51 protein-coding genes and 1 pseudogene (1 of these 52 only partly in view) are annotated in these 55224 nt (G+C 69.0%); 22 read left to right on the top strand and 30 right to left on the bottom strand.

What is annotated here, in order from left to right; genetic code table 11:
• The 5 genes from CJ301_RS07900 to CJ301_RS07880 all read right to left on the bottom strand — a co-directional run.
• Positions 1–107, bottom strand: partial view of a GntR family transcriptional regulator gene (locus tag CJ301_RS07900; RefSeq protein WP_099276050.1) — the 5' portion only. 589 nt of this gene lie to the left of the window's left edge; only the first 107 of its 696 coding nucleotides appear in the window; it begins with the start codon at positions 105–107; the stop codon falls past the left edge of the window.
• A gap of 340 nt (positions 108–447) precedes the next feature.
• Positions 448–1845, bottom strand: a complete 1398-nt coding sequence (locus tag CJ301_RS07895; RefSeq protein ID WP_099276048.1) for an FAD-binding oxidoreductase — start codon at positions 1843–1845, stop codon at positions 448–450.
• 104 nt (positions 1846–1949) lie between these two features.
• Complete coding sequence (locus CJ301_RS07890; protein WP_099276046.1) at positions 1950–2651, bottom strand: hypothetical protein; 702 nt, start codon at positions 2649–2651, stop codon at positions 1950–1952.
• Between the two features lie 90 nt (positions 2652–2741).
• The gene (locus CJ301_RS07885) at positions 2742–3062 is read right to left on the bottom strand and encodes an AzlD domain-containing protein (RefSeq protein ID WP_099276044.1); all 321 of its coding nucleotides are present in this window, start codon (positions 3060–3062) and stop codon (positions 2742–2744) included.
• Positions 3059–3778 carry an AzlC family ABC transporter permease gene (locus CJ301_RS07880; RefSeq protein WP_099276042.1) on the bottom strand — a complete coding sequence of 240 codons (720 nt, stop codon included), beginning with the start codon at positions 3776–3778 and terminating at the stop codon, positions 3059–3061. Before CJ301_RS07880 ends, CJ301_RS07885 begins: the two co-directional genes overlap by 4 nt.
• Before the next feature lie 127 nt (positions 3779–3905).
• Between CJ301_RS07880 and CJ301_RS07875 the strand changes: the two genes are divergently transcribed.
• Together CJ301_RS07875 and CJ301_RS07870 are read left to right on the top strand one after the other, a co-directional pair.
• Positions 3906–5684 (top strand): IlvD/Edd family dehydratase, encoded by a 1779-nt coding sequence (locus tag CJ301_RS07875; protein ID WP_099276040.1) that lies wholly within the window; start codon positions 3906–3908, stop codon positions 5682–5684.
• 9 nt (positions 5685–5693) lie between these two features.
• Positions 5694–6431, top strand: a complete 738-nt coding sequence (locus CJ301_RS07870; protein ID WP_099276038.1) for an SDR family oxidoreductase — start codon at positions 5694–5696, stop codon at positions 6429–6431.
• A 519-nt stretch (positions 6432–6950) separates the two neighbouring features.
• Here CJ301_RS07870 and CJ301_RS07865 read toward each other — a convergent pair.
• The 9 genes from CJ301_RS07865 to CJ301_RS07825 form a co-directional block, all read right to left on the bottom strand.
• Positions 6951–7520, bottom strand: a complete 570-nt coding sequence (locus CJ301_RS07865) for a flavodoxin domain-containing protein (RefSeq protein ID WP_099276036.1) — start codon at positions 7518–7520, stop codon at positions 6951–6953.
• 144 nt (positions 7521–7664) lie between these two features.
• Positions 7665–8546 carry a DUF2189 domain-containing protein gene (locus CJ301_RS07860; RefSeq protein ID WP_099276034.1) on the bottom strand — a complete coding sequence of 294 codons (882 nt, stop codon included), beginning with the start codon at positions 8544–8546 and terminating at the stop codon, positions 7665–7667.
• Positions 8540–8728, bottom strand: coding sequence for a hypothetical protein (locus CJ301_RS07855; RefSeq protein ID WP_099276032.1), 189 nt, complete (start codon positions 8726–8728; stop codon positions 8540–8542). Before CJ301_RS07855 ends, CJ301_RS07860 begins: the two co-directional genes overlap by 7 nt.
• Entirely contained in the window at positions 8725–9597 is an 873-nt protein-coding gene (ccoP, locus tag CJ301_RS07850; RefSeq protein ID WP_099276030.1) for a cytochrome-c oxidase, cbb3-type subunit III, read from the bottom strand. The genes CJ301_RS07855 and ccoP overlap by 4 nt, the downstream gene beginning before the upstream one ends.
• The gene (locus CJ301_RS07845) at positions 9588–9758 is read right to left on the bottom strand and encodes a cbb3-type cytochrome c oxidase subunit 3 (protein WP_099276028.1); all 171 of its coding nucleotides are present in this window, start codon (positions 9756–9758) and stop codon (positions 9588–9590) included. Before CJ301_RS07845 ends, ccoP begins: the two co-directional genes overlap by 10 nt.
• Positions 9759–9760: 2 nt before the next feature.
• The gene (gene ccoO, locus CJ301_RS07840; protein WP_099276026.1) at positions 9761–10630 is read right to left on the bottom strand and encodes a cytochrome-c oxidase, cbb3-type subunit II; all 870 of its coding nucleotides are present in this window, start codon (positions 10628–10630) and stop codon (positions 9761–9763) included.
• A gap of 4 nt (positions 10631–10634) precedes the next feature.
• Positions 10635–12287, bottom strand: coding sequence for a cytochrome-c oxidase, cbb3-type subunit I (gene ccoN / locus CJ301_RS07835; protein WP_099276024.1), 1653 nt, complete (start codon positions 12285–12287; stop codon positions 10635–10637).
• Complete coding sequence (ccoS, locus tag CJ301_RS07830) at positions 12284–12490, bottom strand: cbb3-type cytochrome oxidase assembly protein CcoS (protein WP_099276022.1); 207 nt, start codon at positions 12488–12490, stop codon at positions 12284–12286. Before ccoS ends, ccoN begins: the two co-directional genes overlap by 4 nt.
• Positions 12487–14751, bottom strand: a complete 2265-nt coding sequence (locus CJ301_RS07825) for a heavy metal translocating P-type ATPase (RefSeq protein WP_099276020.1) — start codon at positions 14749–14751, stop codon at positions 12487–12489. The genes ccoS and CJ301_RS07825 overlap by 4 nt, the downstream gene beginning before the upstream one ends.
• Before the next feature lie 286 nt (positions 14752–15037).
• Here CJ301_RS07825 and CJ301_RS07820 point away from each other — a divergent pair, with 286 nt between their 5' ends.
• Entirely contained in the window at positions 15038–15919 is an 882-nt protein-coding gene (locus CJ301_RS07820) for a universal stress protein (protein WP_099276018.1), read from the top strand.
• Between the two features lie 4 nt (positions 15920–15923).
• On the opposite strand, the gene fnrL is transcribed toward CJ301_RS07820, so the two are convergent.
• The 5 genes from fnrL to hdhA all read right to left on the bottom strand — a co-directional run bounded on the left by fnrL (position 15924) and on the right by hdhA (position 21360).
• Entirely contained in the window at positions 15924–16649 is a 726-nt protein-coding gene (fnrL, locus tag CJ301_RS07815) for a transcriptional regulator FnrL (protein WP_254050100.1), read from the bottom strand.
• 49 nt (positions 16650–16698) lie between these two features.
• Positions 16699–17178 carry an RrF2 family transcriptional regulator gene (locus CJ301_RS07810; RefSeq protein WP_099276014.1) on the bottom strand — a complete coding sequence of 160 codons (480 nt, stop codon included), beginning with the start codon at positions 17176–17178 and terminating at the stop codon, positions 16699–16701.
• A gap of 419 nt (positions 17179–17597) precedes the next feature.
• On the bottom strand, positions 17598–18854 hold the full coding sequence (locus CJ301_RS07805) for a cation:proton antiporter (RefSeq protein WP_099276012.1): 1257 nt from the start codon (positions 18852–18854) through the stop codon (positions 17598–17600).
• Positions 18855–18926: 72 nt separating this feature from the next.
• A complete protein-coding gene (locus tag CJ301_RS07800; protein WP_216823261.1) occupies positions 18927–20582 on the bottom strand; it encodes a serine hydrolase in 1656 nt (551 codons plus the stop codon).
• 10 nt (positions 20583–20592) lie between these two features.
• Positions 20593–21360: a 7-alpha-hydroxysteroid dehydrogenase gene (gene hdhA / locus CJ301_RS07795; RefSeq protein WP_099276010.1), complete on the bottom strand. Its 768-nt coding sequence runs from the start codon at positions 21358–21360 to the stop codon at positions 20593–20595.
• Between the two features lie 66 nt (positions 21361–21426).
• Here hdhA and CJ301_RS07790 point away from each other — a divergent pair, with 66 nt between their 5' ends.
• From CJ301_RS07790 to ggt, 5 genes are all read left to right on the top strand, one after another.
• Complete coding sequence (locus CJ301_RS07790; RefSeq protein ID WP_099276008.1) at positions 21427–22524, top strand: HlyD family secretion protein; 1098 nt, start codon at positions 21427–21429, stop codon at positions 22522–22524.
• Position 22525: 1 nt separating this feature from the next.
• Positions 22526–23575: an FUSC family protein gene (locus CJ301_RS07785; RefSeq protein ID WP_099276006.1), complete on the top strand. Its 1050-nt coding sequence runs from the start codon at positions 22526–22528 to the stop codon at positions 23573–23575.
• Complete coding sequence (locus CJ301_RS07780; RefSeq protein WP_099276086.1) at positions 23572–24672, top strand: AI-2E family transporter; 1101 nt, start codon at positions 23572–23574, stop codon at positions 24670–24672. Before CJ301_RS07785 ends, CJ301_RS07780 begins: the two co-directional genes overlap by 4 nt.
• Positions 24669–26213: a phospholipase D family protein gene (locus CJ301_RS07775; RefSeq protein WP_099276004.1), complete on the top strand. Its 1545-nt coding sequence runs from the start codon at positions 24669–24671 to the stop codon at positions 26211–26213. Before CJ301_RS07780 ends, CJ301_RS07775 begins: the two co-directional genes overlap by 4 nt.
• A gap of 251 nt (positions 26214–26464) precedes the next feature.
• Positions 26465–28255, top strand: a complete 1791-nt coding sequence (gene ggt, locus CJ301_RS07770) for a gamma-glutamyltransferase (RefSeq protein ID WP_099276002.1) — start codon at positions 26465–26467, stop codon at positions 28253–28255.
• Between the two features lie 102 nt (positions 28256–28357).
• Here the strand turns inward: ggt and CJ301_RS07765 are convergent, their stop codons facing one another.
• The 8 genes from CJ301_RS07765 to CJ301_RS07730 form a co-directional block, all read right to left on the bottom strand.
• The gene (locus tag CJ301_RS07765) at positions 28358–29716 is read right to left on the bottom strand and encodes an alanine/glycine:cation symporter family protein (protein ID WP_099276000.1); all 1359 of its coding nucleotides are present in this window, start codon (positions 29714–29716) and stop codon (positions 28358–28360) included.
• 354 nt (positions 29717–30070) lie between these two features.
• The gene (locus CJ301_RS07760; protein ID WP_099275998.1) at positions 30071–30427 is read right to left on the bottom strand and encodes a cytochrome C oxidase subunit IV family protein; all 357 of its coding nucleotides are present in this window, start codon (positions 30425–30427) and stop codon (positions 30071–30073) included.
• 7 nt (positions 30428–30434) lie between these two features.
• Positions 30435–31136 (bottom strand): heme-copper oxidase subunit III family protein, encoded by a 702-nt coding sequence (locus tag CJ301_RS07755; protein ID WP_099275996.1) that lies wholly within the window; start codon positions 31134–31136, stop codon positions 30435–30437.
• Positions 31137–31147: 11 nt separating this feature from the next.
• The gene (locus CJ301_RS07750; RefSeq protein ID WP_099275994.1) at positions 31148–31846 is read right to left on the bottom strand and encodes a cytochrome c oxidase subunit 3; all 699 of its coding nucleotides are present in this window, start codon (positions 31844–31846) and stop codon (positions 31148–31150) included.
• Complete coding sequence (locus CJ301_RS07745) at positions 31843–33615, bottom strand: cbb3-type cytochrome c oxidase subunit I (RefSeq protein ID WP_099275992.1); 1773 nt, start codon at positions 33613–33615, stop codon at positions 31843–31845. Before CJ301_RS07745 ends, CJ301_RS07750 begins: the two co-directional genes overlap by 4 nt.
• A complete protein-coding gene (locus CJ301_RS07740) occupies positions 33612–34448 on the bottom strand; it encodes a cytochrome c oxidase subunit II (RefSeq protein ID WP_099275990.1) in 837 nt (278 codons plus the stop codon). The genes CJ301_RS07745 and CJ301_RS07740 overlap by 4 nt, the downstream gene beginning before the upstream one ends.
• Positions 34449–34750: 302 nt before the next feature.
• The gene (locus CJ301_RS07735) at positions 34751–35536 is read right to left on the bottom strand and encodes an ion transporter (protein ID WP_099275988.1); all 786 of its coding nucleotides are present in this window, start codon (positions 35534–35536) and stop codon (positions 34751–34753) included.
• A gap of 225 nt (positions 35537–35761) precedes the next feature.
• Positions 35762–36220, bottom strand: coding sequence for a MarR family winged helix-turn-helix transcriptional regulator (locus CJ301_RS07730; RefSeq protein WP_099275986.1), 459 nt, complete (start codon positions 36218–36220; stop codon positions 35762–35764).
• A 74-nt stretch (positions 36221–36294) separates the two neighbouring features.
• Between CJ301_RS07730 and hmgA the strand changes: the two genes are divergently transcribed.
• From hmgA to CJ301_RS07665, 13 genes are all read left to right on the top strand, one after another.
• Positions 36295–37662 carry a homogentisate 1,2-dioxygenase gene (gene hmgA / locus CJ301_RS07725; protein WP_099275984.1) on the top strand — a complete coding sequence of 456 codons (1368 nt, stop codon included), beginning with the start codon at positions 36295–36297 and terminating at the stop codon, positions 37660–37662.
• Positions 37663–37771: 109 nt separating this feature from the next.
• Entirely contained in the window at positions 37772–39013 is a 1242-nt protein-coding gene (fahA, locus tag CJ301_RS07720) for a fumarylacetoacetase (protein ID WP_099275982.1), read from the top strand.
• Between the two features lie 11 nt (positions 39014–39024).
• Positions 39025–39975 carry an MBL fold metallo-hydrolase gene (locus tag CJ301_RS07715; protein ID WP_099275980.1) on the top strand — a complete coding sequence of 317 codons (951 nt, stop codon included), beginning with the start codon at positions 39025–39027 and terminating at the stop codon, positions 39973–39975.
• Positions 39976–40087: 112 nt separating this feature from the next.
• Complete coding sequence (locus CJ301_RS07710) at positions 40088–41707, top strand: FAD-dependent oxidoreductase (protein ID WP_099276084.1); 1620 nt, start codon at positions 40088–40090, stop codon at positions 41705–41707.
• Positions 41707–41901: a DUF2783 domain-containing protein gene (locus CJ301_RS07705; RefSeq protein WP_216823260.1), complete on the top strand. Its 195-nt coding sequence runs from the start codon at positions 41707–41709 to the stop codon at positions 41899–41901. Before CJ301_RS07710 ends, CJ301_RS07705 begins: the two co-directional genes overlap by 1 nt.
• Positions 41894–42523 (top strand): maleylacetoacetate isomerase, encoded by a 630-nt coding sequence (maiA, locus tag CJ301_RS07700; RefSeq protein WP_099275978.1) that lies wholly within the window; start codon positions 41894–41896, stop codon positions 42521–42523. The genes CJ301_RS07705 and maiA overlap by 8 nt, the downstream gene beginning before the upstream one ends.
• Before the next feature lie 56 nt (positions 42524–42579).
• Complete coding sequence (locus CJ301_RS07695; RefSeq protein WP_099275976.1) at positions 42580–43614, top strand: TRAP transporter substrate-binding protein; 1035 nt, start codon at positions 42580–42582, stop codon at positions 43612–43614.
• Positions 43611–44066: a TRAP transporter small permease gene (locus CJ301_RS07690; protein ID WP_099275974.1), complete on the top strand. Its 456-nt coding sequence runs from the start codon at positions 43611–43613 to the stop codon at positions 44064–44066. Before CJ301_RS07695 ends, CJ301_RS07690 begins: the two co-directional genes overlap by 4 nt.
• Complete coding sequence (locus CJ301_RS07685; RefSeq protein ID WP_099275972.1) at positions 44059–45366, top strand: TRAP transporter large permease; 1308 nt, start codon at positions 44059–44061, stop codon at positions 45364–45366. The genes CJ301_RS07690 and CJ301_RS07685 overlap by 8 nt, the downstream gene beginning before the upstream one ends.
• Before the next feature lie 23 nt (positions 45367–45389).
• The gene (locus CJ301_RS07680) at positions 45390–45863 is read left to right on the top strand and encodes a MarR family transcriptional regulator (protein WP_099275969.1); all 474 of its coding nucleotides are present in this window, start codon (positions 45390–45392) and stop codon (positions 45861–45863) included.
• A 261-nt stretch (positions 45864–46124) separates the two neighbouring features.
• Complete coding sequence (locus CJ301_RS07675) at positions 46125–47024, top strand: helix-turn-helix domain-containing protein (RefSeq protein WP_099275967.1); 900 nt, start codon at positions 46125–46127, stop codon at positions 47022–47024.
• Between the two features lie 80 nt (positions 47025–47104).
• Positions 47105–48511, top strand: a complete 1407-nt coding sequence (locus tag CJ301_RS07670; RefSeq protein WP_099275965.1) for an aldehyde dehydrogenase family protein — start codon at positions 47105–47107, stop codon at positions 48509–48511.
• Positions 48512–48564: 53 nt separating this feature from the next.
• Positions 48565–50574, top strand: coding sequence for a tyramine oxidase (locus tag CJ301_RS07665; protein WP_216823259.1), 2010 nt, complete (start codon positions 48565–48567; stop codon positions 50572–50574).
• A gap of 319 nt (positions 50575–50893) precedes the next feature.
• Here the strand turns inward: CJ301_RS07665 and CJ301_RS07660 are convergent, their stop codons facing one another.
• Positions 50894–52330, bottom strand: a complete 1437-nt coding sequence (locus CJ301_RS07660; RefSeq protein ID WP_099275961.1) for an aminotransferase class V-fold PLP-dependent enzyme — start codon at positions 52328–52330, stop codon at positions 50894–50896.
• A 106-nt stretch (positions 52331–52436) separates the two neighbouring features.
• On the opposite strand from CJ301_RS07660, the gene CJ301_RS07655 reads away from it, so the two are divergent.
• Positions 52437–52913: an Lrp/AsnC family transcriptional regulator gene (locus CJ301_RS07655; protein ID WP_099275959.1), complete on the top strand. Its 477-nt coding sequence runs from the start codon at positions 52437–52439 to the stop codon at positions 52911–52913.
• Between the two features lie 11 nt (positions 52914–52924).
• Here CJ301_RS07655 and CJ301_RS07650 read toward each other — a convergent pair whose 3' ends face one another.
• Together CJ301_RS07650 and CJ301_RS07645 are read right to left on the bottom strand one after the other, a co-directional pair.
• The gene (locus CJ301_RS07650; RefSeq protein ID WP_282025735.1) at positions 52925–53818 is read right to left on the bottom strand and encodes a DMT family transporter; all 894 of its coding nucleotides are present in this window, start codon (positions 53816–53818) and stop codon (positions 52925–52927) included.
• Between the two features lie 5 nt (positions 53819–53823).
• Positions 53824–55224, bottom strand: a pseudogene (locus CJ301_RS07645) (PIG-L family deacetylase); the annotation flags it as partial.

The following is a 55224-nucleotide window of genomic DNA, read 5'->3' as shown; positions in this document are numbered from 1 at the left end:
TCGGCATTGTCGCGCTCCTTGATCGGATCGCCGGGCGCGAGGGTGCCGCGCAGGATGTCGCGGCGCAGCTTGTGCGCGATCTGTTCGGGCAGGGGAGAGGCGGTCATCTGGGGCCTTCTTCGGCAGAGGACGGGATCGGGGAAAGGTGGGGCGCTCGTATATGGTATACCAAAAATCCATGGGCTGTCGAGCAAGCCCGCGCCCGTCACGGTGTGCGTCAGCTCGGCCATGCGCCTGTCGTCCCTGCTGTAGGGATCGTCGAAGACGCAGGTGAAGGGGCCGTCGGCGCAGGAGGCGTCTTTGTCCCTGGCCTTGCCGAAAGCAGCGCCGAGCGCCCCTCGACATCGCGCTCCGTCAGGTCGCGCATGGTCGGCGTCTCGGGCGCGGTGATGTCGATCACCCGGCCCGCGAGGCGGGCGCGGGAATAGTCCCTCGGGGGAGCGGCGGTCAGCCTTCGTCCCCGGGGGGCAGCATCTTGCCGGGGTTGAGGATGCCCTTGGGGTCGAGGGCGGATTTCAGCGTGCGCATCACCGCGACGGCTTCGCCATGCTCGGCCGCCATGTAGCCGATCTTGCCGAAGCCTATGCCATGTTCGCCCGTCACCGTGCCGCCCAGGCGCAGCGCGTTTTCGGCCAGCGCGTCGGTGAAGCGGTGCAGCCGCGCCATTTCCTCCGCATCCCCGGGGTCGACGCGCAGGCCGCAGTGGAAATTGCCGTCGCCGACATGGCCGACGATGGTGGAGGTGAGCGACAATTCGCGGGCGAGCGCCTGGGCATGGGTCACCGCCTCGGCCAGCCGCGAGATCGGCACGCAGACATCGGTGGCCAGCGTCCGCTTGCCCGGATCGAGCGCGCCGGTCGCGTAATGGGCCTGGTGGCGCATGTGCCACAGCTCGCGGCATTCCTCGGCCCGGTCGGTCCAGCGGACGCCCATGGCGCCGAATTCGCCCGCCAGATCGCCGAAGGCCTGCGCCTGCTCGCCGACGCCCGCGGGGCTGCCATGGAACTCCACGAAGAGATGCGGCGCCTCGGGCAGATCGCTGTTCTGATAGGCGTTGAAGCCGCGCAGCATCATCTCGTCCAGAAGCTCGATCCGCGCCACCGCCAGCCCCGACTGGATCGTGGCGATCACGCAATCGACGGCGTCGGCGACGGAGCCGAAGCGGCAGGTCGCGGCCGAGACCGCCTCGGGCTGGCCATGCAGCTTCAGCGTCATCTCGGTGATGATGCCGAGCGTGCCCTCCGAGCCGATCATCAGCCGGGTGAGATCGAGCCCCGCGCTCGACTTGCGGGCGCGGCTGCCGGTGCGGATGATCCGCCCGTCGGCCAGAACCACCTCGAGCGCCAGCACGTTGTCGCGCATCGTGCCGTAGCGCACCGCCGTGGTGCCCGAGGCGCGGGTCGCGGCCATGCCGCCAAGCGAGGCGTCGGCGCCGGGATCGACCGGGAACATCAGCCCCGTGGCGCGCAGCTCCTCGTTGAGCCGTCTGCGGGTGACGCCGGGCTGGACCACCGCGTCCATGTCCTCGGCATGCACGGCGAGGATGCGGTCCATCCGTGCGAGGCTCAGCCCGATGCCGCCCTCGATGGCGAGGTGATGCCCTTCGAGCGAGCTTGCCGCGCCGATGGCGGTGACCGGGCAGCCATGGGCATGGGCCGCGCGCAGGATCTCGGCCACCTCCTGCGTGGTTTCGGGAAAGGCCACCGCGTCGGGCGGGGCGGCGGGGTGATGCGCCTCGTTGGCGCCGTGCTGCTCGCGCGCGGCCCGCGCGGTGGTGAGCCTGTCGCCGAGCAGGGGCGCCAGCGCCGCGATCGCCGCCGGGGCGGCGGGGTGAATGGTCTGCATCTGTCCTCCCCCGGCGCGGGTCGATCGTCGCGCCCTGTCCTTGCGGAATGATGGGTATACCATTCTCGCGCCGCATCAAGCCGCGCGATGGGGGGAGGCGGCGCTCAGCGGTAGATGGCGCGCAGCTCGCGTTCGAAGCTGGCGCGGCTGATCGTGGCGCGGTTGCCCGCCACGCCGTGGTAATGCGACCGGCCCGAGCGGGTCGGCAGCCCGGCCCAGATCCGGGCGAGGTTGTCCATGAAGCCGTGCGGGTCGAGCCTGCCGGTTTCGAACCGCGCCAGCCCCGCATCCATCAGCAGAAGATCGGCGAGGCTGTCCTGCACGGCGGGGGAAAACCGCGTCTCGCGGGTGAAGCCCGCGCGCTTCACCAGCAGGCGCAGGGTCGGCGGGATGAACTGGTAGCGGCCGATGGCATGGGGCTGGCCCGGCGTGCGGGCGATCCAGTCGAGGATCTGGCCGATGGTCATCCGGGTCGGCGGCGCGGGCGGTTTGCGCCGCGCGCCGTGCTGCACCGCGTCATAGCCCGCCTTGCCCGCCTCGGCCGAGGCGATCAGCGCGCGCAGCCGGGCGCGGGGATCGCCGCCCGACGGCGGGGCGGCGGGGTGGGCCATCGGGGCGGCCAGCGCCGCGCGTCGGACCGGCGGCACGGCGCTGTCGGGAAGCCGGCCCGGCGCGTCCCACAGCGCGCGCCTCGCCCCGCTATCGACGAAGAGCGAGCCGCGCAGGCCGGGCTCGGCCCGCGCGGCCGGGCCGCAAAGGGCAAGGCCGGCGACGAGCAGCAGCGGGCGGACGAGGGAAGGGGGCATGGCAGGTCTCCGCGATCGGGCAGGGCCGCGCGACCGGCCCCTTGCGGCCCGCTTCTATACCGCAGGGTGTTGACCGAAGCCTAAGACGGCTCAGAGCAGCGCCTGCGCCGCGTAGAGCGCGGCGAGCCCCGCCGTGATCGCCCCGACCGGGCCGAAGCGCAGCCCCGCCGCCACCGCCAGCAAGGCCGCGATCACGCGCGGGGCCTCCGTCTCGCCGCCCAATGCGGCGGGCCAGAGCACCGCCGGGACGATCAGCGCCGGAAACACCGCGACGCCGACATATTTGAGATGCAGGAGCAGCCAGTCGGGCAGCTGCCGCCCGCCCAAGAGCCCCAGAAAGGAGAACCGGATCAGGAAGGTGCCGAGCCCGAGCGCCAGCGTCAGGCTCCAGAAGGCGCTGTCCTCGATCATGCGTGGCCCTCCTTGCGGGCGCGGCGGCGCAGGACCAGTTCGGCCTGCGCGCCCGCGATCATCGCGGCGAGGGCCGCGACCGGCAGGCCGAGATTCCACGGCAGGCCGGCAAGGGCGATGGTCACGACCGAGGAGACGAGCGCGGCGAACAGGTGCGGCAGGCTGCGCAGCAAGGGCGCGAGCAGCGCGATGAAGCAGACTGGCACCGCGAAATCGAGCGACAGCTCGGCCGGGATCGCCCGGCCCATCAGCGCCCCCGCCAGCGTGCAGCCATACCAGATCGGGCAGACCACGGCCATGCAGCCGAAATAGTAGCGCGTCTTCTCGGAGACCGACATCTCGGGGCTGTCCTCGTAGCGGCGCACCGCCACGGCAAAGCTCTGATCGACCATGAGATAGGCCGCGAGCGCCCGCGCGCCCAAGGGGGCCGCGCCCAGATGCGGCACGAGTGCTGCGGAATACATCGCCATGCGCAGATTAACCGCCAATGCAGCCAGAAGCGCCACGAAGACCGGCGCGCCGTCCTGCAGAAGCGCCAGTGCCGTGAACTGCGACGCGCCCGCGATGACGATCACCGACATCGACATCACCTGCAAGACATCGAGGCCCGCGTCGCGAGCGACGACGCCGAACAGGGTCGAGAAGGGGATCACGATCAGCACGAAGGGCAGGCAATCGCGGAAGCCCGCGCGAAAGGGATGGCGAGGCGGCGGCATCGGGTGGCTCCGGTCACGGGACGTCGGCGGGCGGATTGGCCCTTGCGCGTGGTATACCATTTGACGATCCTGCCACAAGCAGATTGGCGGCCCGCGATGGCCCCCTTGCCGACAAGAGGAGACGGCCATGGACACCCGCGCCAGGCGCAAGTTCCGCAGCCAGGAATGGTTCGACAACCCCAACAACCCCGGCATGACCGCGCTTTACGTCGAGCGCTACCAGAACCAGGGCTATACCCAAGGCGAGCTTCAGGGCGAGCGCCCGGTGATCGGCATCGCCCAGACCGGCAGCGACATCGCGCCCTGCAACAAGATCCACGTCTTCCTGATGGACCGGATCAAGGCGGGCATCCGCGACGCGGGCGGCATCCCGATGGAGTTCCCGGTCCACCCGATCCAGGAGACGGGCAAGCGGCCCACCGCCGCGCTCGACCGCAACCTGTCGTATCTCGGCCTCGTCGAGGTGCTGCATGGCTACCCGATCGACGGGGTGGTGCTGACCACCGGCTGCGACAAGACCACGCCCGCCATGCTGATGGGCGCGGCGACGGTCGACCTCCCCGCCATCGCGCTCAATGGCGGGCCGATGCTCGATGGCTGGTGGAAGGGCGAGCGCGCGGGCTCTGGCACGATCATCTGGGAAAGCCGCCGCCTCTTGGCCGAGGGCAGGATCGACTATGACGAGTTCATGGGCCGGGTCTGCGCCTCCGCGCCCTCGCTTGGCCATTGCAACACCATGGGCACGGCAAGCACGATGAACGCCATGGCAGAGGCGCTCGGCATGACGCTGCCGGGCAATTCGGCGATCCCCGCGCCCTTCCGCGAGCGGATGAACATGGCCTACGAGACGGGCCGCCGCATCGTCGGCATGGTGCATGAGGACCTCAAGCCCTCCGACATCCTGACCCGCGAGGCCTTCGAGAACGCCATCATCGTCAACTCCGCGATCGGCGGCTCGACCAATGCGCCGCCGCATCTTCAGGCCGTGGCGCGGCATGCGGGCGTGCCGCTCGACGTCACCGACTGGCAGAAGATCGGCTTCGACGTGCCGCTTCTGGTCAACATGCAGCCCGCGGGCACATATCTGGGCGAAAGCTTCTTTCGCGCGGGCGGGGTGCCCGCGGTGATGGGCGAGCTGAAAAAGGCGGGCCGCCTGCATGAAGGCGCGATGACCGCCTCGGGCCGGAGCATGGGCGAGACCCTCGAAGGCTGGGAAAGCCGAGACACCGACGTGATCCTGCCGCATGACGCGCCGCTGCGGATCAATGCGGGCTTCCTGGTGCTCTCGGGCAACCTCTTCGACAGCGCGCTGATGAAGACCTCCGTGATCTCCAAGGGGTTCCGCGAACGCTATCTCGAACGCCCCGGCCATGAGGGCATCTATGAGGCGCGCGCCGTGGTGTTCGAAGGTCCCGAGGATTACCACGAGCGGATCAACGATCCGGCGCTGGAGATCGACGCCGAGACGATCCTCTTCATCCGCGGCGTCGGCTGCGTCGGCTATCCCGGCTCGGCCGAGGTGGTGAACATGCAGCCGCCCGACGCGGTGCTGAAGGCCGGGGTCAACCACCTGCCCACGGTGGGCGACGGGCGGCAATCGGGCACTTCCGAGAGCCCCTCGATCCTCAACGCCTCGCCCGAGGCGGTGGTGGGCGGCGGTCTGGCGCTTTTGAAGACCGGCGACAGGGTGCGGCTCGATCTCGGGGCCTGCCGGCTCGATGCGCTTGTGGACGATGCCGAATGGGAGGCGCGCCGCGCCGCATGGTCGCCGCCCGAGTTGCGCAACCAGACGCCGTGGCAGGAGATCTACCGCAAAAACGTCGGCCAGCTTGCCGATGGCGGCTGTCTCGAACTGGCGACGGCCTATCACAAGGTCGGCCGCGACCTGCCGCGCGACAACCACTGAGGATTGATGATGAGCAAGACCATCCTGATCACCGGCGCGGGCAGCGGCATCGGCCGCGCCACGGCGCGCCGTTTTCTCCAGGCGGGCTGGCGCGTGGCGCTGACCGGGCGGCGCGAGGCGCCGCTTCACGAGACGGCGGAAGGCCATGACGCCGCGCTGGTGCAAAGCTGCGACGTGACCGACCCCGCTTCGGTCGAGGCGCTGTTCGCCGCGATCGAGGGGCAATGGGGCCGTCTCGACGCGCTCTTCAACAACGCCGGCACCAACGTGCCGGGCCGCCCGATCGACGAGATATCGGTCGAGGACTGGCTCAAGGTCTGCGACACCAACATCACCGGCATGTTCCTCGTCGCGCGCGGGGCCTTCGGGCTGATGCGCCGGCAGGACCCGCAGGGCGGGCGGATCATCAACAACGGTTCGATCTCGGCGCATGTGCCGCGCCCCGGCTCGGCGCCCTACACCATGTCCAAGCACGCGGTGACCGGGCTGACGCGGACGCTCTCGCTCGACGGGCGGCGCTTCGACATCGCCTGCGGCCAGATCGACATCGGCAACGCGCTCACCGACATGGCCGAGGCGATGACCCGCGGCGTGCCGCAGGCCGACGGCTCCACCGCCATCGAGGCGGTGATGGATGTGGGCCACGTGGCCGACGCGGTGCTGCACATGGCGTCGCTGCCGCCCGAGGCCAATGTGCAGTTCATGAACGTCATGGCGACCAAGATGCCCTTCATCGGCCGCGGCTAGGCGCGATCCTTCGCCCGCCGCGGCCTCGGGACCGGCGGCGGGGCGGCACCGCGATCCGCACCGAGGCCGCAGGTATAGCCCGCCCCGGAGCACGGTCGAGAGCGGCGCGTCGCGCGGGGGCGCGCGAACGACCGATCCGGGGCCGCGCCTGTCTCGCGGATCAAGCGCGCGGTTTCCTGATGGGGCGCGGTATAGGCATCGGCCGATAGGGTTTCCGAAAGGCGCTTGGACAGCCATTCGAAACCGGAAGCGCCGATGGAATGCCCGGCATGGCGCGTGAGGTGGCGAAGATCGACGACCGGGGGGGCAGCCTCGATGCCGAGACCCGGCCCCATGCCGGGCGGGACGGCGACATGCCGCGCCCGGTGGAGAACACGGGCATCGCTCCGATTTTCGCGCGTGCGCGTGTCGCGGCCATCGGTGAGGGGCGTAGCTTCGGCGGCCCGGGCCTGTCCCGAACCATCGTGCCTCCGGCCCGGTCCCTGCGGTTCGGAATGCTCCGGGGAAAAGCCCTTCGGCTCAGGCCGAAGCGGGCCCGGCGACCGGCGCCAGCGAGCCGATCGGCCGCGGCGACATGAAGTCCTTCAGGATGGCCCTCAGCCCGGCCCAGTCGGTGAATTCGTGCTCTTCCTCGTCGGGGTCGTAATCGCGCCCGCGCATCACGACATGCCGCACCACCTGCCGCGCGAAGTAGTCGTATTTCCTGATGCGAACGGCGCCCGCGACCAATGCGCGATGGCGCGGCGTGAAGCGGGTGCGCATCATCATCTCGACCAGATAATCCTCTGCCTCCTCAAGGCCTTCCGGGAAAGCGGCGCTGAGGCTGACGGAGATCATGAGCGTCGGACGGGCTTCCAAGGCGTGCCGGTGCGCGGCCAGAAACACCTCGAGCGCCATGGGATGGCGTCTTTCATGGACCGACCCGGCAAGAACGATCCTGTCGGCGCTCTCGAGATCGATGCTGGCCGTCTTGTCCGCGGCATCGAACAGCGCGACATCGTGGCCCGCCTCGCGCAGCATGTCCCGCGCGAAATGAGCGATCTTCCGGGTTTGCCCTTCGAGGCTTGCAAAGAGGATGACGATCTTCATTGCGGATCTCCTGTTGAGGATGGGGGCCGATCATGGCCGGCCATGACGTCATGCGCCCTGCGGGGCCGCCCCGCCTTGCCCAGGATCAGGTCGGGCCTCCTGCGGGGGCCTCCTCCGCAGGAGGCCCGGCGGGCGCGCGCCGGTTCAGGCCGGGCGGATGAACATGCGCTCGGCCTCGCCGGTCTGCCGCTCATCGGCGCGGATCGCGCGGTAGGCGTGCCAGCTGGCATGGCCGAGCACGGGAAACACGAGGATCAGCCCCGCGAAGGCGGTCAGAACGCATACCAGGAACAGCGCGAAGACGATGGTGCCCCAGGCCAGCATGACGGCCAGGTTGTTCCACACCATCGCCATGCTGATCCCCAGCGCCGAGAGCGCGTCGGTTCTTTCCTGAAGCAGCATCGGCACCCCGAACACGCTGATCGCGAAGGCGAAAGCGGCGAACAGCGCGCCCACCGAGCCGCCCACCAGCAACAGCGCCCATCCCGTCGGCGTCAGGAACAGCATCGGCACGATCTCGTCCATGCCGGGAAAGGGATTGATGCCGAAGAACAGCGCATAGATCAGCACCGCCGCGCGCATCCACAGCAGGAACAGCCCCAGCAGCAGCACCCCCATGAACAGCGCCTGATGGCCCGAACGGGGCCGGACCAGGAGCATCTGCCCCAGCCGCGTTCTTCTGCCTTGCTCGAGGCGGCGGCTCTTTTCGTAAAGGCCGCTGGCAATGAGCGGGCCGATCACCATGAAGCCCGCCAGCGCCGGAAACAGCGCATAGTCGAGCCCGAGCCGGACCATCAGCCAGACGATCGAGGCCGAGAGCAAGAAGACGCCTGTCCCGTAGGCAAGGCTGGGACCGGGATCGGCGCGCAGGTCGCGCCACCCTGCGTTCAGCCAGCCCAGGGCGGTGCTTGCGGGCAGGTGGCGGGCATGCGGGTTCGGGGTCGGCAGCGGCGGCACGACCTTGGGGATCGCGCCCTTGGCATGCGGGTTGTCGGGCGGCGGCGGGTCGGTGCGGTTGCTCAGCATGCGGGTTTCGCCGCGCGGAACGCGGCGCCTTCCATGGTCGGTGACAGGACGCAGTCGGGCTGCGAGGCGAAGGAGACGGCGACGAGATGGGCATTGGCCCCGGCAAAGACGGCGATCACCGCAAGGCAGATCGCAAGGCCCGCGAGACGCGCCCGCATCGGCGTGTCGAACCGGGCCGTCATGGCGCCGCCTCCGCTGCCAGCTCTTGCAGGTAGACGGTGAGCATCTTGCGATCGGCAAGGCTCAGGCGCTCTTCCCAGGCGGGCATGAGACCCTGCCGGCCATCCCAGATCGTGCGGTAGACCGCGCTTTCGTCACCGCCATAGATCCAGAACTCGTCCGTCAGGTCCGGCGCGCCGAGATCGGTGTTGCCCCGCCCTTCGGCCCCGTGGCAGCTCGAACAGTTTTCGGCGAAGATCGTCGCCCCGGCCTCGCGGAGTTCCGGCGCGATTTCGGCGCCCGAGAGCGCGCGGACATGGCCCGTCACGCTGCGGATCTCGCTGCGCGAGAGCATGCCGTCGCGCCCGAAGGCCAGCATCTGCGCCCATCGCGTGTCGGGGTGCTGCGCGTTGATGCCGACGCGCAGCGTCTCCATCACCGTCTTTGCGTCGCCGCCCCAGAGCCAGGCGTCGTCGACGAGGCTCGGAAAGCCCGGCCCGCCGGTGGCCGCCGCACCGTGGCAGGCGGCGCAGTTGTCGCCGAAGAGCGCGGGCGCCGTGCCCGCGATCCGCGACATCAGCGCGGGATCGGCGCGGATCTCCTCGACCGGCATCTCCTCGATCGCGGACAGCCAGTCGCTCCGCGCGAGCCCGGCGCGCAGGATGTCCTGTTCGACCTCCTGCTGCTGGTCGATCCCGAGGATGCCCCTGGTATAGCTCGACACCAGCGGCCAGGCGGGCAGGAGCACCCAGACGGCGAGCGCCCAGACATGGGTGACGATGATGGCGATCCAGACGGCGCGGGGCACCCGGGTGTTCAGCTCGGTGATCCCGTCCCATTCGTGCCCCGTGGTCTGATGACCCGTCAGCGGGTCGCGGTCCTTTACCGACATGGTCCGTCCTCATCATCCAGAATGCTCTTCGCCGCCTTATCGAACCGCCCCGCGAGGGAGGGCCAGAAGGCATAGAGCGTGATCCCGACCGACAGGGCGATCAGGTAGAAAAGCCCGAAGGACTTGGAAAAGCCGACGAACAGCTCGTGCGAGATTTCCATGCTCATCCCTCCGCAGACGTGACCGGGGCGGTGACCGGCGCGGCATCCGCCGCCGCATCCCGCAGGGCATCCGGCGCCGCATCCGGCACGGCATCGGGGGCGGGCTGGATCTGCGCGGGCAGATCGGTGAGCCGCCCGAGCACCTGCAGATAGGCCACCAGCGCGTCCATCTCGCTCACCCTGTCGGCGCTGCCGTCGAACAGGCGCACGGCGGTCGCCTCGCCGTAGCGCTCGATCACCCCGTCGGCGCGGTCGGTGTCGGGCAGCGCCTGGCCGATCGCATCGGCCGAGGCCCGGGCGATCATCTCCTCGCTATAGGGCACGCCCACCGCGCGCAGCGCCGCCAGCCGGTCGGGCAGGCTTTCGACATCGAGCCCCGCATCGAGCAGGAAGGCGTAATGCGGCATCACCGATTCCGGCACCAGCGCGCGCGGATCGACGAGATGGCGCACATGCCAGTCATCGGAATACTTCTCGCCCAGCCGGGCGAGATCCGGCCCCGTCCGCTTGGAGCCCCAGAGCATCGGGTGGTCGTATTGCGACTCCGCGGCCAGCGAATAGGGGCCGTAACGCTCCACCTCGTCGCGCAGGGCGCGGATCATCTGGCTGTGGCAGGCATAGCAGCCCTCGCGGATGTAGATGTCGCGCCCGGCCTGTTCGAGCGGGGTATAGAGCCGCATGTCGGCCGCGGCCTCGACCGTCTCGTCGATGGTGAAGAGCGGCGCGATCTCGATGAAGCCGCCGATCCCGGCCGCGACGATGATCGCGGCGGTGAGGCCGAGCGAATGCCGCTCGAGCCGGTAATGCGCCTTGGCATGGCCCTCGAAGAAGGCGGCAAAGGGTTTCAGGAGGGGTTTGAACAGCGTCTTCATCGGATCACTCCGCGGCCGGCAGCGCCGGCTCCATGGTCTTTGGGGTGGTGGGCCGGTCCTGCGCGGGGATCTGGCGCGGCACGTGGCGGATCGTCATGACGACGTTCCATGCGCCGATGATCGCGCCGGTGACGAAGAGCAGGCCGCCGAAGGCGCGCGCGACGTAATAGGGGTGCATCGCCACGAGGCTGTCGGTGAAGGAATAGAGCAGCGTGCCGCTCTCGCCATAGGTGCGCCACATCAGCCCCTGGATGATGCCGCTGTTCCACATCGCGAAGACGTAGATGACGGTCCCGGCGAGGGCGAGCCAGAAGTGCCACTCCACCGCCTTCCAAGAATAGATCGTCTCGCGCCGCCACAGCCCCGGCACCAGCGCGTAGATCGCGCCGAAGGTGATCAGCGCCACCCAGCCCATCGCGCCCGCATGGACATGGCCGATGGTCCAGTCGGTGTAATGCGACAGCCCGTTGACCGGGCGGATCGCCATGAAGGAGCCCTCGAAGGTCGACAGGCCATAGAACACCGCCGCGACCATCATGAAGCGCAGCGTCGCGTCGTCGCGCACCTTGCGCCACGCGCCGTTGAGCGTCATCAGCGCGTTGCCCGCGCTGGCCCAGGACGGCACCAGCAGCATCACCGAGAAGGTCATCCCCAGCGTCTGCACCCAATGCGGCAGCGCGGTGTAGTGCAGGTGGTGCGAGCCGGCCCAGATGTAGAAGAAGGTGATCCCCCAGAAGGAGAGGATCGACAGGCGGTAGGAATAGATCGGCCGCCCCGCCCGCTTGGGCAGGAAGTAGTAGAGCATGCCCAGAAAGCCCGAGGTCAGGAAGAAGGCGACGGCGTTGTGCCCGTACCACCACTGGGTCATCGCGTCCTGCACGCCAGAAAAGGCCGAGTAGCTCTTGGCCCCGGTCCAGGAGGCCGGCACCGCGAGGTTGTTGACGATGTGCAGCACCGCCACGACGAGGATGAAGGCGAGGTAGTACCAGTTGGCGACGTAGATATGCGGCTCGCGGCGGCGCGCCAGCGTGCGGATGTAGAGGACGAAGTAGACCACCCAGACCACCACGAGCCAGATGTCGGCATACCATTCGGGCTCGGCGTATTCCTTGGACTGGGTGACCCCCATCAGGTAGCCGCTCGCCGCGATCAGGCAGAACAGGTTGAAGCCGAAGAGCACGAACCACGGCGCGACCTGCCCGGGCATCCGCGCGCGCGAGGTGCGCTGCATGATGTGAAACGAGGTGGCGATCAGCGCGTTGCCGCCGAAGCCGAAGATCACGCCCGAGGTATGGACCGGGCGCAGCCGTCCGAAGCCCGACCATGCCGCGTCGAAGCGCAGGTCCGGCCAGGCCAGCTGCGCCGCGACCCAGAGCCCCATGCCCATCGCGATCACCGCCCAGGCAAGCGCGATCAGGATGCCGACCTTGGTCGGATCGTCGTAATAGGCGAGGCTGCGGTCCTCGGGCGCCTCGGTCTCGTAGGCCGCGCGCACCAGCAGGCCGAAGAACAGCGCGAAGAAGGCCAGCACGATCCAGCCATGCGCGCCCATCGGATCGCCCCGCCCGGCGGCGGCCATGGCAAGGCCCGCCACCATGCCAGAGAGCGTGATCAGCATTGCTGCCCCGCGTTCGGCCTGGGTCAAGCTCGATATCATTTCATCGTCTCCTTCGGGGTCATGTCGCGGCGCGGGGAGGCGCGCGGCGGGGTCAGCGGTGTGTCGTCGGCGTCGAACAGGATGCGTTCGGCGTCGCCGGTGAGGTCCTCGTACTGGCCGCTGCGCAGGCTCCAGAAGAACGCCGCGAGGCCGAGCGCGCCCATGGCGAGCGTCACCGGGATGAGAAAGGCCAGGACGCTCATGCCGGCATCATCAGGGCTTGCGGCTCCGGCCGGGCCTTGGGCGGCGCAAGGCGCCCGTTCAGCCGCAGCGCGTTGCCGATCACGAGGATCGACGAGCCGGACATCGCCAGCGCGGCCAGGAGCGGCGTGACAAGCCCCGCCATGGCCAGCGGAATGGCGATGCAGTTATAGGCGATGGCGAGCGCGAAGTTCTGCCGCACGATCCGCGCCGTGGCGCGGGCCAGCCCGTAGGTCGCGGGCACGGCATCGAGCCCGTCGCGCAGGATCACGAAATCGGCGGCGGTGCGGCCCGCCTCGGAGGCGCTCGCCGGCGCCATCGAGACATGCGCCGCCGCCAGCGCCGCCGCGTCGTTGAGCCCATCGCCGACCATCAGCGCCCGGTGGCCGCCGTTGCGCAGCGCGTCGAGATGGGCGACCTTCTGCGCCGGTGTCGCGCCGTGATGCACCTCGTCGATACCGGCCAGCGCCGCGATCCGGGCCGCGCGTTCGCCCGCATCGCCCGACAGGAGCGCCACGGGCAGCCCCTCGGCCTTGAGCTCTGCCACCGCCTCTCGTGCCGCCGGTCGCAGCGTCTCGTGAAGATCGAACATGCGGGCCTCCTGTCCTTCGATGGCAAAGGCGGGGCCGGTCTCGGGCCGCGGCCCCGCCGCGATCTTCGCGACCCAGGAGGCGCGGCCCAGCCTGGCGCGCCGGCCCCGGACGACCCCCTCGACGCCAAGGCCGGGATGCTCCGCGACCGCCTCCGCCGTCAGCTCGAACGCGTCGAGCTGACCGGCGATGGCGCGCGCCGCCGGATGCCGGGAGCGCAGGGCCAAAGCCCTGGCGACGGCCCGGTCGTCGGCGTCCTCGGGCCCGCCGGTGATCCGGGGCGTGCCCGTGGTCAGCGTGCCGGTCTTGTCGAACAGCGCGCGGTCGATCTCGGCCAGGCGTTCCAGCGCCGCGCCATCCTTCATCAGGACGCCCTCGCGCATCAGCCGACCGGCGGCCACGACATGCGCCACCGGCACGGCAAGGCCGAGCGCGCAGGGGCAGGTGATGATCAGCACGCTGATCGCGACGAAGGCCGAGGCCTGCCAGTCGCGCGTGATCCAGAGCCAGCCCATGAAGGTCAGGAGCGCGAGAAGATGCACGACGGGCGCATAGAGCCTTGCTGCCCGGTCGGCGATGCGCACATAGCCGCCGCGCCCGCCTTCGGCGGCGCCCAGCATCCGCATCATCTCGGCAAGAAAGGAGGCATCGGCCGCGCGCAGCACCTCGACCTCGATCTCCCCGGTGAGGTTCAGCGTGCCCGCCTCGAGATCCATGCCTGGCCCGGCGGAGAGGGGCATCGCCTCGCCGGTGACGATCGACCGGTCGAGATCGGTGGTGCCGCGCCGGATCCGCGCATCGACCGGCAGCCGTTCTCCGGCGGCGACGACCAGCCGCATGCCCGGCGCGATCGCCTCCTTGGGCAGCCATTCCCGGCCGCCATCCGCCAACAGGCGCAGGGCGCCTTTCGGCGCGAGCCTTGCAAGCCCCATCACGGCGCTGCGCGCGCGGTCCCGCATCAGCTGGTCGAGATAGCGCCCGGTGAGCAGGAAGAAGAGCAGGGTCACGGCCGCGTCGAAGAACACCTCCTCGCCGCCACGCGCCGTCTCGAACAGGCTCAGCGCCACCGCCAGAAGGATCGCCAGGGCGATCGGCACATCCATGTTGAGCCGCCGGGCCTTCAGCGCCGAGAGCGCGGACCAAAAGAAGGGCTGCCCGGCATAGGCCACCACGGGCAGCGCGATCAGCCCGGAGATCAGGTGGAACGTCTCGCGCATGATCCCGTCCGCACCGGACCAGACCGCCACCGACAGCAGCATGACGTTCATCGCGCCGAAGCCCGCCACCGCCATGGCGCGCAGCAGCCCCGGCCCTTCCCCTTTCGTATCCGCCTCTCGGTCGGCCTCGATGGGGTGAGCCTCATGGCCGAGCGCGTCGAGCCGTTCGAGGACAGGAAGCGGATCGTCATCGGCCCGCGCCAGGACCACCCGCACCTGCTTCAGGGTCAGGTTGGCCCGCGCCGAGACGACCTGTGGCAGCTCGGCCAGGGCCCGTTCGACCGCGGCCACGCAGCCGCCGCAGCGCAGCCCCGGCACCGAAAGCAGGCAGACCCCGCGACCGGCCGCCGAGGGCCGGATCATCGCCAGCCGCTCGGCGCGCGGCGGCGGATCGGTTTTGCGCGGGCCCGAGACCGGCAGCGCGGGCCCATGGCTTTCGTTGATGTCCATCTTCATCGCGATTCCCCGGCGATCCCTCGGATTTCCTCCGCCGGTCGGAGCGAAGATTGCGCTCCATTCCCCGACCGACGACCACTCGCACCCTCGGGCACTCGTATTCCCGCGGTGTGGCACCGTTCGGAGGGCGGCAATTTGATCCAGATCAAACGCGACGCCGGTTTTTCCCCCGATACGAGGAAAACCGCGGGGTTCGGCCCCGCCGGGCGGGCGACTTGATCGACATCAAGGCATCCGCCCCATGCGCGCCGCTACATCGCGGCTGTCACTTTGAGGAAAGACCGCCATGCCCCATGGGACTGTCGCCGTGCTCGCGACCGACGCCACCTTCGACCGCGCCGCCGTTCTCGCCGCGCTCGCCATGAGCGATACCGAGGAGGCGCATCTCGATATTCACTGTATCGGGCGCTGCCACGGCCCCTCTGCCGGGGCCGAAGCCCTTGCCGCCGAAGCCCTTGCCGCCGATGGCCTTGCGGCAGGGCCGATCGCGCCAGCCGGCCGGCCGGACGACCGCGCGGCCCTTGCCCGCGCCGAGGCCCTCGAAGCCGCCCTGCGGCCCGTCATTCCACGCCACCGCAGGAATATCGCGTTCCACCCGCAGGCCCTGCGCGGCGGCTCCGCCGGCGCCCAGCTCGCCTCGACGATACGGTTTGCCGACTGGATCGTTGCCGCAGCGCCGCTCGATCCGCAGGACCGGCGCCTTCAGATCGCGGGTCTGAAGGCCGGTCTTCTCATGGGTGGGGTGCCGGTGATGCTGGTGCCGCGGGAGGGGGCCGAAACCGCCCATGCCCCGGCGCGCATCGCGGTGGCCTGGGATGGCAGCCGGGGGGCGCTGGCGGCCGTGCGCGCGGCGCTGCCATTGCTCCGGCGCGCAGGCCTCGTCGACGTGATCGTGGTCGACCCCGACATCCGCCATGGCGACCGGTCCGATCCGGGCGGCGATCTTGCGCTTTTCCTCGCCCGCAACGGGGCCCGGGTCGAGATCAACGTTCTCGCGCGCAGCCGGCCGCGCATCCCGGAGGTGCTGTTCCGGCATTGCTGCGACACGGCCGCCGAGGCGATGGTCATGGGGGCATGCGGCCATGCGCGGCCGGGCAGGGCGCTGTTCGGCACCACCAGCCGCGGCATGCTGCGCCTATCGAAGATCCCGTTGATCCTGTCGCGCTAGCGGATCAGGCCGGCGCCGAACCATTTCCGGTTTCGGCATTGAGCCGGGCGAGGTCGGGGATGTGAATCCGTCTCTTGCCGTCCAGGGCGATCACCCCGTCGCGCCCGAGCTGGTTGATCTGCCGGCTCACCGTTTCGAGCGTCAGGCCGAGATATTCCGACATCGCCTCGCGCGTCAGCGGCAGGTCGAGCCGGATGTCGCGGGTCCTGGGGGCCATGTCGAAGCTGGATTCGCGGCGCGCGACCGACACCAGCAGGCTGGCGATGCGCTCGCGGGCGGTCTTGCGGCCCAGAACCAGCATCCAGTCGCGCGCGGCGTCGAGCTCGTCGAGGGTCATCTCCAAAAGCCGCTCCGCGACATGCGGCGTCTCGCGCAGCAGCCGCTCGAACGGCGCGCGGCGAAAGCAGCACAGGGTCACGGCGCTGGCCGCCGTGACGTCATAGGGGGTGCTGTCGCGTCCGGGGCGGCCGATGAAATCGGAGGGCAGCAGCAGCCCGACCATCTGGATGCGGCCATCCTCCATGGTCTGCGACAATGTCGCAACGCCCGAGACGACGGACCCCACGAAGCTCATCGGATCGCCGGCCCAGGCGATCTTCTGGCCCGCCTCGTAGCGCCGGTAGACCTTGATCTTCTCCAGCTGCTCCAGCTCTGTCTCGTCGCAGCGCGCGCAGACGGCCCTGTGACGGATGCCGCAATCGGCGCAGCGCAGGTTCAGTCGGTGGGGCATAGGCGTCTCTTTTTGTGTCAAAGCCGGGGCGGCTTTCGGGGGGTCGGCGTCACGGCCCGGCCTGCCGGGCATCGCATCTCGCCGATGGCGTGTCGCCGGGGCCGGCGGAAGCCGGGCGGTCGAACAGGGCGCGTAGCACATGGCTCCGGCTTGCGACATCATCCAGCCGATAGCCGTCGAGCACCTTCAGGAACGCCTCCAGCGCCTCGGCCAACATGCCGGGCAGGCCGCAGGCGGGCGCGATGAGACAGCCCGTGCAGTCGACCAGCCCGTCCTCGCCCTCGGTATGGCGCAGCAGCGCGCCGAGGCTGATCTCCCGCGCCGGCCGCGCCAGCCGCAATCCACCATGCCGGCCGCGCACCGTCTCGACGAAACCCGCATGGCCGAGGCTCTGCACGATCTTCATCAGGTGGCTGTGCGAGATGCCGTAGGTTTCGGAAATGCGGCGGATCGAAACCAGCTCGTCACCCGCGCTGGCAAGCTGGATCATGGCCCGCAGGGCATAGTCGGAATGACGGCTGAGCTTCATGCCGCCATATTAGATGCATTTCATTTGAATGTATAGGAGGGGGGAATGGCGGCACTTGTCATGCGTGTGGGCATGGAGGCCTCGATGCCGACCGTTCCCTCCTTCTGACCCCCTGAAAACGCGGTGACCTGACGCCGAGGGCGGTCCTTGCGGAGCAAGGGGCTTCGATCGTGCGGCGCCCCGGTCGGGTGAAGCCTGCGGATCGCGTCTTCGATCAGGTCGACGCGCTCGCGGCGCGGCGCGTCCCCCGGGACCTGGCCGGTTCGTCATCGCCACTCGGCCCCTTGCCATCATCCCGGCGGCAGGCGTGCCGCGCCGTGCCGCCAGCGGCGTCGGGGCCGTGCGCGCCTGGGCCGGCAGCTCATCCTGCGCATCGTGGAAGAAGGGTGGCCAGCGCCCCCGAACAGGGCCGGCCTTGTTCATGGCTTCCTTTGCAGCCGGAGGGGGAAATGAGGGACGTCCCGGTGTTCGGGCGCGGTGCCGCCCGACCCCACGGAGCGCCCGTAGAGACGCGCGAGGGGCGAGGCGGTCATGCCATGCGCGAAGATCGACAGGGCCACCGTCGCGACAATGGCGAGCGTGATGTCGTCCTTGCCCGGGATCGGATAGTCTTCGATCAGGATCAGCAGGTAGATCAGCGAGGCAAGCCCGCGCGGGCCGAACCAGCCCAGAAAGAGCACCGTCGCCGGGCGCAGCCGCAGGCCGAGCAGCGATATCGCCACGGGAAGGCCGCGCAGCACCGTCAGCGCCAGCCCTGCGAAAAGCGCGTGCCGCCATCCCATCTGCGCCAGGTCGGGCACGAGAACCGCGCCGAAAAGGACAAAGACGATGAGCGTGAGAAGCTGGCCTTCGGCCTCGCCGAAATCGGCCGCGGCCGCGCGCAGCCGCTCGGAGCGCATGGCCACGACAAGGCCCGCGGAGAACCCCGCGAGAAACCCGTTGCCCCCCATCGCCTCGGCCGCGCCCCAGGCCAGCAGAGGCAATGCCAGCGTGCTGAGCCGCAGATAGGTCTCGTCCATCCAGTCGTTTCGGGCGGCGCGCTCGATCAGCAGGGCAGCGAGCCAGGCGAGCAGCGCCCCGACGAGGGGGCCGCCCACGACCTGCAGGCCGATGGACCGTGCCCACGCTCCGGCCCCGTCTCCGGCGCTCCCTGCCGCGAGGGATGCGGCGACGAGCAGGGCGGGAAAGGCAAGGCCGTCATTCAGGCCGGATTCGACATTGAGCGCCTGCCGGATGCGGTGCGGCACGCTCGCATTCGAGACGACCGCCTGGCCCAAAGCGGCATCGGTCGGCGCCAGCGCGATCGCCAGCGCCGCCGCCCCCCAGATGCCGAGCGCGGGAAACATAAGCCACGCCGCGCCGGTTCCGGCCAGCATCGCGAGCGGCAGGCCGATCGCAAGAAGGCGTATCGGTATCGCGTGCCTGCGGTCGAGTTCGGTGATGTCGATCCGGCTGGCATCCGAAAACAGCGTCAGCACGAGGGTGACTTCGGCCAGCCTGCGGATCGCCGCATCCGTGACATGCAGCTCCATCAGCCCCCAGCCATCCGCGCCGATCAGCACCCCGACCGCCGCGAAGGCCATGGGCGGGGTGACGATGCCCGTCTCGGCGCGCTTCGAGACGAGCGCGAAGACGAACAGGGCGGCCGAGAGAATGGCGATCTCTGCGGGTTGCATCAGCGCGGCTCCTCTCGCGGCGGCCCCTTGCCGTTCCGGGCGGCGTCATCCGCCCCTTTGCTCTTTCCGGCGCTACCGGCGCCGGGCGGTGATCGTCCGGCCATTCCCGTCTTCGAGAACGAGCGCCCCGGTATCGGTCATCGAGAACGAGACATCGCCCCCCAGGATATCGAGCAGGCGGCGCTCCTGCTCTGCCAGCGCTTCGGGGCATGCCATCATCGTGGTGCCCACCGGACCCAGCGAGATCAGCCCGTCCGCGCTGTCGTAGCTGCCGACGATCAGGTTGCATGTCGCGTTGCCGGACAGCCTGCCATCCGGCCCGAAGGTGAGGCTGGCGGGCGAATTGTCCAGAACGCCGCGGCCGTCGATGTCCTCGATCAGCCATTCGCGCCCCTCGAGCCGCGGGGCGCCCTTGTGCTGCATGAGGTGATCGGCGATCGCGCGGTAGGCGGGCAGGGAGGTCGGATCGTTCGCGGCGTTGCCGGCGACGGGGTTGGATGCGAAGCGGATGATGACCATGTCGGCCGCCGGGTCGATCCAGATCGTCTGCCCGTGCACGCCGCGGGCCGCGAAGGCGCCATGCGCGTCATGGCTCACCCACCACATGCCGCGATAGCTCCAGCCGGGCAGAAGATCGTAACCCGCGCGCGCGAAGGTCTCCGGGTCGCCGCCCTCGCGGATGCGCGCGATGGCGGCCCTGGGCAGGACCTGCTCGCCGCGCCATTCGCCCTCATCCAGGATCAGCTGACCCAGCCGGCCCATGTCGCGCAGCGTCGCGTTGAAACCGCCGCCCGCGAAGGGCGTGCCGATGCTGTCGACCGTGTAGAAGGCCTCGCGCTCGGCGCCGATGCGGGTCCAGACGTTGTGCGACAGCCAGTCGGCGACGTTGAGCCCGGTCGTGCGCGCGATCAGCCACCCCAGCGCATCGGTGTTGATGGTGCGGTAGCCGAAGGCCTCGCCATGCGTGCCGGCCTTGCCGACGGTCTGGAGAAAGCCGAAATAGCTGCGCGGGCCCTCATAGCCTTCGGGCGGCGGCAGCGGGCTTCCGGCCTGGGCATAGGTCCAGACATCGGCGTCGGGATCGGCATAATCCTCCGAGTAGTCGAGCGCGGTGGTCATCTCCAGAACCTGCCGGACGGTGGCGTCGCCAAAGGCGCTGTCGGCCAGTTCGGGGATGAGATCGCCCATCAGCGCGGTCTCCTCGATCCTTCCTTCGGCGACGAGAACCTCGCCGATCAGGCCGGTGATCGATTTCGTGACCGACATCGCGCCATGCAGGGCATGCTCGTCCATGCAGCCGTCATAGCGCTCATAGACGATGCGCCCCTCATGCAGGACCAGCACCGCGTCGGTATGGTTGGCCTCGAAGGCCTCGCCCCATGTCATCGTCCCGTCCTGTCCGATCGGCGTGAACTCCACGTCGTCGAGGCCGGGGTCGAGCGCGACCGGCAGCGCGTCCGCCCCGTCCGATCCGGCCCGGACGGCGGTGGTCGGCCTCAGCTCGCGGAAATGGCAGACGGTCCAGCGCAGCTTCGGGAAGGCGAAGTAGTCGGGATCGGTAAAGCGGATGATCCTGTCATCGGGCGGCGGGAAGCCTTGCATCCATTCCAGCGTTTCGGGATCGGAGTTCGCCGCGGAAAGCGGCGCGTTCTGAGCCGTGGCCATGCCCGCACCGGTCAGCCCCGCGGCCAGCCCCGCGGCCAGCATCATGAAGAACCTGGTTTTCATCTCGTTTCCCTCAATCCAGTTCCTGCACGCCGCCGCCCGACACGGTCAGGACCTGGCCGCTGATCCAGCCGGCCGCGGGCGAACACATGAACAGGGCGGCGTTGGCCATGTCGGCGGGCTCGCCGAGCCTGTTGATCGGCGTATGGGCCAGCATCCTCTTTTCGATGTCGTCGGTCAGCACCGATGTCAGCGCCTCCGTCCTGGTGGCCCCCGGCGCGATCGCGTTCACGCGGATGCCGGCGGGGCCGAGATCGAAGGCGATGTTGCGCACCAGGTGGCTCGTCGCCGCCTTGGACGCGCCATAGGAGGCCATGCGCCTGTTCCTGTTCTCGGCCGCCATCGAGGTGATCGCCAGCATGGCGCCGCCGCCGGCCTTTTCCATCTCGGGCGCGGCGAGCTGCGCGAGGCGGAACAGCGAGAAGACATTGAGATCGAAGGCCCGGCGAAACTCCGCCATCGGCATGTCGAACGGCTTCGGCCCGCCGCCGCCGGCATTGCCGACGAGGATCGTGAGCTTGCCGAAGCGCGAAACGGTCTGCTCGACGGCGCGCACCAGATCCGCCTCCTCGGTGACGTCGCAACCCAGGCTTGCGGCCTGGCCGCCGGCCCTGGTGATATCATCGGCGACCGCGCGGGCGGCCTCGGCGTCGAGATCGCTGACCATCACGGCCGCGCCGGCTCCGGCGAACGTCTCGGCGATGGCGCGGCCGATACCGGCCCCGCCCCCGGTGATCAGCGCGACCGCGCCGTCCAGCCGAAAGGACTTCGGATCAAACATTCTGTCTACTCCTTTTGCTGATGGGCCGCATATCCTAGAGGACGGGAAAGATCGAAAGGAATTGCCATGAGCGATACGGAGACCGCGGCCCCGGCCCGCAGCGGCGCAAAGGGCGTTGCGATCGGCGTCGTCCTCCTCTTGGCGGCTCTCGTCGTTCTCTATGCGCTGAACGACCGGCTGACGCCGGGCAGCGCGCGCGGGATCGTCTCGGCGCAGGTCGTGCAGATCGCGCCGCGCGTGTCGGGCGAGGTCATGCAGGTCCATGTCGAGGACGACGCCGTGGTCGAGGCGGGCGATCCGCTCTTCTCGGTCGATCCGCGCCCCTTCATGCTGGCCGTGCGGCAGGCCGAGGCCAATCTCGGCAGCGCGCTTCAGAACATCGACGCGTCGAGCGCATCGCTGGTTTCGGCGCAGGCCGCCGTCACCCAGGCGCGCACCGCGCTGGAGACCACGCGCGCCGAGGCGGCGCGCAGCTTCCGGCTCGAAGAGCGCGGCATCGCCTCGACCGCGCAGGGCGACCAGGCGCGCGCCAGCGTCGCGCAGGCCGAGGCGCAGCTCGAAAGCGCGGAGGCGCAGCTCGAAAGCGCGCGCGCCCAGCTCGGCCCGCAAGGCGAGGACAACCCGGCCATCCAGGCCGCCGAGGCGCAGCTCGAACGGGCGCAATACGATCTGGCCTCGGCCACCGTCACCGCGCCGCATCTGGGCGTGGTCACCAATGTCACCCTGTCGGAGGGGCAGTATATCGGCGCCGGGAATCCCGCTTTGACCTTCATCGATTCCGGCGCCGCCTGGATCACGGTGGATCTGCGCGAGAACCAGCTGCAGCAGGTCGATCCGGGCGATCCTGCGCATCTTCTGTTCGACGCGCTGCCGGGGCGGATCTTCGAGGGGCGGGTCGAGAGCATCGCTTGGGGCATCAATCCGGGCCGCAATGTCCAGGGCGGTCTGGTGGTGAACCAGCCCGCGAACCGCTGGTTCGAACCGGCGCGGCGCATTCCGGTGCGGATCGAGCTGATCGGCGGAATGGAGGCCTGGCCGCAATCGGTCCGCGTCGGCGGCAAGGTGCATGCGGTGATCTTCGCGGGCGGCGACGATGCGGGGCCGATGGCATGGCTGGCGCGGGGGATGCAGCGGCTGCGCTCCTGGGCCACCTATCTGCACTGAGATGTATGTCACCCCCAGACCCGTGGCCGCCGAGGATCCGCATTACGGGATCCGGCTCGGCCTGACCGGCGCGCTGGCCTACGGCGCGATCCCGCTGCTGAACCCCGCCCTTCCGCCGATCATCGCCGCGCTGCCCGTGGGCCTCGTCGCGGCGCAGCGCAAGGCCTTCGACCCGGGCAAGCTGATCGGCGGCGTGATCGCGATGATCGTGCTGCCCTGGCTGATGACATGGGTCGTGGAATGGCTGCGGCCGATGCCGCTTGTCTATGTCACGGCGGTCTGGGCGCTCTATTTCGCGGGCTTTCTGATGATCCTGCGTTCGGGGGCGCAGGCCGGGATGCTGATCGTCGTCGTCACGGTGCTGATCTCGGTCATGGGCATGCATGGCACGGCCACGGTCGAGACCTTGCGCGACGGCTTCCTGCAGGCTGCGCTGGTCACGCTCGTCATCGGACCGCTGGTCTATCTGGTTCTGCCCGCCCGGACGCGGGACAGGCATGTGGACGCGCCCGTGCCCGGCGGTGGCCGCGCCGTCACCGGCGCGGCGATCCGGGCGACGGTCCTGCTGGCGCTGAGCTTCTGGCTTTATGCCGTGATGCAGCCCTCGGACATGATGATGGCGGTGGTCGCGTCGATGGTGCTGGTCTTTCCGACCCGCCGCACGGTCTTTTCCGAAGCGCTCCAGCGCATCCGGGCGACCGTTTATGGCGGCGCCGTGGCGCTTGGCATCCTCGCGCTCTTCACGCTCTCGCCGCATCTGCCGATCCTGCTCGGCCTCGTCTTTCTGGGCGGGCTGTGGCTGGGGCAGCGGATGCTGTTCGGCGCGCAGCCGAGCATGGTCTACCAATATGCCTTCTCGGTGACGCTGGCGCTGGTGGCGGGGGCGCTGAGCACGCAGGACCCGGGCTACGCCACCTTTACCCGGATCGTCCTGACGCTGACCGGCGCCTTCGCCGCCGCCTTCGCCGTCGCGGTGCTGGACGGGCTGACGCAATGGCGCGGCGGCGCGGCGGGCATGGCGGGCGCGGCAGGCACGGGGGACACGGCATGAGCTTTGCGAAATCCCTCTCCGTGCTGGTCAATACGGCGCTGCTGCTCGTTCTGGGGGGCTTTCTGCTGGTCATCGGCAAGCCGGTGCTGCTGCCGATCCTCGCCGCGATCATCGTGGTCTACGTGCTGGTCGGGGCCTCCGAAGCGCTGGGGCGCGTGCCGCTGATCGGCCGCCTGCCCGCCGGGATGCGGCGAACGCTCGTCCTGCTGGCCTTTGCCATCGGCCTGTTCGCCCTGACCGGGGTGATCGTCGACACGATCAGCCAGGTCCTGTCCGAAGCGCCCGCCTATCAGGCCAATATCGAACGGCTGATCGCGCAGGGGGCGGAGTTTCTCGGCCTCGACGACCGGCCCGACTGGCAGACGGTGCAGAACGCCGTCTTCGGCGGTTTCTCGGTGCAGAACCTCATCAACGTCGCGCTCACCAACATCACCTCGATCGGCGCCTCGGTTTTCCTGGTCACCGTCTACTCCGCGTTTCTGCTGGCCGAGCGGGCGGGCTTTGCGCACAAGCTTTCGGCCGCCCTGCGCGATCCGGCAAGCGCCGCCCGGACGGAGGACATCCTCAGGGGGATCAACGATCGGATCGGCGATTATCTTGCCGTCAAGACGCTGGTGAACGTGATCCTCGGGGCGCTTTCCTTCGTCATCCTCTGGGCGCTCGGCATCGACTTTCCGCTGTTCTGGGCGCTTTCGATCGGCCTTCTGAACTACATTCCCTATTTCGGCTCGCTGGTCGGGGTGCTGCTGCCGATCACCCTTTCGGTGCTGCAGTTCGGTGACCTCGGGCGGACGCTGCTGCTGGCGACGCTGCTCATCGCGGCGCAGGTCTGGGTCGGCAGCTTTCTCGAACCGCGCCTGATCGGACGGCGCGTGAATCTCAGCCCCTTCGTGGTGCTGGTCTCGCTCGCCGTGTGGTCGGCCCTGTGGGGGCTGCCGGGGGCGCTGCTCGCCGTGCCGCTGACCTCGATGCTGACCATCGTGCTGTCGGCGTTCGAGCCGACCCGGCCCATCGCCATCCTGATGGCCGATCAGCTGGTCCGTGACCGCGCATCGCCGCCGCCGCCCCCGCCCCCGAAGCGGACCCCGCCCGCATGATCGCGATGCTCAGGGTGCTTCTCGCCGCCGTTCTTCTCGGGGCGGTCGCGATCATCGCCGCCCGTCTGCTCTTTGCGCTTCCGGCGGCCGGCGACCGGCCCGACACCGTCGCCCTGCCGCCGGCGACGAGCGGTCCGCTGGCCGAGGCATTGGCCCCGCGCGAGGCCAGGCATGAAGGCCTGACGGGCATCGCGCCGCTGTCAAACGGCGCCGACGCCTTCGCCGCGCGCATCCTGCTGGCGGATACGGCCACCGTCTCGATCGACGCGCAATACTACATCTGGCATGGCGACCTGACCGGCACCCTCCTGCTCGACGCCCTGATGCGCGCGGCCGAGCGGGGCGTGCGGGTGCGGCTGCTGCTGGACGACAACGGCACCTCCGGCCTCGACGCCGAGATCGCGGCGCTGGCCGCGCATCCCAATGCCGAACTGCGCCTCTACAACCCCTTCAACCTGCGCGGCGCGTTCAAGACGCTGTCCTATGCGTTCGATTTCTTTCGGCTGAACCGCCGGATGCACAACAAGTCCTTCATCGTGGACGGGCGGGCGGCCATTCTCGGCGGGCGCAATGTCGGCGACGAGTATTTCGGAACGGGGCCGACCCCGCTCTATATCGATCTCGACGTTCTGGCGGTCGGCGCGATCGTGCCGCAGGTCGCGGCCGATTTCGACCGCTACTGGTCCGCGCGGGCGGTCCATCCGGCGGGCGCGGTCGTCGGGCCGCATGAGGGTGGCGATCCGGTCGGCCGCCGGCTGGCGGCCTTCCGCGATGACCCGCAGATGGCCGAATACAGGAAGATCCTGCAGGAGTCCCGCATCGTGTCGGACCTCAGGGCGGGGCAGCTCGATCTGGAATGGACGACGGCGCTTCTCGTCAGCGACGATCCGGTGAAGGGCGAAGGCGCCGTTCCGCGAGAGGATCTGCTGGCCTCGCGCCTGCGCAGGGCGGTGGGCGACATCGAGAGCCGTTTCGACGGCGTCTCGCCCTATTTCGTGCCGGGCACCGCCGGGGTCGCGGCATTCGCCGCGCTGGAAAGGCGGGGCGTGACGGTGCGGATGCTCACCAATTCGCTCGAAGCGACGGATGTACTGCCGGTCCATGCCGGATATGCCAAGCGCCGGAAGGACATGCTCAAGAGCGGTGTCGCGCTGTTCGAGCTGCGGCGTCAGGCCGCCCCCGCCGCGCCGGCCGAACATCCCGGCCCCTTCGGATCGTCGGGATCGAGCCTTCACGCCAAGACATTCGCGGTGGATGGCCGGCGCATCTTCGTCGGATCGTTCAACTTCGATCCCCGCTCCACCATGCTCAACACCGAGATGGGCCTGCTGATCGACAGCCCGCGCATGGCCCGGGGGCTGCACAGCGCCTTCGACGAGGGCCTGAACGGCCTTGCGTTGCGGGTAGAGCGGCAGGACGGGCACCTGGTCTGGACCGACCCGCAAACAGGCGCGGTGAGAGCCACGGAGCCGGGCACCAGCATCCTGCGCCGTGTCGCGCTGACGATCATCGGGTGGTTGCCGGTCGAGTGGCTGCTGTAGCGGATGGCAGCGGCGGCCCGGCGTTCGGCGAGTGATCCGGCGTGCGCAGCCGCCTCCTTCTGCCCGGCCCGGCCTTTGGGCGGGGTCAGGGGCCGCTCGGAGCTGCCCGATTGCGTGGCGCGCCATCCGGCGGGCGCGTAGAGGAGGCGCGGGGGGTGAAACCGGGGGCCTTCGCGCCTTTTCTCGGCGCGACGGCTTGCCGCGGGCCGTCTCGGGGTCTTTCATGTCGACAACCCAAGGAGGAAGGCACGATGAGACACTCGAAATTCCTGACCACGATCCCGGTCCTGCTGGCCGCCGGGCCGCTGATGGCGCAGCAGGCCGCCGACGCGATCACCACCGAGGGCACCTCCTCGGGCGAGATCGCCGGGCTGTCCGAGGCCGCCCGCGCCGCGATGGAGGCCAAGGCGGCGGGCCGGCCGGTCGAGGCCGAGAACTGGATGGTCGCCGCTGCCAACCCGCTCGCGGTCGAGGCCGGGGCGGAGGTGCTGCGCGATGGCGGCTCGGCCGCCGATGCGATGGTCGCGGTGCAGGCGGTGCTGGGGCTGGTGGAGCCGCAAAGCTCCGGGCTGGGCGGCGGTGCCTTTCTCGTCTGGTACGACGCCGAGAGCGGCGAGCTGACCACGCTCGACGGGCGCGAGACCGCGCCGCTGGCCGCGACGCCGACGCTGTTTCAGGACGAGAATGGCGAGCCGCTGCAGTTCTTCGACGCGGTGGTGGGCGGTCTTTCGGTCGGCACGCCCGGCACGCCGCGGCTTTTGGAGGCCGCGCATGAGAAATGGGGCAAATCCGACTGGGAAAGCCTGTTCGATGCGGCCATCGCCCATGCCGAAGAAGGCTTCGAGGTTTCGCCGCGCCTGGCCACGCTGGTCGCGGGCGATGCGGATCGGCTGAAGCGCTTCCCGGCCACGGCGGAGTATTTCTTTCCCGGCGGCACGGCCATCGCCGAGGGCGACACGCTGACCAATGCCGATTATGCCGAGGTGCTGCGCGCCATCGCGACGGGCGGGGCGGACGCCTTCTACGAGGGCGGGATCGCCGCCGACATCGTGGCGACGGTGCAGGGCGCCGAGGGCAATCCGGGCGTGCTGTCGGAGCGCGATTTCGAGATCTACGACGTGGTCGAGCGCGAGGCGGTCTGCGCCGACTACCGCGATTACGAGGTCTGCGGCATGGGGCCGCCCTCGTCGGGCGCGCTCACCGTGGGGCAGATCCTCGGCATGCTCGAGACCTTCGATCTCGGCAGCATGGGCCCCGACAGCGCCGAGGCGTGGCGGCTCATCGGCGATGCCTCGCGCCTCGCCTTCGCCGATCGCGGCCGCTACATGGCCGACAGCGATTATGTCCCGATGCCGACCCAAGGGCTCGTCGATCCGGCCTATCTCGCCGAGCGTGCGGGGCTCCTGTCGGGCGATGACGCGCTGCCCGAGGTTTCCCCCGGAAACCCCGAATGGCAGCACGCGATGCTCTGGGGCGACGACGCCTCGATCGAACTGCCCTCGACCAGCCACATCTCCATCGTCGATGCCGACGGCAACGCGCTGTCGATGACCACGACGATCGAGAACGGCTTTGGCTCGCGGCTTTTCGTGCGCGGCTTTCTTCTCAACAACGAGCTCACGGATTTCAGCTTTGCCACGCATGACGAGGGCCGCCCGATCGCCAACCGGGTCGAGCCGGGCAAGCGGCCGCGCTCCTCGATGGCGCCGACAATCGTGATGCAGGGCGACGCGCCCGCGCTGGTCGTGGGCTCGCCCGGCGGCAGCCGGATCATCGGCTATGTCGCGCAGGCCATCGTCAACTGGGCCGATTGGGGCATGGATGTGCAGCAGGCGCTGGCCGCGCCGCACCTCGTGAACCGCTTCGGCACCTTCGATCTGGAGGCCGGCACGGAGGCCGAGGCGCTGGAAGGGCCGCTGCAGGAGATCGGCTTCGAGACCAATATCCGCGACCTGACCTCGGGGCTGCACGCGATCGAGATCGGCGAGACGCTCAGGGGCGGCGCCGATCCGCGGCGCGAGGGCATCGCCCTGGGCGACTGACCTTCGCTTGCGAAAAGCGTCCTGCCCGGCGGGCAGGACGATGCCGGGCGGGGCGGTTCCATGACCGCCCCGCCCGGCCCCGGCCCCGGCCCCGGCTCAGGCTCAGGCGAGCGCCGAGCGGCGGCGATCGAAATAGGCGTTGGTCACCCGCACCACGACCGGCGAGAGCAGCAGCAGCGACACGAGGTTGGGGAACGCCATGAAGGCGTTGAGCGTGTCGGCCACCAGCCAGACGAAATCGAGCTGCGTCACCGCGCCGATCAGCACGAAGCCGGTCCAGAGCAGCCGGTAGGGGACCTGCACCCTGGTCCCGCCGAGATATTCCCAGCACTTCTCGCCGAAATAGGCCCAGCCGAGGATCGTCGTGAAGGCGAAGACCGCCAGCGCGATCGCGAGGAAATACTGCCCGAAGCCCGGCAGCGCCGCGTCGAAGGCCATGGAGGTCAGCGCCGCGCCGGAATCTCCTGTGTTCCACAGGCCGGTGACGATGATGATCAGCCCGGTCATGGTGCAGACGACCAGCGTGTCGATGAAGGTGCCCATCATGCCGATCAGCCCCGATTGCGCCGCGTCCTTCGACTGGCCCGCCGCCTGCGCGATGCCGGCGGTGCCGAGCCCCGCCTCGTTCGAGAAGACGCCGCGCGCCACGCCGTAGCGCATCGCCAGCATGATCGTCGCCCCGGCAAAGCCGCCAGAGGCCGCGACCGGGTTGAAGGCGTGATCGATGATCAGCGCGAAGGCCGCCGGAATCTCGCCGGCATAAAGCACGAGCACGACCGCCGCGACCGCCATGTAGGCGATGCACATGCCCGGCACGAGCTTTTGCGCCACCGCGCCGATGCGGCGGATACCGCCCAGAAGCACGAGGCCGGTCAGCACCGCCAGCACCACGCCCGAGATCCAGGCCGGCACGCCGAAGCTCTCGCCCATCACCTGCGAGATGCTGTTGGACTGCACCATGTTGCCGATGCCGAAGCCCGCGAGCCCGCCGAACAGCGCGAAGGCCGCGCCGAGCCAGCGCCAGCGCGGGCCGAGCCCGTTCTTGATCGCGAACATCGGCCCGCCGACATGCTCGCCCTTGTCGTCGACCTCGCGGAAATGCACCGAGAGCAGCACCTCGGCGTATTTCGTGGCCATGCCGACCAGCGCCGTCATCCACATCCAGAACAGCGCGCCCGGCCCGCCAAGCGCGATGGCGGTGGCGACGCCGGCGATGTTGCCGGTGCCGACGGTGGCCGCGAGTGCGGTCATCAGCGCGGCATAGGGGCTGATCTCGCCCTCGGCATCGGCGTCGGGCCTGCGCCCGGCCCAGACCATGCGAAAGCCCATCGGCACGCGCCGGATCGGCATCAGCTTCAGCCGGATCTGCAGAAAGATCCCGGTGCCGAGGATCAGCACCAGCATCGGCGGCCCCCAGACGAAGCCGTTCACGGCGGATAGGACCGCCGTCAGCGTTTCCATGATAAAACCTCCCAGTTTCGTGGCGGCGTCAGCGCCGCCCTGTCCTCCTCGCCGGCCTCTCCCAAGACCGGACACGTGCCTCGCGCGCGATCAGCGCGCGGGGCAACGGCGCTCCCTTAGGACGGCGAAATCCCGCGGTCCAGCCGCGAGCGCGCGGCCCGCCGGACGCGCCGCGCGCCGCCCGCCGGGGCCCTTGCCGCGCTGCGGCACGAACGCGATTCTTGAAAGGGTGATGAGGGGCGTTTCGCGTCACGAAGAGCGCGGCTGGCGCAATTTTCGGAAAATCGAGGGGCCCAAGTGCCCCGCGCGATTTTTTGCGCGCGGTGCCGGGAGAGGCCATCGCAGCGGCCCGGCTCACTCGGTTGCGAAATGATCGACCCGGCTTTGCAGGGTATAGCCGGATTCCACGAGCATGATCCCCATGAACACCAGCGCGGCCAGCGGCGGCAGCAGGATCGCGAGGCTCAGCGCCAGCCGCTCCCAGGCCATGTGCATGAACACGGCGAGGATCAGCCCGGCCTTGAGCCCCATGAAGACGAGGATCAGCGTCCAGCGCAGCGGCCCTTGCAGCTGCGCGTAATCCACCGCGTAGGAGGCGGCGCTGAGCACGAAGAGCAGGCCCCAGCACAGCAGATAGAGCCGGATCGGATGCGCCTGGCCGTGGTGTTCGGGGGCGGGGCTGTCGGTTTCGGGAAGGGTGGCATGCGTCATGTCGGCCTCACCACAAGTAGAAGAACGCAAAGATGAAGACCCAGACCAGGTCGACGAAGTGCCAGTAGAGCCCCATGATCTCCACCGCCTCGTAATCGCCCTTTTCCCGGCACAGCCAGCTGCGGCGGCCGCTGTCGAACTCTCCCTTTCGGACCTTGTTGCCGACGATCAGCAGGAAGATCACGCCGAAGCTGACATGGGTGCCGTGAAAGCCGGTGATCATGAAGAAGGTCGCGCCGAACTGCTCGGCGCCGAACGGGTTGCCCCAGGGGCGCACGCCCTCATGGATCAGCTTGCTCCATTCGAAGGCCTGCATGCCGACGAAGAGCGCGCCCATCGCGGCGGTGGCAAAGATCAGCGCGGCGGTGCGCCTGCGGTCGCGCGCATAGGCGAAGTTCACCGCCATCGCCATCGTGCCCGAGGAGGAGATCAGAACGAAGGTCATGATCGCGATCAGCGCCAGCGGCAAATCGGCGCCGCCGAGATGCAGCGAGAACACCTCGCTCGCATTGGGCCATTCGGCTTCGGTCGAGCTGCGCGCCGACATGTAGGAGATCAGGAAGATCGCGAAGACGAAGGTGTCGCTCAGCAGGAAGATCCACATCATCGCCTTGCCCCAGGAGGCGGTCTTGAAGCTTCTCTGGTCCGAGGCCCAGTCGGCGGCGAGGCCCCGAAGCCCGCCCGGTCGCATGGAGGAAACATCGGTCATGCGGGTCTCCTTCAGGTCAGGATCGCACGGCACAGCGCCGCGACATCGCTCGCCCAGCCGCTCAGAAGCGCCAGCATCGCCAGCCAGACGAGGAGCAGGAAATGCCAGTAGACGGCGCATAGCTCGAGCCCCGGCACCGCGCGCCTTGGCGGCGCGCCATGGCCGAGACGGCCCGCGACGCGCGCCAGCGCCACCAGACCGCCGAGGATGTGCAGCCCGTGCAGCCCCGAGATCAGGAAGAAGAAGCTGGCGCCGGGGTTGGCGGCGAGCCCCTGACCGGTTTCGGCCAGCCGCAGCCAGGCCAGGATCTGCGCCGCAAGGAACGCCAGCGTCGCCAGCGCGCCCGCGCCGAACGCCGCGCGCGAGGCCCGCGCATCGCCGCGCCGCGCGGCCATCAGCGCCGATTGCAGGCACAGGCTGGCCAGCGCGAGAAGCGCCGTGCCGAGCCAGACCACGCCGGGCATCCGCAGCGCGAACCAGTCCGCATAGCCCATCCGCATCACCACCGCGCTGCCCGCCAGGGCGAACAGCCCGCCGACCACCGCGAGAAACACGCCGAGCCCGACCCGCCCCGTGGGGCGCCCCCCCGGCGACGGGATGCGGGTGACCGCGCCGGTTTCCAGCCATGGCTTGTCGGCGAGACCCTGCCGCGACAGCCAGGCGAAGGCGATCACCGCCATCAGCGCCACGAAGCCCAGCACGATGCTCATGGCTCGTGCCTCCAGGCCGCCGCCGGGCCCGGATCGTCCTGCGCGATGTAGTCGCGCGGCGCGCCGGGCACCGAGTAGTCATAGGCCCAGCGATGGACCACCGGCAGCGCCTCGCCCCAGTTGCCATGGCGCGGCGGCATGTCGGGCGTCTGCCATTCGAGCGAGGCGGCGCGCCACGGGTTCAGGCCGGATCTGCGCCCGAAGCGCAGGCTCCAGGCGATGTTGAACAAAAACAGGAGCTGCGCCGCCCCGACGATCAGCGCGGCCACGGTGATGAAGGCGTTGAGCGTGGCGACGCTGTCGGGCACGAAGGCCGCCTCGATCTCGGGGTAGCGGCGCGGCACGCCGACGAGGCCGACGTAATGCATCGGAAAGAAGATCGCGTAGGCGCCGATGAAGGTGACCCAGAAATGCACGAGCCCCATCCCGTGCGACAGCATCCGCCCCGTGATCAGCGGGAACCAGTGATAGATCGCGCCATAGATCACCATGATCGGCGCGACCCCCATCACCATGTGAAAATGCGCCACCACGAACATCGTGTCCGACAAGGGCACGTCGACCACGACATTGCCCAGGAACAGCCCCGTCAGACCGCCATTGAGAAAGGTGACGATGAAGCCGAGCGAGAACAGCATCGGCAATGTCAGGTGGATGTCGCCGCGATGGAGCGTCAGCACCCAGTTATAGACCTTGATCGCGGTCGGCACCGCGATGATCAGCGTGGTGGTGGCGAAGAAGAAGCCGAAATAGGGATGCATCCCCGAGACATACATGTGATGCGCCCAGACGATGAAGGACAGCGCGCCGATGATCACGATGGCCCAGACCATCATCCGGTAGCCGAAGATGTTCTTGCGCGCATGCACCGCGATCAGGTCGGACACGATGCCGAAGGCGGGCAGGGCGACGATGTAGACCTCAGGATGGCCGAAGAACCAGAACAGGTGCTGAAACACGATCGGAGAGCCGCCGCCATAGCTCAGATGTTCGCCCATCTCCACCAGCGCGGGCATGAAGAACGACGTGCCGAGCAGCCGGTCGAACAGCATCATGACGGCGGCCACGAACAGCGCCGGAAAGGCCAGAAGCGCCATGACGGTGGCGGTGAAGATGCCCCAGATGGTGAGCGGCATGCGCATCAGCGTCATGCCGCGCGTGCGCGCCTGAAGCACGGTGACGGCGTAGTTCAGCCCGCCCATGGTGAAGCCGATGATGAACAGGATGAGCGAGACCAGCATCAGCACGATGCCCCATTGCGTCCCGCCCGGCGTGCCCGAGAGGATCGCCTGCGGCGGATAGAGCGTCCAGCCCGCGCCCGTCGGCCCGCCCGGCGCGAAGAAGCTCGCCGCGAGAACGACGACGGCCGCGAAATACATCCAGAAGCTCAGCATGTTGACGAAGGGAAACACCATGTCCCGCGCCCCCACCATCAGCGGGATCAGGTAATTGCCGAAACCGCCGAGGAAGATCGCGGTGAGCAGGTAGACCACCATGATCATGCCATGCATGGTGATGAACTGGTAATAGGCCTCGGCCGAGATGAAATGGAACACGCCCGGAAAGCCGAGCTGCATCCGGATCAGCCATGACAGCACCAGCGCCACGAGGCCGATCGCGATGGCGGTGCCGGAATATTGCAGGGCGATGTATTTCGCATCCTGCGAAAACACCCAGCGCGACCAGAAGCCATGCGCGTGCGGCGGCGGCAGGTCGGGTACCTCGGCGGGCGGGATGCCGCTGTCGGGGTCTTCGCTGGTGCTGCTCATGGATCGCCTCCCTCCTCCGCTGTTCCAGCCAGCCGGACGCCGCCCGCGGGCAGACCGGCGAAGGTGAGCTGTTCGCCGAGCCAGGCCTCGTAATCGGCGGGCGCGTCGATCAGCACATAGCCGCGCATCCAGCCATGCCCGGTGCCGCACAGCTCGGCGCAGAGCACCTCGAATTCGCCGGTGCGGGTCGGGGTGAACCAGAAATAGGTGACCATGCCCGGCACCATGTCCATCTTGGCGCGGAACTCGGGCACGTAGAAATCATGCAGCACGTCGACCGAGCGCAGGTTGACCTTCACCGGCTGGCCCAGCGGCAGGTGCAGATCGCCGCCCTCGATCACCACGTCATCGGCGGCGAAGCGGTCATGCGGGTTGAGCCCGAGCGGGTTGTCGGGGGAGATCTGCCGCACGTCGGAGCTTCCCAGACGGCCATCCTCGCCGGGCAGGCGGTAGCTCCAGGACCATTGCTGCGCGACCACCTCGATCTCGGTGGCGGCGTCGGGCACGGTGATGAACCGCTTCCAGACCACCAGCCCCGGCGCCAGCATCGCCGCGACCCCGAGCGCGGTCAGCGCCGTCAGCCAGATTTCGAGCCGCTTGCTCTCGGGCTCGTAATGGGCGACGCGGCCCGGCTTGTGCCGGTAGCGGAACACGCACCACGCCATGAACAGCACCACCGCCGCAAAGACCGTGCCGGTGATCCAGAAGGTGACGACGAGGGTGGTGTCGATATAGCCCCAGTTCGAGGCGATGGGCGTCCACCACCACGGGCTGACCAGGTGGAACATCACCGAAACCAGAACGATCAGAACCAGACTTGCCGCAACAATCATGGCGATGTCCCTTCCACGGAACCGCGCCGTTCGATATCGGCGGGACCGATGGCAACCTTACAGGTTGCAAGAACCATAGCCGAATTTTCGGAAATTTTCCATAAATCTGCGCGGCGAAGGCCCGCGGCCGCCGCGGCGCGCATCGGCGGGGGCGGGCCGGCCCAAATCCGCAAGCCCCGCCAGGGCCGCGGTTTCCGGCGCCCCCCGGCCGCACCTTCGGCGCCCCGCCTTGAGCCATCAGGCGGCGGCGCGCCGGCGGGTCACCGCGAGGGGGGCGCTGTCATTCGCAAGGGCGGCGGGACCTACTTGTGGTGCAGCCGGCTCTCCGAAAGGCGGTGCTCGATGGCATCGAGGCGCTTGAGAACCTCGTCGCGGTAATCCTCGGTGGCCGCGTTGGATTCCTGCGAATGGGCGTCCTGCATGCTGTTCACGATGAGGCCGACCACGAGGTTCACGACCGCGAAGGTGGTCACGAGGATGAAGGGCACGAAGAACATCCAGGCATAGGGATAGACCTCCATGACCGGGCGGACGATGCCCATCGACCAGCTCTCCAGCGTCATGATCTGGAACAGCGAATAGGCGGAATGGGGGATGGTCTCGAACCATTCGGGGAAGGCATGTCCGAAGAGCTTCGTGGCCATGACCGCCGAGATGTAGAAGATCAGCGCCATCAGCAGGAAGACGGAGGCCATCCCCGGCAGCGCCGAGACGAAACCGTCGACGACCCGGCGCAGCGTCGGGGCGACCGAGATGATCCTGAGAAGCCGCAGGATCCGCAGGGCCCGCAGCACCGAAAGCCCCTGGGTGACCGGCACGAGAGCGATGCCGACGATGGTGAAGTCGAAGACGTTCCAGCCCGAGCGGAAGAAGGAGGGGCCGCGCGCGAAGATCTTCAGCGCGATCTCGACCACGAAGATCGACAGGCAGAGGATGTCGAGAAAGACGATCAGCCGCCCCGCCACCGCCATCGCGGCCTCCGAGGTTTCGAGCCCGAGGATCACGGCGTTGAACAGCACGACGCCGGTGATGAAATTCCGCGTGGCCGAGCGATCCAGCGTCTCGGCGATGTTCTGTCGGATCGACATGCCAACTCCATTCGAGAATTGGCTCCTCTATGCAAACCGGCGCGGCGGGGGCAAGCCACATAAGAGCGGCGGCGGGCCTGCTGCGACATCCCGTCATGCCGGGCCGGGGCCGGGCCGGGGGAGCGGGGGGAGCGGGCGGCCCACGCCCCGGCGCGGGCCGATCCATCGCAGCCCGACGCTCGGGGGCCTTTGCGGCGCGCTGCCGGGGCCTCGCCGCGCATGGGCTCAGCTTCGGGAGAGGCGCTTCAGCAGGTCGCGCAGCTTGCCTGCATCCTGCCGGCCGAGCCTTTGTTCGAGCGCGCTTTCGTAGTCCTGCGCCGCACGGCACAGGTGGCGGAAGGCCTCCTGGCCGGGCGGGCGCAGCGAGAGGCGCTCGCTGCGGCGGTCCTCGGAGTTCGTGACCCGCGAGAGAAACCGCTTTTCCTCCAGCGCGCGGACCGCGCGCGACACCTTGGTCTTGTGGATCGAAGCCCGCTCGGAGATCTCCTTGGCGCTCATCTCGCCGTGACGGCCAAGATGGAACAGCACCCGCCATTCGGTGCGCAGCATGCCGTAGCGGTTCCGGTAGTTCCTTGAGAACACGTCGCTCTGCGCGTCGGCCGCCTGGGCGAGCAGATAGGGTGTGAAGCTGGAAATCTCGAACAGATCAGCGTCTTCACGCGGTGATGCAGATTTTTCGACCATATCGAAAACCCTCCTTGTTAGTTACAAAAGCAACTAACAACATGTCATTCATTGGTCGAGGGAGGACGCCGCCGATGAATGAGCCGAACAAGATCTCGGGCCTGACGCGAGCCGCCGGCATCAGCGCCCTGCACGAGGGCTACATGCCCGGCTTTGGCAATGATTTCGAAACCGAAGCCCTGCCCGGGGCGCTGCCCGAGGGGATGAACTCGCCGCAGCGCTGCGCCTACGGGCTATATGGCGAGCAGCTCTCGGGCACCGCCTTCACCGCGCCGAGCCATCAGAACGAACGGACCTGGTGCTACCGCATCCGCCCTTCGGTGAAGCACACCGGGCGCTTTTCGAAGATCGACGTTCCGTATTGGCATTCCGCGCCCAATGTCGATCCCGAGGTGATCAGCCTCGGCCAGTACCGCTGGGACCCGGTGCCGCATTCGGACCAGAGCCTCACCTGGCTGACCGGGATGCGCACCATGACCACCGCGGGCGACGTCTACACCCAGACCGGCATGGCGAGCCATGTCTACCTGGTGACCGCCTCGATGCGGGACGAGTATTTCTATTCCGCCGACAGCGAGCTTCTGGTGGTGCCGCAGGAGGGGCGGCTGCGGTTTTGCACCGAGCTCGGGGTGATCGATCTCGAGCCCAAGGAGATCGCCATCCTGCCGCGCGGCCTCGTCTACCGGGTCGAGCTGCTCGACGGGCCGGCGCGCGGCTTCGTCTGCGAGAATTACGGCCAGAAGTTCCACCTGCCCGCGCGCGGCCCGATCGGCGCCAACTGCATGGCCAACCGGCGCGATTTCAAGACGCCCGTCGCCGCCTTCGAGGACCGCGACGCCAAGAGCCGGGTGGTGATCAAGTGGCAGGGCCAGTTCCACGAGACCTCGATCGATCATTCGCCGCTCGACGTGGTGGCCTGGCACGGCAACTACGCGCCGGTGAAATACGACCTGACCACCTATTGCCCGATCGGCGCGGTGCTGTTCGATCACCCCGATCCGTCGATCTTCACCGTGCTGACCGCGCCTTCGGGGGTGGAGGGCACGGCGAACATCGACTTCGTGCTGTTCCGCGAACGCTGGATGGTGGCCGAGAACACCTTCCGCCCGCCATGGTACCACAAGAACGTCATGTCCGAGCTGATGGGCAACATCTATGGCGAATACGACGCCAAGCCGCAGGGCTTCGCGCCCGGCGGCATGAGCCTGCACAACATGATGCTGCCGCATGGCCCCGACAACGAGGCCTTCGAGAAGGCCAGCTTCGGCGAGCTGCGGCCGGGCAAGCTCGACGACACGATGAGCTTCATGTTCGAGACCCGCTTCCCGCAGCACCTGACGCGCTTTGCCGCGAGGGAGGCGCCGCTGCAGGACGATTACATCGATTGCTGGGACAGCCTGAAGAAGCGCTTCGACGGCACGCCGGAGGGCAACTGGGACTGACGGTCGCGCGAAAAAACAGGGGGGGCGCGCCCCCCGACGCCGCCGCGCGGCGCGTGTCGCGCATGTTTCGAAAAGAGAGAAAGGGGGCCGAGGCCCCGGAAGGACGAGAATGAGCCTGATGACGAGCTGGGTTGCAGGGGCCGATGAGCCGGGCTGCGACTTTCCGCTGAACAACCTGCCCTACGGGGTCTTCGACGATGGTCGCGGGCCGCGCATGGGCGTGGCCATCGGAGATTTCGTGCTGGATGTGGGCGCGGTGGATCACGGGCTGGAGCCTGCCCTCTTTGCCGCGCCCTCGTGGAACGCGGTGATGGCGGCGGGGCCGGAGGTCTGGGCGGCGCTGCGCGCGCGGCTGACCGAGCTGCTGGGCCAGGCGGAGCACCGCGCCGCCGTCGCGCCGCATCTCGTGCCGCTGGAGGGCGTGAGGCTGCTGATGCCCTTCGCGGTCAGCGAATTCACCGATTTCTATGCCTCGAAGAACCACGCCTTCAATGTCGGCACCATGTTCCGCGGCCCCGAGAACGCGCTGCCGCCGAACTGGCTGTCGATCCCGATCGGCTACAATGGCCGGGCCTCGTCGGTGGTGGTCTCGGGGACCGAAGTGACCCGCCCCTGGGGCCAGCTCAAGGGGCCGCAGGACGAGATGCCGCGCTTTGCGCCCTGCGCGCGCTTCGATCTCGAGCTGGAGATGGGCGCGATCGTCGGCACGCCCTCGCAGGGCATGGTCTCGGTGGCGCAGGCGGATGAGATGATCTTCGGCTACGTGCTGCTCAACGACTGGTCGGCGCGCGACATCCAGGCCTGGGAATACCAGCCGCTCGGCCCGTTCCAGGCCAAGGCCACCGCCACCAGCATCAGCCCCTGGATCGTCACCGCCGCGGCGCTGGCCCCGTTCCGCGCCCCCACGCCGAAGCGCGAGCGCGAGCTGCTGCCCTATCTGCGCGAGCCCGGCCCGATGCTCTATGACATCGATCTGGAGGTGGCGCTGGCCCCGGAGGGCGGCGAGGAAAGCGTGATCGCGCGCACCAACTACGCCGAGATGTATTATTCGGCGGCGCAGCAACTGTGCCACCACACCACCAGCGGCTGCGCCATGCGCACCGGCGACCTGCTGGGCTCGGGGACGATCTCGGGCAGCACGCCGGGCAGCCGCGGCTCGCTGCTCGAAATGAGCTGGGGCGGCAAGGAGCCGCTCGAACTGCCCGGCGGCGCGACCCGCAGCTTTCTCGAGGATGGCGACACGCTGACCTTGCGCGGCGCGGCGCAGGGCGATGGCTACCGCATCGGTTTCGGCGCCTGCACGGGCAAGGTCCTGCCCGCCGTGCCGCAGCCCGACTGGACCAAGGATTGAAGGAGACCCGCATGGCCAAGGCATTCGCGTCGCAAGGCGACATGGAAGAAAAGAAGACCAGCTTCACCGAGGTGGGCGAGGGGCTTTACGCCTTCACCGCCGAGGGCGACCCCAACACCGGCGTCATCATCGGCGACGACAGCGTGATGATCGTCGAGGCGCAGGCCACGCCGCGGCTGGCGCGCAAGGTGATCGACTGCGTGCGCTCGGTCACCGACAAGCCGATCAGCCACCTGGTGCTGACCCATTACCACGCGGTGCGCGTGCTCGGCGCCTCGGCCTATGGCGCGCGCGAGATCATCATGTCGGACGCCGCCGCCGCCATGGTCGAGGAGCGCGGGCAGGAGGACTGGGACAGCGAGTTCGGCCGCTTTCCGCGGCTTTTCCAGGGCCATGAGGAAATCCCCGGCCTGACCCGCCCCACCACGACCTTCAGCGATCGCATGACCGTCTATCTCGGCAAGCGCCGGGTCGACATCATGCATCTCGGCCGCGCCCACACCGCGGGCGATGCGGTGATCTGGGTGCCCGATCAGGAGGTGATGTTCACCGGCGACATCGTCGAGTTTCATTCGGCCTGCTACTGCGGCGACGGTCATTTCGCCGACTGGCCCGAGACGCTGGCCAATATCGCATCCTTTGCGCCCCGCGCCATCGCGCCGGGCCGCGGCGATGCGCTGGTCGGCGAGGCGCAGGTGAACGAGGCGCTGGAGAACACCGCCGATTTCGTGCGCTCGACCTACAAGCCCGCGGCCCGCGTCGTGGCCCGCGGCGGCTCGCTCAAGGAGGCCTGGGATGCGGTGCGCGCCGCCTGCGACCCGAAATTCTCCGATTACGCGATCTACGAGCATTGCCTGCCCTTCAACGTGGCGCGCGCCTATGACGAGGCCCGCGGCATCGACACGCCGCGCGTCTGGACCGCCGAGCGCGACCAGCAGATGTGGGCCGCCCTGCAGGGGTGAACGCCGCTTCGGGCGCCGCTTCGGTCGGCGCCTTCGCGGCGGAGATGACAGCAGACGACCCGCATGCGGTTCGGTGGAGGAGCCGGACCGCATGCAGGAGGGAGAAGAGACCATGCCCGCATACAGCTATACACCGCAGCCCTTCCTGCGCCCGCCGGAGCTTGACGGCGGCTCCACCGGCGCGCCGGTGGCGATCGTCGGCGCCGGACCCATCGGGCTGGCCATGGCGATCGACCTCGCGCTGCACGGCATCCGCTCGGTGGTGCTCGACGACAACAACGTCGTGTCGGTCGGCAGCCGCGCGATCTGCTGGGCCAAGCGCACGCTCGAGATCTTCGACCGGCTCGGCATCGGCGAGCGCATGCTCAAGAAGGGCGTGACATGGAAGGTCGGGCGGCTGTTTCACGGCGACGAGGAGGTCTACAGCTTCGATTTGCTGCCCGAGGAGGGCCACAAATACCCGGCCTTCGTCAATCTCCAGCAGTATTACGTGGAGGAGTACCTGCTCGACCGCGCGCGCCAGTTTCCCGACCTGATCGACCTGCGCTTCCTGTCGAAGGTGGTGGGCCACGACGCCCGCGCCGACGGCGTGACGCTGCGGGTCGAGACGCCCCAGGGCGGCTACGCGCTGGAGGCGCAATGGCTGCTGGCCTGCGACGGCGCGAAATCGGCGACCCGCGAGCGCATGGGGCTGACCTTCACCGGCCAGACCTTCGAGGAGCAGTTCCTCATCGCCGATATCGAGATGGAGCAGAGCCCCTTCGCGCAGGACACCGCGGAGCGCTGGTTCTGGTTCGATCCGAGCTTTCATCCGGGCAAGTCGGCGCTGCTGCACATGCAGCCCGACAATATCTACCGCATCGACCTGCAGCTCGATCCCGGCGCGGATGCCAAGGCCGAGGCGAGCGAGGACAGGGTCGTGCCGCGCATCAGGGCGATCGTCGGCGAGCGGCCCTTCCGGCTCGACTGGCTGTCGGTCTACAAGTTCCGCTGCATCAAGCTCGACCGCTTCGTGCATGGCCGGGTGGTCTTTGTCGGCGACAGCGCCCATGTGGTCAGCCCCTTCGGCGCGCGCGGCGGAAATGGCGGCATACAGGACGTGGACAATCTCGGCTGGAAGCTCGCGGCCGTGCTGACGGGCGAGGCCGAGGAGGCGCTGATCGAGAGCTACGACGAGGAGCGCGGCCACGGCTCGGCCGAGAACATCCGCAATTCCGCGCGCTCGACCAACTTCATGACCCCGAAGACGCCGATCGAGGCGCTCTTTCGCCACGAGACGCTGCGCATGGCCCACGACCAGCCCTTCGCGCGGCGGCTGATCAATTCCGGCCGCCTGTCGCAGCCCTGCTCGCTGGAGGGGCTGTCGCTGCAGACGCCGGGCGAGGGGCGGGTCAGGCCCGGCGAGCCGATGATCGACGCGCCGGTGGGCGAGGGCTGGCTGCTGCCGCGGCTTCAGGGCGCGTTCACGCTCGTAGGGTTCGGCGGGATCGACCTGCCCGATGCGGGCCTGCGCCGGATCGGCATCTGCCGGCCCGGCCAGGGCCACGAGACCGGCCGGGACTACGAGATCCACGAGGACCGCGAGGGCCACGCGCTGCGGCGCTACGGCACGGGGCTGGCCTATCTGGTCCGCCCCGACGGGCACGCGGCGGCGGTGTTTCACGGCGAGGTGCCGGCCGGCGCAGTGAAGGCGGCGCTGGCCCGCGCCATGGGCCAAAGGGAGATGGCGTGATGCGCGAGATCTACGACATGGGGCTCGGGGCCCGCGGGGACGAGGCCTACGAGGCGCTCATGGCGGCGCATGAGGGGCTGAGCGAGGCGCAGAGCCACGCGCTCAACGCGCGGCTCGTGCTGCTGCTGGCGAACCGTCTCGGCGAGGTCGACGCGTTGAAGAAGATCTTCGAGACGGCCCGCTCCTATGCCTGAGGCCGTGCTCTACGATTACTGGCGCTCGACCGCGAGCTGGCGGCTGCGCATCGCGCTCAACCTCGCGGGGATCGACTGGCAAAGCCGCCCCGTCGACCTGCTCGCCGGCGACCAGCGCGGCGCGGAACACCTGGCGCGCAACCCGCAAGGGCTGGTGCCGGTGCTCGAGATCGACGGCCTGCTGCTGACCCAGAGCCTCGCCATTCTCGACTATCTCGAAGAGACCGGCCGGCTGTCGCTGCGCCCCAAGGCGCCGGCGCAGGCGGCGCGGATGCGGGCCATCGCGCAGGCCGTCGCCTGCGACCTGCACCCGGTCTGCAACCTGCGCGTCGCGGCGCGCGCCGTCCAGCTGACCGGCCGCGAGGAGGATCGCGGCGACTGGATGCGCCATTTCATCCGCCCCGGCCTGGAGGCGGTCGAGGCGCTGCTCGACGACACCGGGCCCTATTGCATGGGCGCCGCGCTCACCCAGGCCGATCTCTGCCTCGTGCCGCAGCTTTACAACGCGGCGCGCTGGGGCGTGGACACCGGCGACCTGCCGCGCATCGGCCGGGTGGCGCGGGCCTGCGCGCAGCTCGACGCTTTCCACCGGGCCGGGGCGATGCAGCCCGCGGCCAGCTGAACGTTTACCGGACCCGGGCGGAGGAGCCCGCGTCCTCGCAAAGGGAGGATCCCACCATGACGATCAAGAAGACGGGTCTTGCGACCCTCGCAGTGCTGGCGCTGACCGGCGTGGCCCCGGCCCAGGCCCAGGAGGTGGAGCTGGCGCTGTCCAGCTGGCTGCCGCCGCGCCATCCGATCGTGGTCAATGCGATCAAGCCCTGGGCCGAGCAGGTCGAGGAGGTGACCGAGGGGCGCGTGTCGGTGCGGGTTCTGGGCAAGCCCCTGGGCAGCCCGCCCGCGCATTTCGACATGGCCCGCGACGGCGTGGCCGACATCACCTACGGGCTGCACAGCTTTACCCAGGACGACCGGTTCGCCGGCTCGCAGCTGGGCCAGTTCTCGTTCATCGGCGATGACGCGGTCGCGGCCTCCAAGGCCTTCTGGACCGTCTACACCGAGGATCTGAACGCGCGCGAGGACCACGCCGGCACCCATCTGCTGGGCCTCTTCGTGCATGGGCCGGGCCTGCTGCACAACAACCAGCGCGAGATCGAGACGCCCGCCGATCTCGAAGGGCTCAAGATCCGCGTGCCCGGCGGCTATATCGCGGAGCTGACCGAGGATCTCGGCGCGACGCCGCTCTTCATGTCCTCTCCCGAGGTCTATGAGAAGCTCTCGCGGGGGGTGATCGACGGCGTGGCCTTCACCTACGAGGCGCTGACCGCGTTCAAGCTCACCAACGACATCGAATACTCGATGACCGTGCCCGGCGGGCTCTACAACACAAGCTGGTTTCTGGTCATGGACGAGGACAAGTGGGAGGAGATCTCGCCCGAGGACCAGCAGGCGATCGACGCGATCTCCGGCGCCGCCTTCGCCGAGCTGGTGGGCCAGGCGTGGAACGATGCCGACGACGCCGCCAAGGAAGAGATCGACGCCGCCGGGATCGCGCTGTCCGCCGCCCCCGCGCCGGTGCTCGAGGCGGTCAGATCCGCCGCGGCGCAGCATGAAGAGGCCTGGGCGGAGAGCCTGCCCGAGGGCCAGGACGGCGCCGCGGCGCTCGCGCGGCTGCGCGAGATGACCGGCGTCGACATCCCGGCGGCGCAATGATCGCCAGACGGCTCGAAACGATCCTCCTGGGGCTGGCAGCGACATTGCTGCTGGCCCTGATGGCGGTGACCGGGATCGACGTGGTGGGGCGCTACCTTCTCAACGCGCCGCTCTCGGGCGCTTTCGAGATGACCGAGCTTCTGCTCGGCGCGCTGGTCTTCGTGGCGCTGCCGCTGGTCAGCCGCGCGGGCGCGCATGTCGAGGTCGACCTGCTGGCCCATGCCCTGCCTTCGGGCCTGCAAAGGGCGACCGGCCTCTTCGCCGCGGCGGTTTCGGCGCTGGTGCTGTGCTGGTTCGCCTGGACCCTCTTCGGGCTGATGATCAACCAGTGGCACGAGGGCGCCCGCTCGGTGTCGCTGGGCGTGCCGCTGGCCCCCTTCGCCGCGCTGGGGGCCCTGGCCTGCCTGGCCTCGGCGCTTTTCGGACTGCTGCGGGAATTTCTCCATGACTGAATCGCTGATCGCCATCGCGCTGCTGCTGGCGCTGGTCTTCGCCCGCGTGCCGATCGCCTTCGCCATGGCGCTGGTCGGCGGGGCGGGCTTTGCCTGGCTGCGCGGCTGGGACCCGGCCGGGGCGATGATCGGCGCCGCGGTCTTCGAGACCGGTCTGAGCTATTCGCTCTCGGTGGTGCCGCTCTTCATCTTCATGGGCAACGTGCTGGCCGGATCGGGCATCGCGCAGGGGCTCTTTGCCGGCGCCGACCGGCTGTTCGGGCGGATGCGCGGCGGGCTGGCGCTGGCGGCGGTGCTCTCCTGCGGCGGCTTCTCGGCGGTCTCGGGCTCGTCGCTCGCCACCGCCGCCACCATGAGCCGCGTCGCCATGCCGCCCATGCGCCGCTTCGGTTACGCCGACAGCCTCGCCGCCGGATCGATCGCGGCGGGCGGCACGCTGGGCATCCTCATCCCGCCTTCGGTGATCATGATCATCTACGGTCTGCTGACCGAAAGCGACATCGGCAAGCTCTTCATCGCGGGGCTGCTGCCCGGCGCCATCGGCATCGTCTTCTATCTCATCGCGGTGATGGTGGCGGTGCGGATCGACCCGTCGCTCGCGCCCGAGACCGGCACCTCCCAGCCGATGACCCGCCGCGACAAGATCGGCGTGACCGGCACGCTGGGTCTGTTTTTGTTCATCATGGTCGGCATCTATGGCGGCTTCTTCACCCCGATCGAGGCCGCGGGCATGGGCGCCATCGCCGCGCTCGGCCTGGCGCTCGCGATGCGGGCGCTCGGCTGGAAGAGCTTCGTGTCGGCCTGCCGCGAGACGGTGCTCGCCTCGGCGATGATCTTCGCGATCATCATCGGCGCCGAGATCTTCTCGGCCTTCGTCAATTTCGCGGGCCTGCCCGACGCGCTGGTCGACCTGATCTATGACGCCGAAGTGAACCCCTGGACGGTGATCTGGATCATGGTGGGCATCTACCTGCTGATGGGCTGCATCTTCGAAAGCCTGTCGATGATCCTGCTGACCGTGCCGGTCTTCTACCCGATCGTCGCGCAGCTCGATTTCGGCGCCGGCCCGCTGGCCGACCCTGAGAACCTGCTGATCTGGTTCGCCGTGGTCGTCGTGGTGGTCACCGAGGTCAGCCTGATCACCCCGCCGGTGGGGATGAACGTCTTCGTGCTGCGCTCGGTGGTGCCCGACATCGCTCTGGCGACGATCTTCAAGGGCATCTTCCCGTTCTGGCTCGCCGATCTGGTAAGGCTGGCCTTGCTGGTGCTGGTGCCGGGGATCTCGCTGTGGCTGCTGTGAGGCCAGGAAGAGACGGGGATGCCATGAGCGGCGGCGCGACCGCCGCCGCCGGGATGGGGCTCGGGCCGACCAGCCGGTCGCTGCCCATCGCGCTCATCCGCGCGCGCGAGACGCTGCTGCGCGAGCTGCGCCCGATGCTGGCCGAGGCCGGGGTCAGCGAGCCGCAATGGCGCATCCTGCGCGTGCTGATCGAACGCGGCCCCTGCTCGGTGCAGGCGCTGGCCGAGGCCGCCTGCCTGCAGCCGGCCTCGGTCTCGCGCATCCTGCAATCGATGGTCGAGCGCGGCCTGGTCGAACGGGTGCAGGACCGCGCGAACCGCCGCCGCCAGGTGGTCACGGTGACGGGGGCGGGCCGGGCCCTGGTGGCGCGTTTCGCCCCGGTCTCCCGGCAGGTCACCCAAGGCTTCGCCGAGCGCTTCGGCCCCGAACGCTACCAGCAGCTGACCACGCTGCTCGAAGCCTTCATTTCGGTCGGCGGCAGGGCTTCGGGGCGCTAGCGGGCAACCCGGCTCCTGCCGCGGCGCGGATCTCCCCCCGTGGCGGGCATTTCGGTGCAGGCCTGCCGCCTTGCCGCGCCGAAACCTCGGGCTTGCAAGCGATGAAGGACTGACACACCCTTCAGGCCGAAGCTGTTTGATCGACAGCCACACTGCCTGCCGGGATGGGCGCGCGCCTGAAGAAGGCGCGGTGCATCGAACGGGGAGGGAGCGCGAGCGACCGGGGAGGGGTTTCGTGCTCGGAAAGTGGGAGGAGGAGTGATGAATGGACCTGCCGCCGGCAGCCAATCGATAGAGGCATTCCGCAGCGTGCTGCATCAGCATTGCGGACGGTTTGACGCCCTGGCGCATGATGGCCGGGTCCGGGGCAATTTCAGACGGCTTTCCCTGGGAGACATCGCGGCCGTGCATGTCTCTTACGACGTGCGCCGCATCGTGCGCGATGCCTCGGACATCCGAAAGGATCCGGGGCGCTACTTCTACCTGATCATCCAGCGCGCCGGTCGCTCGGCAATGAACCAGGCCGGCCGGGAAAGCGTCCTGCGGCCGGGGGATGCCGTCTTGATCGACGCGGAGCTGCCATCGATCTTCGTGCCGCTCGATGGCATGTGTGAGCAGATGTCCCTGCATCTTCCCCATTCGGAAGCGCGGGCCCGCTTCCGAAGCGATCTCACCGGCGGTCTCCATTTTGCCCGGGAAGAACCCCTCAGCGCCGCCTTGCAGTCCGTTCTGGAGCGGTTGGTGCTCGATGGCAGCGAGGCCTCGCAACTGGTGCAGGAAGGCTTCATGACCCTGTTCGGCGCGCAGCTCGCCGATCGGCGGACAGGCAGGCTGACCTCCAGCCTGGTTCAGCGCGCGCTTGCTGTCATTGCCCGGGGCCATCGACAGGCCGGTTTCGGCGCAGGGGATGTCTCGGAGGCGCTCGGTGTCACGCCGCGCAGGCTGCAGCGGGCCTTTGCGCCACTGGGGCGCACCGTGGCGCGCGAAATAGCGGATGCGCGTCTTGCCACGGCGCGGGGCCTTCTGCTGTCAGGCAGCTCCGTGACGGAGGCCGCATTCGACGCAGGCTATACCGACCTTGCCCATTTCCATCGCGCCTATGCCAAACGCTATGGCGAAAGCCCCGGCCGCAGCCGTGACGCTTTAGGCAAGTCGGCCTGACGCTTCGCGCAAGGACGGCCGGCCTTCCTCTCCGCTAGGCTTCCTTCACGCGGCTTCCGCAGCCGCCAAGGGAGGAATACATGAACGAGATGAACTTCACCGTGGGCGGGGCGCCCGTGGACGTGGCCGACAGGTTCACCGTGATCAACCCTTCGACCGGCGACGCGGCCGGCACCGCGCCGAACGCCGGCCTCGAAGAGCTCGATCGCGCGGTGGCGGCGGCGGCGGCGGCGTTTCCCGAATGGGCCGCCAAGAGCGATGCAGAGCGTCAGGAGGCGTGCAGAGCCGTCACGGCCAAGCTGCAGGAAAACGCGGAAGAGCTGGCCCGCCTCATCACGCTTGAGCAGGGCAAGCCCCTCAATGGCCTCGGCTCCCGTTGGGAAATGGGCGGCGCGGCGGCCTGGGCAGGCTATACCGCCGAATTGTCGCTGCCGGAGAAGGTGCTGCAGGACAACGACGAGGGCCGCGTCACGCTTCGCCGCAAACCGCTCGGCGTGGTGGGCTCCATCACGCCGTGGAATTTTCCGGTCATGATCGCGGTCTGGCACATCCTGCCGGCCCTGAGGACCGGGAACACGGTCGTGATCAAGCCCTCTCCACTGACGCCGCTCGCGACGCTGCGGGCGGTCGAGATCATGAATGAAGTGCTGCCGAAAGGGGTGGTGACCTGCATCACCTCCGATGACCGCAAGGCCAATATCGGCGCGGCAATGGCGGCGCATCCGAAGATCCGCAAGATCGTCTTCACGGGCTCCTGCGGCACCGGCCAGAAGATCATGGCCACCGCCTCTGACACGATGAAGCGCCTGACGCTCGAGATGGGCGGCAACGATGCGGGCATCGTGCTTCCGGATGTCGATCCCGAAGCGATCGCCGAAGGCCTGTTCTGGGGCGCCTTCATCAATAACGGCCAGACCTGCGCCGCGATGAAGCGCCTCTATGTCCACGCGGATGTGCATGATGCGGTCTGCGAGGCGCTGGTGGCGTTCGCCAGCAACATCCCCGTCGGCGATGGGCTCGACGAGACCTCCATCCTCGGACCCGTGCAGAACGAGGCGCAGTTCGACAAGCTGTCGACCCTCGTGTCGCGCGCTGCCGCCAAGGGCAAGGTGCTGTTGGGCGGCAAGCCCGGCGAGGGGCTGTTCTTCCCGCCGACGCTGATCGCCGGTCTCGATAACGGCGATGCCCTGGTCGATGAGGAGCAGTTCGGCCCGGCGCTGGCGATCATTCGATGCGAAAGCGTCGAGGAGATGCTCGAGAAGGCCAATGCCTCGCCCTACGGGCTGGGCGGCTCTGTCTGGAGCAGCGACATTTCGGCTGCGCGCGAACTGGCGGCCCGGATGGACTGCGGCTCGGTCTGGATCAACAAGCATGGTGCCATTCAGCCCAACGCGCCCTTTGGCGGCGTCAAGAGCTCCGGGCTGGGCGTCGAGTTCGGCGAAGAGGGCCTCGCCGAGTACACGGACATCCAGGTGATCTTCAGCTGAGGATCCGGCGGCCCGCTGCCAACGGGCCGCCAAGCAACTTTCGGGAGAAAACCATGAAGCGAACCACTATGACGGGCCGGGTTTCCGGCCTGGCGCTGGCCTGTGCAGCCGCCTTTCCCGCCGCGCTTGCCGCGCACCCCCTGGACGGCCTGACTGCCGAGGAAATGATCGAGGTGACCCGCATCCTAAGCGAGGCCGGTCACACCGGGCCCGACAGCCGCTACCCGCTGATCGAGCTTCGCGAGCCCGAGAAACAGGTGGTGCTCGACTGGCAGGAAGGCGACCCCGAGCCGCGGGCGGCGGTCGTCAATGTCGTCACCAAGGAGGGCGTCCACAAGGGCATCGTCGATATCGCCGAGGGCGAGGTGACCAGCTGGGAGACGATGGATGGCGAGCCGATGCTGCTTGTCGAAGAGTTCATCGGGGCCATGGATCTGGTGCTGTCTCACCCGGAATTCCTCGCCGGGCTGGAGAAGCGGGGCCTGACCGCTGACGAAATGTTCTGCCTGCCGCTGACCGCCGGCGCCTTCGGCGACGAAAGCGAAGACGGGCGCCGCCTGATGAAGGTGCCCTGCTACGTGCTGGGCGGCAGCTCGAACTTCTATGCCAAGCCGGTCGAAGGTCTCTATGCCACCGTCGATCTGCGGATGAACGAGGTCGTCGAAGTCCTCGATACGGGCGTGCTGCCGCTTCCCGAGGATGGCTGGGGCTATACCGAGGAGGAAATCTCCGAGCGCTCCGACATGGAACTGCGCCCCGAGACCGCGCCGGTGGTGATGCGCCAGGAGGGAGGGCCGAACTACACGGTCGAGGACGGCCGCATCGACTGGGACATCTGGTCCTTCCGCTGGCGGGTCGACAAGCGGCCGGGCGTCGTGCTGTCGAACATTCAGGCGGATGTCGGCGAGGGGCCGCGCGAAATTCTCTATCAGGCCCATCTTTCCGAAGTCTTCGTGCCCTACATGGACCCCTCCGAGGGCTGGTATTGGCGCACCTACATGGATAGCGGCGAATACGGCTTCGGCATCTTCATGACCCCGCTGCGTGCCGGCGTCGACTGCCCGGCCAACGCCACCTTCCTGCCGGCGCTGGTGCATGCCGATGACGGGTCGCCGATGGAGATCCCCGATGCGGTCTGCATCTTCGAGCGCGACATCGGTGACCCGGCCTGGCGGCATTTCGAGATCTTTGCCCAGACCGAAGACGAGGCGGTGCCGACCGAAGGGCGCGGAGCGACCGAACTCGTGGTGCGCTCGGCCTCCGAGGTGGGCAATTACGACTACCTGATCGACTACCGCTTCGACCAGGCGGGCCGGATGAAGGTCATGGTCGGCTCGACCGGCCTGGATGCGGTCAAGGGCGTTGCCGCGCGGGACATGATGGCCGAGACGGCCGAGGAGGAGACCAGATACGGCACCCTCATCGCGCCGAACCTGGTGGCGCCGAACCACGATCATTTCTTCAACTTCCGGCTCGATTTCGACATCGATGGCCAGGCAAACAGCTTCATGCGGACGGCAATCGTCGCGGCCGAGGCGCCATCGGATGTGCCGCGCCGCTCGCTTTGGGTGACAAGGCAGGAGATGCCGCAGACCGAAGGCGAGGCCCGCTACAAGATCAACCCGCAGACCCCGGCCATGTACCATGTGGGCAACATGGGGGTGACCAGCGGCCTCGGTCATCACCCGTCCTACATGATCGCGCCCGGAGACAGCGTCGCCTACAGCCCGCTCGACACCGCCAATGATCCGCCGGCCATGCGCAACCCCTATATCGACTACACGATGCATGTGACGCCATATGACCGTGATGAGCGCTATGCGGGCGGAGAGTTCGCGTTCCAGAGCGACGGGACCGACACGATCGCCGCGTGGATGGAGCAGGATGACAGCATCGCCAACACCGATATCGTGACCTGGTACACGATGGGTTTCCACCACATCCCGCGCATGGAGGACTGGCCGGTGATGCCGCTGATGTGGAAGGGGATCACGCTCGCGCCCTTCAACTTCTTCGACCACAATCCGGCAATCACGCTGCGCGCGCCCGGCAAGCAGCCCTGATACGTCCGATCCGGGCGCATCGAACAGGGAGGGGATCGCCGCGGCGGTCCCTTTTCAGTTGAGGATGTGAAATCCGTGAAGCTGGCGGGAAGGCCGAGGTGGGGCGGTGCCTCCCCGAACTGGCCCCCGCTTCGACCGGACGCCCGGGCATAGGCCCGAGCAGGTGCTCGCGCGCGGCTACGAGATCATCACCGAAGACGGCCTCGACCGCCGGTCTGCGCCCGCGAAGTCATCGCAGCTCGAACCGCAACCGCCCGAGTGCCGGGCGAAACGGGGCAGGGGCAGATCCCGATGCCCGCCACGGCGCGGTGCCTTCGCCTCAAGCGGCCCGCATGCCGAAGATGGCCCGGCCCGGATCTGCGGCATAGCGGTCGCGGTGGCGTAGGGCATCATCGGGAAGGGCCGCCAGGGCGTTCAGCACGGCGTCAATCTCGGCCTCCTCCATCATCGGCGACAGGTTGAAGCGGACGAAACCGGGCTTGGCCAGCTCCTCGCCCGACAGGATCCGCGCGCGCAAGGCCTCGGAGGCGGCGGCGTCGATGCCCAGAAGCCGGTGGACGTAGGGGCCGGCACAGGCGCAGCCACCGCGCGCCTGCACGCCGTACTGGTCCGACAGCAGCCGGGTGGCGAGCTGCTGGTGCAGCATCGTGCCATCGGAGGCGGTGAAGCGCAGCGCGAAGATCGGCAGGCGCGGTCTCGCAGGGTCGCCGAGAAGCTCGACCCCGGGCGCGGCCCGCAGCGCATCGAGCCCCCGGCGGGCCAGCGCGGCCTCGGTGGCGAGCAGGCCCATGCGCTCCATCGCAGCCTTGACCCCGAAGGCCAGCGCCGCGCGGATATCGCCGAGCAGATCCGGCGTTCCCGCCTCCTCGCGGGCCGCCAGATCGGGCAGGTAGTCATGCGCATCGGGGCTGACGAAGCGTACCGTGCCGCCGCCGGGCTGGCTCGGGCGGTCGGGGATGCAGGCCGCGCGGCGGACCACCAGAACGCCCGAAGCGCCGGGCCCGCCGGCGAATTTGTGCGGTGAGAGCACCATGGCGTCGGCATCGGCCCCGTCATGCCGCATGGAGAGCGGCAGGTAGGGCGCGGCGCAGGCCATGTCCCAGACCATCAAGCCGCCGCCATGCTTGACGATGCGGGTGACGCGCGCGGTGTCGGTGATCGCGCCGGTGACGTTCGAGGCGCCGGAGATCGCGGCGATTGAGAGCGCTCCGGCGCGGCGCGCCCTGGCAAGCGCCGCCTCCAGCGCGTCGAGGCAGGGGCCATGCGGGCCTTCGGGAAGCTCGGTCACATCCGCGCCGCTCTCGCGCCAGGGCAGGATGTTGGAATGATGCTCCCACGGGCCGATCAATACATGGATCGGCCGGCCGGACGCGCGGGCCTGCGGCACGCCGAGCAACGCGACCAGCCTATTGATCCCCGCCGTCGCGCCATTGCCGCAGAAGATCACCGCGTGATCCGCATCAACGCCGCATCCTCGGGCCACGCGCGCCCGAGCGGCGCGGCGCAGCCGGGTCATCAGCGCGCCGCAATGCGAGGCCTCGGTGTGGCTGTTGGCGTAAAAGGGCAGGACCTCTTCGTGCAGCAGGGTCTCGACCTGCCGCAGCGCCCGGCCCGAAGCGGTATCGTCGGCATAGATCAGCGGTCTTGGCCCGGACGGCCCCTCGATCCGCGCCCCCCGGCCGAACTGGCCTGCGCGCAGCGCAGCGGGTCCGGCTTCGACCAGCGCGGTCTCGAAACGGTCGAAGATGTCGGTCACGGTGGTCCTCCTGCATTATCCTTGCAGATCATCCCTGCCCAAAGCAGATCGATCGACCGCGAAGTGATCTGGATTCAGGCCTTCGGTTGGGTCAGAATGCGCGAATATGGCCATTACGACCGATCAGATTGACCGCAAGCTCCTTGAGCTTCTGCAACGCGAAGGCGGGCTGTCGCAGCGCGAGCTGGCGGCCCGGGTGGGATTGTCGCAGAACGCATGCTGGCGGCGGCTCAGGCGGCTGGAGGAAACCGGCGCGCTCAGGGGGCGGCGGGCCGACATCGACCCGGCGAAGCTGGGGCTGGGGCTGACGGTCTTCGTGATGATCCGCACCCGGCACCATGCCTCGGACTGGGCCCGCGCGTTCCGCGGCCATGTGGAGGCGCTGCCGGAGGTGGTCGATTTTCACCGGATCGGCGGCCATTGGGACTACATGATCAAGGCGGTCTGCCCGGACATGGCAGGCTATGACCGTTTCTACCAGGCGCTGATCAGGGATTTCGACATCGAGGCCGTGACCGGGCATTTCGCCATGGAGGCCATTCTCGAAAACCGCCCGCTCGCGATCCGGTCGGTGCTGCGCTGAGCTGAGCGGTGTCAGCCGTCCTTGCGGCAGGTGGCGGGCCGGGCGGCGGGGTGATCCGCCTGTCGGACCAGCAACATGCCGAGAACGACCACGGCGCCGCCAAGCGCGAGCGACGGGCCAGGGCGCTCGCCGAAGACGAGCCAGCCCGCCGCGGTCGCCAAGAGGATCGACAGGTAGCCCAAGGGGGCGAGCCGGCTGGCCTCGCCAAGGCCATAGGCCCGCAAGAAGCAGTATTGCCCCGCTTGCGCGAGAAGGCCGATGCCGAGCAGGGGCAGGATATCGCCATGGCCTACCGGCGCCCAGTCCAACGCGGCGAGCGGCGCGCTGAGCAGCGCCAGGCCCAGGGTGTAGAACAGCATCATCACCACGAAGCTCTCGCCCCGCAGGGCGCGGGTCTGGATCGCGGCCATCGCGCCGAACAGGACCGATGCCGCCGCCGCGGCTATGCCGGCGGGCGGCAGCGCCCCCGCCGTGCCGTCGGGCGCGATCATCAGCAGCACGCCGGCCAGCGCCACCGCCGCACCGGCCCAATGCCTGCGCCGCACGGTTTCGCCAAGCAGCAGCGCCGCCAGGCCCATCGCCACCAGCGGCCGGGTGAAGGAGATGCCCGTGACGACCGGCAGCGGCAGAAGCGTGAGGGCGGTGAAGTTCATCCCCAGAGCCACGGCATTGCAGGAGACCCGCCCCACATTGCGCCACGGGGCCCGCATCCGCGCAAAATCCCCGCGGTGACGCCAGACCAAGGGCGCGATCAGCACCAGGCCGATCAGGGCCCGCAGGAACACCATCTGCGCCACCGGCCGCGACTGGCCCTCGATCTTGACCAGCACGGTCACGCCGGTGACCAGGGTCATGTCGAGCAAGAGCCAGCCTGCGGCGGCCGTCGCTGGGGCGAGGGGCCGCACCGGTGTCAGGCGGGCTGGACGAGGTTGGCCAGAAGTCGGAAGGCGCCCGGCACCATGCGGTCGAGCTGGTGGTGGAGCACGAGCGCGCAATGGGTATGGCGGCCCTGGCCGAGCTGCGCGGACACCAAGGCGCCGTCGAGCGGAGCTTCGCCCGGATCCGACATCTCGAGGAGCGCCTCATAGGCCGGATCGCGCCGCGCGGCGAAATAGAGCCCGCGCTCCTTGTCCCAGCCGGCCCAGTCGCGCGGCCCGATCCGGTTCGGCCCGGCCAGCAGCGGGTGTTCGGGTTGCAGGACCGTCACTGCCGCGGTCTCGTCGGTGGTGCGCCAGCGCAGCGAGGGCGTGCCGATCTCGAGCGGCAGCGGCGGCGTGTCCTCGGCCTGCCAGCCCTGATCCGGGCGCTGGTAGAGGGTCACGAGGTGGCCGCCTTCGCGCACGAAGCGGTGCAGCGCGGGCGTGGCGGCGGCCAGATCGGCGCGCGCGCCGAACGCCACGATGCCGATCAGCACGGTGGTGAAGCCCGACAGGTCCGTCTGCGGCTCGATCCGGTCCAGCGATACGGTCTCGACGCCCATTCGCCTGAGCCAGCGATCGACGGTGTCGCCGCCGCCGCCGAGATAGGCGACGCGCGCGCCTTCGGGCAGGGCAAGGTCGAGCGACAGGACCCGGATCTCGGCCGGGGCGTGGTGCAGGAAGGGGCCGGTCTGCGGATGATCATAGGCGCTGCGCTTCAGCGCCGGTCGGCCATCGAGGCGCGGTCGCAGCACGGTGAGGCCCTCGGCCAGCCCGGCGGGGGGCGTGATGCGGGCCTCGCCCGGCGAAAGATCGGCGCTCCAGCCCTCGGGCGGGTCGAGCTCGACGCGGCCCTCGGGGGTGCCGAGGTCGATCCGCAGGGGCTCGGGCGCATGGCCGCGGCGGAGCAGCACGGCCTCGGGCGCGATCTCCAGCACCTCGCGCGGGCCGATGTCGAGCGGGTGCGACAGGTCGGCGGCCAGCCGCACCGGGCGGCCGGCGATGGAGCCTGTCAGCCGCAGCGCGCCCGGCCCGTTGCCGCCGAGCGCCGCCCAGCCGGGGCGGAAGGCGGCCGGGAAGGGCGCTTCGGGCGCGGCGGAGACGGTGATCCGGGCGGTGTCGCCGGGGACGAGATCGACCGGCGCGGCGGTGAGACCTTCGGGCAGCCCGGCCCGAGCGGCGAGGCGCAGCGGCGTGTCGGCCAGCGGCGCGGCGAGGCGGATGGCGATATCGGCGGTGCCGCCGGGGGAGAGCAGCGCGGGCTCGGGGCGGGCGTCGATTTCGAGCCCCGCCGCTTCGAACAGCGCCGCCGAAAGCTCCTGCCGCTTGCGGTCGAGCCGGTGGCCATGGGCGGCGCGGAAACCGGGATCGGCGGCCTCCTGCGCGGCGGCGAT

The sequence above is a fragment of the Limimaricola cinnabarinus genome (assembly GCF_002723615.1).
Lineage (GTDB): Bacteria > Pseudomonadota > Alphaproteobacteria > Rhodobacterales > Rhodobacteraceae > Limimaricola > Limimaricola cinnabarinus_B.
Note: the sequence above shows the minus strand (reverse complement) of the source record. Positions and strands in the feature narration are given on the sequence as shown.

What these genes read in the sequence shown, in the direction of transcription:
- CJ301_RS07845 (WP_099276028.1), bottom strand. Translation starts at nt 9,758, where the DNA reads ATGGAAATCTCGCACGAGCTGTTCGTCGGCTTTTCCAAGTCCTTCGGG.
- CJ301_RS07880 (WP_099276042.1), bottom strand. Translation starts at nt 3,778, where the DNA reads ATGCCGCCGCCTCGCCATCCCTTTCGCGCGGGCTTCCGCGATTGCCTG.
- CJ301_RS07665 (WP_216823259.1), top strand. Translation starts at nt 48,565, where the DNA reads ATGAAGCGAACCACTATGACGGGCCGGGTTTCCGGCCTGGCGCTGGCC.
- CJ301_RS07895 (WP_099276048.1), bottom strand. Translation starts at nt 1,845, where the DNA reads ATGCAGACCATTCACCCCGCCGCCCCGGCGGCGATCGCGGCGCTGGCG.
- CJ301_RS07785 (WP_099276006.1), top strand. Translation starts at nt 22,526, where the DNA reads ATGTATGTCACCCCCAGACCCGTGGCCGCCGAGGATCCGCATTACGGG.
- CJ301_RS07800 (WP_216823261.1), bottom strand. Translation starts at nt 20,582, where the DNA reads ATGAAAACCAGGTTCTTCATGATGCTGGCCGCGGGGCTGGCCGCGGGG.
- CJ301_RS07860 (WP_099276034.1), bottom strand. Translation starts at nt 8,546, where the DNA reads ATGCTGAGCAACCGCACCGACCCGCCGCCGCCCGACAACCCGCATGCC.
- maiA (WP_099275978.1), top strand. Translation starts at nt 41,894, where the DNA reads ATGCCTGAGGCCGTGCTCTACGATTACTGGCGCTCGACCGCGAGCTGG.
- ccoS (WP_099276022.1), bottom strand. Translation starts at nt 12,490, where the DNA reads ATGAGCGTCCTGGCCTTTCTCATCCCGGTGACGCTCGCCATGGGCGCG.
- CJ301_RS07760 (WP_099275998.1), bottom strand. Translation starts at nt 30,427, where the DNA reads ATGACGCATGCCACCCTTCCCGAAACCGACAGCCCCGCCCCCGAACAC.
- CJ301_RS07755 (WP_099275996.1), bottom strand. Translation starts at nt 31,136, where the DNA reads ATGACCGATGTTTCCTCCATGCGACCGGGCGGGCTTCGGGGCCTCGCC.
- CJ301_RS07775 (WP_099276004.1), top strand. Translation starts at nt 24,669, where the DNA reads ATGATCGCGATGCTCAGGGTGCTTCTCGCCGCCGTTCTTCTCGGGGCG.
- ccoP (WP_099276030.1), bottom strand. Translation starts at nt 9,597, where the DNA reads ATGTCGGTAAAGGACCGCGACCCGCTGACGGGTCATCAGACCACGGGG.
- CJ301_RS07705 (WP_216823260.1), top strand. Translation starts at nt 41,707, where the DNA reads ATGCGCGAGATCTACGACATGGGGCTCGGGGCCCGCGGGGACGAGGCC.
- ccoN (WP_099276024.1), bottom strand. Translation starts at nt 12,287, where the DNA reads ATGATATCGAGCTTGACCCAGGCCGAACGCGGGGCAGCAATGCTGATC.
- CJ301_RS07715 (WP_099275980.1), top strand. Translation starts at nt 39,025, where the DNA reads ATGGCCAAGGCATTCGCGTCGCAAGGCGACATGGAAGAAAAGAAGACC.
- CJ301_RS07875 (WP_099276040.1), top strand. Translation starts at nt 3,906, where the DNA reads ATGGACACCCGCGCCAGGCGCAAGTTCCGCAGCCAGGAATGGTTCGAC.
- CJ301_RS07740 (WP_099275990.1), bottom strand. Translation starts at nt 34,448, where the DNA reads ATGATTGTTGCGGCAAGTCTGGTTCTGATCGTTCTGGTTTCGGTGATG.
- CJ301_RS07870 (WP_099276038.1), top strand. Translation starts at nt 5,694, where the DNA reads ATGAGCAAGACCATCCTGATCACCGGCGCGGGCAGCGGCATCGGCCGC.
- CJ301_RS07695 (WP_099275976.1), top strand. Translation starts at nt 42,580, where the DNA reads ATGACGATCAAGAAGACGGGTCTTGCGACCCTCGCAGTGCTGGCGCTG.
- CJ301_RS07765 (WP_099276000.1), bottom strand. Translation starts at nt 29,716, where the DNA reads ATGGAAACGCTGACGGCGGTCCTATCCGCCGTGAACGGCTTCGTCTGG.
- hmgA (WP_099275984.1), top strand. Translation starts at nt 36,295, where the DNA reads ATGAATGAGCCGAACAAGATCTCGGGCCTGACGCGAGCCGCCGGCATC.
- ccoO (WP_099276026.1), bottom strand. Translation starts at nt 10,630, where the DNA reads ATGAAGACGCTGTTCAAACCCCTCCTGAAACCCTTTGCCGCCTTCTTC.
- CJ301_RS07810 (WP_099276014.1), bottom strand. Translation starts at nt 17,178, where the DNA reads ATGAAGCTCAGCCGTCATTCCGACTATGCCCTGCGGGCCATGATCCAG.
- CJ301_RS07685 (WP_099275972.1), top strand. Translation starts at nt 44,059, where the DNA reads ATGACTGAATCGCTGATCGCCATCGCGCTGCTGCTGGCGCTGGTCTTC.
- CJ301_RS07745 (WP_099275992.1), bottom strand. Translation starts at nt 33,615, where the DNA reads ATGAGCAGCACCAGCGAAGACCCCGACAGCGGCATCCCGCCCGCCGAG.
- CJ301_RS07670 (WP_099275965.1), top strand. Translation starts at nt 47,105, where the DNA reads ATGAACGAGATGAACTTCACCGTGGGCGGGGCGCCCGTGGACGTGGCC.
- ggt (WP_099276002.1), top strand. Translation starts at nt 26,465, where the DNA reads ATGAGACACTCGAAATTCCTGACCACGATCCCGGTCCTGCTGGCCGCC.
- CJ301_RS07890 (WP_099276046.1), bottom strand. Translation starts at nt 2,651, where the DNA reads ATGCCCCCTTCCCTCGTCCGCCCGCTGCTGCTCGTCGCCGGCCTTGCC.
- CJ301_RS07820 (WP_099276018.1), top strand. Translation starts at nt 15,038, where the DNA reads ATGCCCCATGGGACTGTCGCCGTGCTCGCGACCGACGCCACCTTCGAC.
- CJ301_RS07885 (WP_099276044.1), bottom strand. Translation starts at nt 3,062, where the DNA reads ATGATCGAGGACAGCGCCTTCTGGAGCCTGACGCTGGCGCTCGGGCTC.
- CJ301_RS07750 (WP_099275994.1), bottom strand. Translation starts at nt 31,846, where the DNA reads ATGAGCATCGTGCTGGGCTTCGTGGCGCTGATGGCGGTGATCGCCTTC.
- CJ301_RS07865 (WP_099276036.1), bottom strand. Translation starts at nt 7,520, where the DNA reads ATGAAGATCGTCATCCTCTTTGCAAGCCTCGAAGGGCAAACCCGGAAG.
- CJ301_RS07730 (WP_099275986.1), bottom strand. Translation starts at nt 36,220, where the DNA reads ATGGTCGAAAAATCTGCATCACCGCGTGAAGACGCTGATCTGTTCGAG.
- fnrL (WP_254050100.1), bottom strand. Translation starts at nt 16,649, where the DNA reads ATGCCCCACCGACTGAACCTGCGCTGCGCCGATTGCGGCATCCGTCAC.
- fahA (WP_099275982.1), top strand. Translation starts at nt 37,772, where the DNA reads ATGAGCCTGATGACGAGCTGGGTTGCAGGGGCCGATGAGCCGGGCTGC.
- CJ301_RS07690 (WP_099275974.1), top strand. Translation starts at nt 43,611, where the DNA reads ATGATCGCCAGACGGCTCGAAACGATCCTCCTGGGGCTGGCAGCGACA.
- hdhA (WP_099276010.1), bottom strand. Translation starts at nt 21,360, where the DNA reads ATGTTTGATCCGAAGTCCTTTCGGCTGGACGGCGCGGTCGCGCTGATC.
- CJ301_RS07675 (WP_099275967.1), top strand. Translation starts at nt 46,125, where the DNA reads ATGAATGGACCTGCCGCCGGCAGCCAATCGATAGAGGCATTCCGCAGC.
- CJ301_RS07680 (WP_099275969.1), top strand. Translation starts at nt 45,390, where the DNA reads ATGAGCGGCGGCGCGACCGCCGCCGCCGGGATGGGGCTCGGGCCGACC.
- CJ301_RS07790 (WP_099276008.1), top strand. Translation starts at nt 21,427, where the DNA reads ATGAGCGATACGGAGACCGCGGCCCCGGCCCGCAGCGGCGCAAAGGGC.
- CJ301_RS07805 (WP_099276012.1), bottom strand. Translation starts at nt 18,854, where the DNA reads ATGCAACCCGCAGAGATCGCCATTCTCTCGGCCGCCCTGTTCGTCTTC.
- CJ301_RS07825 (WP_099276020.1), bottom strand. Translation starts at nt 14,751, where the DNA reads ATGAAGATGGACATCAACGAAAGCCATGGGCCCGCGCTGCCGGTCTCG.
- CJ301_RS07655 (WP_099275959.1), top strand. Translation starts at nt 52,437, where the DNA reads ATGGCCATTACGACCGATCAGATTGACCGCAAGCTCCTTGAGCTTCTG.
- CJ301_RS07780 (WP_099276086.1), top strand. Translation starts at nt 23,572, where the DNA reads ATGAGCTTTGCGAAATCCCTCTCCGTGCTGGTCAATACGGCGCTGCTG.
- CJ301_RS07735 (WP_099275988.1), bottom strand. Translation starts at nt 35,536, where the DNA reads ATGTCGATCCGACAGAACATCGCCGAGACGCTGGATCGCTCGGCCACG.
- CJ301_RS07855 (WP_099276032.1), bottom strand. Translation starts at nt 8,728, where the DNA reads ATGACGGCCCGGTTCGACACGCCGATGCGGGCGCGTCTCGCGGGCCTT.
- CJ301_RS07710 (WP_099276084.1), top strand. Translation starts at nt 40,088, where the DNA reads ATGCCCGCATACAGCTATACACCGCAGCCCTTCCTGCGCCCGCCGGAG.